Source organism: Bacillus sp. CCB-MMP212, assembly GCF_022748145.1.
Taxonomy (GTDB): Bacteria; Bacillota; Bacilli; order Bacillales; family Bacillaceae_G; genus Bacillus_A; species Bacillus_A cereus.
The window spans coordinates 346,030-403,458 of record NZ_JALDQE010000001.1 but is presented as its reverse complement, the minus strand read 5'-3'; the positions used below and the strand labels follow the sequence as shown (position 1 = coordinate 403,458).

The window sequence follows — 57,429 nt, the reverse complement described above, 5'->3', positions numbered from 1 at the left end:
TTTCCTCCTATTCATATTAAAGCGGTAAATAAGTTTATATGTATAATGGTACATACTTCTATCCTTTATTATTTCGCAAAACTAACGAATATACAATAGGATGTGTGTATGAATACGAATGTAGTCATTATAAATAAAGTACTACGTATAAGCAATTTTTTTAAACCTTTCAAAACTGTAAGGTTTTTGTCATTTGAATCGATGGAAGGTATTTCCGTACTTTACTAATATAAAAACATAGTTAGTAGAAAGAAGGGCGGAGAAGTAATATGAACATTAGAGAACTCGCATATCGGAATGTAACGCGAAATAGACGGACATACTCAGCCTATTTTTTGAGTAGTGCATTTGCTATTATGGCCTTTTTTGTGTATTCATTTTTTGCGTTTCATCCGGCATTAAGTGCAGGAGAATTGGGTCAGTACGTATTCGTAAGTATGTCTTTTGCACAGTCTATTATTTACTTATTTACATTCTTCTTTATTTTATATTCGATGGGAATGTTTTTAAAAACGAGAAAGCGTGAGCTAGGAATTTTAATGATGCTAGGTATGACGAAATATCAATTAAAGCGTCTTATCTTTTTTGAAAATATTATGATTGGAATAGGGGCAATTATTTTTGGTATTCTTTCAGGTATGTTATTTTCAGGGGTATTACTATTTGTCGCCCCGATGATATTAAAACTAGATATCTCCTTATCCTATTACATACCGATGAAAGCAATTGTTGTAACAAGTATTATGTTTTTCATATTATTTATGATCATATCATTGTTTAGTGCAGGAATGATTCGTAAAAATAAAATTATGAAGTTGTTTAGAGGGTCAGCAGAGGCAAAACCAGAACCGAAAGCATCAATCATTTCTTCAATATTAGCAGTAGTATTGCTTAGTGCTGGCTATATAGGAGCTCTTCTATCGCATGGTGCAATGGTATTTATTATGATGATTCCTGTTACAACGGTAGTTATTATTGGGACGTATTTGTTGTACAAGCAGCTGAGTGTCTTTATTATTCGATTATGTAAAAAAAGTAAACGTTTCTATTGGACACAGACTAATATTATTACGTTATCAGATTTAGCGTATCGCATGAGAGATAACGCAAGAATGTTCTTTATTGTAACCATTATTTCTACTGTAGCATTTTCCGCAATAGGGACATTAGTCGGCTTCGCATCCATGACGAAAGGGATAATGGAGAGACCAATTGCGTTTCATTACCATTCTAAGCAAGGGAATAGTAACGAATCACAACATATACAAATGATTGACAAAGGATTAAAGAAACATAATATAGCAGCTTCAAAAACTAATATTTCGACAAAGAAAACGGAGGAACAGTCGTTAAGAAGCGCCACTTTTATAAAAGAATCAGATTATAAGGAATATGCAAAGTTAACAGGAGAACCATTTAATATTGTAGCCAATAAAGAGATTGTATTTTTGTCAGCTGATATACCAGGGCCAGCGATGAAAGAAAGAAAAGAAATTACTTTACCCAATATGAATGAAAGTTTAAAGGTGAAAAAAGTTACTTCATCTTCATTGGGGAAAATATTAAGAGGAAATGTTTATGTAATCTCTAATAATCAATATGATTCATTACAAGATGGATTTATAGAGACAAAAGATTATATGTATAAAACTGAAAGAACGAAAGATGAGATTGAAATTGGTAAAGAGCTTACTCATCAAATTAAACCGTATCAAGAACAGTCAACGTTTAGTGCAGAAGAGTACGAACAAAACCAAAGTTTACAAATTGCAGGACCGATTTTATTTGTAGGTTTCTTTATTGGTATAGTATTTTTCGTTTGCGCAGGAAGTTTCCTTTACTTCCGTTTATTCTCCGATTTGGAGGATGATGTTCGCTTGTTCGAAATGATTCGAAAAGTTGGATTGACGAGTGGGGAATTATCGAAGGTAGTTACAATTCGATTGGCGCTTTTATTCTTCGTTCCAATTGGTGTTGCAACATTACATGGGGCAGTAGCCTTAACTGCGTTAGGGCAAATGTTTGAGTACTCATTGTTTAAAGAAAATACAGTTGTATTAAGTATTTTCATAGGTATTCAAATTGTATACTTCTTACTTATAAGATCCCGTTATGTAAAACAATTGAAAGAGAGATTACGTATGCATTAAATGTGTTTTTTTAACTCGAGTACAAAATTTTCTAAAAAGAGGCAAGTATTGCCAAAAAGTGATAAAATGGAAAAAGCGAGGTGAAAAAATTAATATAGAGTAAGGGGGGAGAAATATGAAAGCAACAGGAGTTATTCGAAAAGTAGACGAATTAGGACGAATTGTTATCCCTAAAGAATTACGCGATGTATTGGGAATACAAATCAAATCACCGCTTGAAATTTTTGTAGAAGCAGATAAAATCATTTTACAAAAATATCAACCTTACAATGCTTGCCAAATCACAGGTGATGTTTCAGAACAGAACATATCATTAGCAAATGGAAATATTACTGTTGGGATAGAGGGAGCGGAATATTTAGTAAAAGAAATAGAAAAGTTTTTAAACAAGAGTGAGGTTTAGTCTTAATTTATATTATTTTTCCAATTACATATCATTCTTTTAAAAGACTGTAAGAGGACCATTAATTGGTTCTCTTATTTTGGTTAGTAGTTGAACGACATGGGGGGTTACTTCCTACAAATCATAGGGAAAATAAAAAAGTAGTATAGAGTTAGTAAATGATGTTGAGAAATATTTGAAAAGAAGGAAAACAAAAAGAATAAAACGAATGTTACATTTACACGTATTCAAAAGTGGTCTGAAATGAAAATAATACATTTTCAGGAGGGATTACGATGAGTAGTACAGTGAATAAACAAAAAGGTATACAATTGATTCCGTTTACCGTAAATAAGGTGGTAGAACAAGTAAATGAAATTCCACCAGGTGTACAAATGATTCACGCTCCGCAAGTATGGGAAAAGAGTGTGAAGGGGCAAGATGTAGTCGTTGCCGTATTAGATACAGGGTGTGATACTAATCATATAGATTTAAAAGATCGTATTATCGACGGAAGAAATTTCACAAAAGATTATGAAGCTGATCCAAATGTGTATCTTGATAATAACGGACATGGTACTCATGTAGCGGGGACGATTGCCGCGACTGAAAATGGTGTCGGTGTATTAGGAGTTGCACCACTTGCTAAAATGTTAGTATTAAAAGTTTTAGCGGGAGATGGTTCTGGAAGTTATGAGCAAATTATTGAGGCAATTCATTATGCTGTAAATTGGAGAGGGCCGAATCAAGAGAAAGTGAGAATTATTTCAATGTCACTTGGTGGTCCGCAAGATGTTCCAGAATTACATGAAGCAATTCAAAATGCGGTAAAGCAGGATGTTCTCGTTGTATGTGCTGCTGGAAATAATGGAGATTGCGATGATGAAACAGAGGAATTAGATTTCCCAGGTGCTTACTCTGAGGTAATTGAAGTTGGTGCTGTTAATTTAGAGCGGAAGATTGCATGTTTTAGTAATTCAAATCAAGAAATTGATCTAGTAGCGCCAGGTGATGAAATATTATCTACGTATCCAGATGGGAAATATGCTGTGTTAAGTGGAACTTCCATGGCGACGCCGCATATTGCTGGGGCGCTCGCCTTGCTCATTAAACAGTGTGAGAAAGAATACGGTCGAAAGTTATCAGAGCCGGAAATATATGCGCAACTTATTAAAAGAACTGTACCTTTAGGGTACGAACGTACATCTGAAGGGAATGGATTAATAGATTTATTAAAAGAATAGCCATATTAAAAAACATCTCATATGAATATGAGATGTTTTTTAATATGGCTTTGTCGCATGTAATACAACTTGTAACAAACCTGGGAATCTAGCATTTAAATCTTCTTCACGAATTGAAATGAAACGTTGTGTTCCTTCAAGGCGCGTGTACATAACACCTGACTCACGTAAAACTTTGAAATGGTGAGATAAAGTTGATTTCGCAATAGGGATGTTTAAAGCACCACAAGATTGTTCACTTTTCTCTAGTAACATATTTACAATTTGTAAACGAATTTGATCGCTAAGTGCATATAAGACAGAAGAAAATTGAATTTCTTCTCGATTTGGATGATAGAGTGTACGCATATTTCACCTACTTGTATAAGTTAAGATATTTGCACTATAACATATAGAGTGGTATATTTCTATTATTCGAAAATATTCGAACAATAGAAATATAGGGGGAGAAAAAATGAAGTATACAAAATTGCAAAAGGCAGGATTAAATATTTCAAAGTTGGGTTTAGGTACAAATGCAGTAGGGGGACATAATTTATATGCTGATGTGAATGAAGAAGAAGGAAAGCGATTAGTAGAAGAAGCTATTCAGCAAAGGATTACATTTTTTGATACAGCAGATTCATATGGTTTCGGTAGATCAGAGGAATTAGTAGGAGAAGTATTAAAGGGAAAACGTCATGAGTTTATACTTGCTACAAAAGGTGGAATTCAACCGTTGTTAAATGGAGAAACTTATATTAACAATGAACCAAGTTATTTAAGAAATGCTGTGGAGAATAGCTTAAGAAGATTACAGACTGATTATATTGATTTATATTATTTACATTTTACAAATCCTGAAACAAGTTACATAGATTCAATCGGAGAGCTTACTCGTTTAAAAGAAGAAGGGAAAATTCGTTCAATTGGAATATCGAACGTAAACATAGAACAATTAAAAGAAGCGAACCAACATGGTCATATAGATGTTGTACAATCTCCGTACAATGTGTTAGAACGTACGGCTGAGGAAGAACTGTTGCCGTATTGTATAGAAGCGGGTATTTCATTTATTCCATATGGGCCTCTTGCTTTTGGAATATTAGGCGGAAAATATACAGAAGATTTTAAATTGAACGAAGTTGATTGGCGCCAAAATGTAAATCTATTTGAAGAAAATACATATAAGAGTAATTTTAAGAAAGTGGAAAAGTTAAAAGGGTTAGCGAAAGAAAATGATATTGAAGTGTCTCATTTAGCGTTAGTATGGTTATTAAATAAAGAAGGAATTGATACAGTTATACCTGGTGGAAAGCGGGCAGAGCAAATAAGAGAAAGTGTGAAAGCGGTAGACGTTTCATTGAATGAAAGAGTCATGAAAGAAATCCAATCTATTTTAGAAGATTAGTGAAACAGAGGGATAGTACCCTCTGTTTATATAAGGAGAAGGTCTAAATGAATAGAGTACTAGCTGTATTTTTCACGATAATGTTTATGATCGGTACAGACACTTTCTTAATTTCACCACTGTTGCCGACATTACAACAGGTGTATCATGTTTCAACCGAGTTGTCAGGATGGATGGTGAGTTCGTATGCTTTAGGGTATGCTGGATTTGCGCTTATTGCTGGTCCTATATCAGATGGATTAAACAGAAAAAAAGTGATGGTACTAGGTATGAGTTTTTTTGCAATAAGTACGTTTTTGTGTGGAATTGCACCGAGTTTTTTATGGATGCTAACATTTAGATTTTTAGCAGGTGTAAGTGCAGCTTTTGTATCTCCACAAGTGTGGGCATCCATTCCGCTCCTTATAGAGAAAAAGCAAATTGTGAAAGCAATTGGGGTTGCAACAGCAGGGTTATCAATCTCTCAAATTTTAGGGCTGCCACTGGGAGCTTATTTAGCAACGATACATTATACAATCCCATTCTATTTCATTGGTATATTATCAGCACTACTTGTTATTCTTATTTATGTTGTATTACCAGAAATACAGTCGGTTCATATAGGTGGAAATAAAAAAGTGATTTTACAGCGTTATAAACAATTACTTACAGATTCAAAGGTTTCACTTTCTTATTTTGCATACTTTGTTTTTCAAACCGGAAATTTTGCTGCATTTTCATTTTTGGGTGTATGGCTTTCCATTCAATTTGGCTTACAGGTTCATGAAGTAGGTACGGCTATGCTTGTACTAGGATTAGGAAATTTAGCTGGTAATATTTTTGGCCCTAGACTTGTAAATAAAATTGGATACAATCTTTCTTTCTATGGTGGAATTGTATTTACGGCAGTGTTATATGTAATACTTCCCTATTTAAAGAATCTTATTTTTGTTGAATTCTTTTTCTTTGTTTTATTTTTTGTGACAGGAATTTTGTTTGTATTAATGATGGGACATTTACAAAACATGTCTACTATAGCACGGGGAACAGGTGCTGCCCTTGCTAACGCCTCGATGTACATTGGCCAAATGATTGGTGCGGTAATAGCAGGAATGTTATTTGCAACATCTCACAATTTTATACTAGTAGGTAGCTTTACAGCGTTATTATATGTTGTAGCTTTATTTCTGTTTAGAAAAGGTGAAAACATTAGTAAAGATAATGAAAAAGGAATTGCATCATAAAGTTTTAGTAAATCAAAAAACAATTTTTTAGGATAAGTTAAAAAGGTGCTTTTTGATTGCATAGTTGCTGTATTTTTAATAATTCGTCGTTGAGCTGTATGATTGAAAAGGATTTGTAATAAAATTATGGGGAAATAAAAAACCCCTATATAGATAGAGGTTTATATATCGGCATATAGCTCCTTGGAAAAGGATATACCTAGTTTAACATATAGGAGTACTTATAATTGTGAAATAGATGTGAAAGTAATGTGAAAAATGTTGTAATAAAAAGCACTGTTTTAGCTAATGTAGCTAAAACAGTGCTTTTCTCTTTGATTGAACAGTTGCAGCATTTTCATCATGTATACCTGCATCTTTAATAATTCGTTGTTTTGCTTTATTTAATAGATGGTTTACTGCTTCACCAAAATAGTTAGCTTCGCTTTTTGTGCGGGCTTCTCGTAAACATTTATAGTTTTCTAGCAGTTCCTCTTTTTCGGAGTTTGTTAAGAAATCTTCTATTTTCTTTTTTGTCATACGAAACACCCTTTCTCCTGACAAACGACGCAATAGAAAATATTTATTTCTCATTATAACAATAATTTTAAAAGAAAGTATACACTAACGTCGCAATAATTTGTCAATTTCTTGAATCTTCTCATCAGCTTTCCCAATTTGCGTATTTTTAGCCTGTTCGCCACCAAGAGCTTGATGTAGTAAGAAAGTTTGACCGGAAATAGCAGTTACAATGGATACTTTTATAATTTCTTTTATTGCGGTGACATCGAATAAAACGAGTCCAAGAAGTGCAGCTAGGCTACCGGTAAAAACATCAGTTAAAAATCCAAAGTGAAAAAAAGTTTTCAAACGGCGTGGAAGCAATAACTTACCTTGGTTATTGATTAGATGGGAAACGAAGCCAGTAATGCCACCAACGAGAACAGCGGTTAGCCATTGATACATTTCCATCGAATCCACTCCTTTTAGTGAATAAGATTCGATTATTTTATATTGATTCCTTTTAATATTTCATATAAGCATATTGAGAAAGTTTGTTTGGGTATATTTTGTATTCAATTTAATTATAACAGAAAATTTCGATAGATTTCAGTCTATTATATGAATCATTTTTACAATAATATGAATGCAGAAAGGGGTGCGTCATATGAATATAGATTATCGAATAAGAAGTGTAGATGGTTATACAAAAAAAATAGGGGAATTAGTAAGCATGCTTGAGCATACGAGAGCTGTAACATTAGGCGAAGTAAAAAATTTATCAGTTGAGCAATTAGATTTAATTATGCAGAGCAGCGGAAATTCAATTGGCGCCTTATTAAAGCATATAGCAGCTATTGAAAAATTTCATCAGCTTATTTCATTTCAAGATCGTGAATTTACAAAAGAAGAATTAGAAATATGGGAAGATGCATTGTATTTAGGGGAAGCAGGTAGAGCGATCTGTGGTCATGAAATACAGTATTATGTACAACTTCTACAAAGTGTTCGAGAAGAATCTCTGAAGTATTTAAGTGAACAAGGTAATGAGTGGCTCATGTCAGAAAGAAAGTGGCCTAACGGTGTAGTATATAACCAGCACTATCTTTGGTTTCATGTGCTAGAAGATGAAATTAGTCACCGAGGACAAATTAGAATGCTCAAAAACGAGTTATTTGAAAATTACGTTAAATGATGTAGCTTTTTATAGGAGAATTCCATATAATGAGAGTAATTAAAATAAGAACGGGGTGATGTATTATGGCGAAAATAACTTATATGAATAATAAACCAAATACAAAGGTGGATGGAAAGGGCGAAACGATATAAGTGAGCGCACTATCCTTCCACTTAGCTTAAACTAGGGAGGATATCAATTTGAATCAAAATATTTTAGAATCGTATGGCTGGGATTCTTTTTTTGAGGAACAAGCTGTAGAGAACTTTGAAGTAGGGCGTATTTTACTTGAGCATAAGCATTTATATCGAATTATTTGTAATGATGGTGAATATATGGCAGAACTGTCTGGAAAGTTTCGGCATGAAGCAGTAACGAAGGGAGATTATCCAGCTGTTGGTGATTGGGTGTATATAAAGAAAATAGAGAATGAAAAGAAAGCTATCATTCATCGTATTTTTCCGAGAAGAAGCTCTTTTTCTAGGCAAGAAGCTGGTACTCGAACGGAAGAACAAGTAATAGCAGCAAATGTAGATTATTTATTTTTAGTGAATGCACTTAATCATGATTTTAATGTTAGAAGGATGGAACGTTATTTATTATTAGCGTATGAAAGTGGCGCTATGCCAGTTATTGTTTTAACAAAGAGTAGTATATGTAATGATGTAGAACAGAAAATTGTAGAAACGGAAGCTATAGCAATTGGTGTTCCTATTTTCGTTGTTGATAGTTTAGAGCATACAGGTATTGATTCGTTGAAACAATTCGTTTCTTCAGGGAAAACAATTGCTTTAGTTGGGTCATCAGGGGTAGGAAAGTCAACTTTGTTAAATGCGCTAATAGGAATTGAGGTAGCAAAAACGGGAGATATACGTGAAGAGGATAGTAGGGGGAGGCATACGACAACGCATCGAGAGTTATTTCAATTGCCAAGTGGCGCTCTCGTAATTGATACTCCCGGCATGAGAGAATTGCAACTTTGGGAAGGAAGCGAAGCGATTCAAACAACATTCTCTGATATTGAAAAACTTGCGACAACATGCCGTTTTCGTGATTGTAAGCATGAGGATGAACCAGGATGCGCGGTGCATAGTGCAATTGATAACGGACTTATTACGATAGATCGTTTGAAAAGCTATAAAAAATTACAAAGAGAACTGGCGTATTTTATGAGAAAACAAGATGTAATCCTTGCCAGAGCAGAGCGTGATAAGTGGAAAAAGCTTTCTAAACAACATAAAAAAATGTAAAAACCAAAGGGTGCCCCTTTGGTTTTTTCTATTTGTAAATTTTATAATAATATTATTCATATATATAGACAAAGGGAACTTAATTGTTTAAACTTTACAAAGTATTCATCATAATAGGTTATGAAAATAATAATTAGGGATTGGGAAATATTCATAATTAACTCAATTTAACTTTTAAATTTGAAAATTAGGAGGTTCATAATGGATAAACTATTAAATTTGTTTCGTGATATGAAAGTAGCAAAAAAGCTATTAATTTCATTCTTTGTAATTTTAATTGCGGCTGTGTCTATTATCGGAGGCATGTCTTATCAAACAGCCAAAAAGAATTTTGAATCGCAAATTAAGAGTAGTGCCAACGACAATATAAAAATACTGGATAATTTAATCAATCAAATGATTGATGCAAAATTTAATGATGTAAATAATTTTGCACGGGTGATTCAGGGGAATATGTATCAAGGAGATAATCAGGATGAATTAAGAAAAATGTTATCTCAATATATAAATTTAAATAAAGATGTTGAACAAGTATATGTTGCCGGAAATGATAAAAAATTTGTACAAGAACCAAATATACAAATGGCAGCAGACTATGATCCAACAGAGCGTTCTTGGTATAAAGATGCAGTTGCAAAACAAGGTGGTATTGTTGTTACTGAGCCATATAAGGCAAAAGGAAATGGACATATTGTTGTAACAATCGCAAAACAAACAGAAGATAAAAATGGGGTTGTTGCGCTAGATTTAAGTTTAGATAATTTATTAAAAACATCAAAGTTAATTAATATTGGTAAAAAAGGATATGCCTTCATTTTAGATGGAAAGCAAAAAATAATTGCTCATCCACAAGAAAAATCAGGGGAAAAAGCGGCTGATTCTTGGGCAAAGAAAATTTATGAAGATAATCACGGTGCTTTTTCATATTCTTATGGCGGTAGTGAAAAGAATATGGTATTTGCTACAAATGTAAAAACAGGTTGGAAAATTGGTGGGACTATGTACTCAAGTGAAGTAATTGAAGCTGCTCAACCTGTATTTTATAATATGTTAATTGTTATGCTTATCTCATTAGTAATAGGTGGAGCACTTATTTATTTTGTAACACTTTCAATTACGAAGCCTTTAAAGAGATTAGTTGTTACCTCTAAAGAAATAAGTGAAGGGGATTTAACGCAAACAATTGAAATTCATTCTAATGATGAAATCGGCCAACTTGCTAAAGGATTTAATGAGATGACGAATTCGTTACGGACGTTAATCGGAAGAATTAACGATTCAGCTGGGCATGTTGCAGCGGCATCAGAAGAGCTAACTGCAAGTGTAAGGCAAGCAAGTGAAGCGACTGAGCAAATCACAATCGCAATGGATGAAATATCAAGTGGGGCAACGACGCAAACAACAAGCGTAGAAAATGGCGCTATGTTACTGTTTGATGTAACGGAAGGAATTCAGCATGTAGCAAATAGTTCATCATCTATTAATACGGCTTCTGCACATACTCGTGAAAAAGCAGAAGATGGTGGGAAACTAGTAGGAAGAACAGTAAACCAGATGCAGTCTATTGCAGAATCTGTGTCACAATCAGATGCAGTTATACAATTACTAAATAATAAATCAAAACAAATTGGTGATATTTTAGAAGTAATTCAAAATATTGCAGATCAAACAAACCTTCTAGCTTTAAATGCGGCGATTGAAGCCGCAAGAGCCGGTGAGCATGGAAGAGGTTTCGCAATTGTTGCAGATGAAGTGCGTAAATTGGCAGAGCAGTCTAGCGTATCTTCTAGTGAAATTAGTAAATTAATATGTGAAATACAAGATGATATGGGTAAGACAGTCAAATCTATGAATCATGTAAATGAGGAAGTTCAATCTGGACTTGTTATCGCAAATGAAACGAAGCAAAACTTTGCTGAAATTTTACAATCTACAAATGAAATAGCTAATCAAATTAAGACGATGGTTGAAACGGCTAATGGAATGTCAAAAGGGGCAAATGAAGTATCTATTTCGGTAGGACAAATTGCAATGACAGCGCAAAATAATGCGACAAGCACACAAAACGTTGCGGCTTCAGCTGAAGAACAGCTAGCTTCGATGGAGGAAATTGGATCCGCAGCGGGCACGCTATCTCAAATGGCTGAAGAGTTACAAGGACTAATTGACAGATTTAAAGTTTAATAGAGAACAGACTATCCCCTAGTAGCATTATGCCACTAGAGGGTAGTCTGTTTTATTGTGTAAAATCAAATAGGGATGTAGACTTTCTTTATGACGTTTAAAATGGCATTTTACATAATGTTTGTCGAAAAATAGAGGTATTTGTTAGCTTTGTGTATAATTATTAACGTATAGAATACAAATAAAAGGAGAGTATTATGGGAGTGTATTGGGGGACAAAAAGACATTCTTGGCTTAGTTACGTCTCATTTTGGCTAAGTATTTCATTTTTTATTGTTTTTCTAATTGAAGTGTTTATATTAAAAACACTTTCGAATAGCTCGGTACAAATTGTTAAATATTTTTATTTTATACTTGTACCAGTAAATATTTTTCTTAGTTTAAAGTTACTATTTAAGAAGAATGAAAAGAAAGCGTTACCTATTTTTAGTTTCATTGTCTCATTATTATTTGCAATTTTAATAATCGTATTAGTTTTAGCAGCTATAGGGAAGTTCTTTTAAGGGGAGTGGTATAAGTCACTCTCCTTTTTTATTTGTGGTAGTCTTATTATATGTAAAAGTATGAATGCTGTGAGCTAATAAAAGCGGAGAGTAGACAATATTTGCATGGATTAAAGTCTGACGCTATTTAAACTTGTAAGAGTGTATGGAGTAATGAGGTAATATACATAATAATGGAGATAGAATTAGTTATTTTATAAGTATCTATGAAGCAAATGAATACGGTAAGAACGGTGATATATGGTACAATAGCTATGGATAGTGATAGAGATAAAGGGTATATAAAATACTCATCGTTTTTTAGTAAGAGAGGGGTTATCTTATGCTATACGAGGATTTGGAGACATTATTTCAAACAGCTCCGAAAGAAGATAGAGGCGGATGGAAATATATAATCCAAGAACAAAATGATACATATAAAATTGTTGATGAAATACTGAAAAATCAAATGAGTGTCGAATTGTATTTTAATGAATACGATGAGGTGAAAATCACTTTATATAAAGATGGAATTCCCATTACGACTATACAAAGAATTGTGATTTCAAAAGTTGAATTAGACGAAGATGAAGAGGGTATTCAATTTGTTTTAGAGCGCATGCCTAGTCGAATGATTCGGTTGCAATTAAAGCCATATTTAGCATTAGAAATGGGGCCGTACTGGGAAGTATGTGATGATTGTGAATGAACATAAAAAAGCATCCAATAACATGGATGCTTTTTTATGTTTTTTGAAGTTGTTTAAACGCAATGATTGGAAGTATAACAATACTTACCCATCCGATGATAGGATATAGAATGTGAAGTAAGTCACTGTAACCGATGTAACTAAAGCAATAACTAATTAGTAAAATGAAGAAAATAATATTGTTATTTTTCCACCCGGTAATAGATTGCATCTGTTTTGTCATCCCGAACACATTACCAACTAAAGTTGTGAAAACTTCACCGAAAATAATGAGAACGAAGAAGAAGTGAAAAGTTGCATTAAATCTTCTTATGACTTCAGCCATTGGGATGTTATATTGATAAAATTGATCGACTGATAAGATTGCTAAATGGCTGCATAATAAAATTAAAGAAAGTCCAGCACCACCTAAAATCCCACCCAAAAAAATGGCTTTTCGATCCTTTACTTCACTGGCTAATGGGACGAGAACACTTTGGGCAAGAGAAAGATTTAAGGCGACATATGTAATAGGGCTAGTAATCCATTTCATATTCCAACTCTCTGCAGGAATAGTGTTATTAATGGAAGGTGTACCGTGAAAAAAGGTTGTAATAGCAAGTCCGATAATAAAAATCATCATAATAGGTACGACAAGTGTATTTACTTCAAAAACACCTTGTAGTCCGCGGCTACTTATAATGAGACAAGCGATAACTGTAATGAGAATACCAAGTTGTCTTGGTAAGCGAAGTTGCTCTTCAAATACTGCACCAGCCCCTGATAACATAACGCTCGTTACGCCGAATAAAACGAGTAATAATAATGTGTTTACAACATTACCAAATACATCCCCAAATAAATATTTGTTAAATTCTTGCGCTGAAAATGCCCCGATTTGTGATGAAAGTAACATCATTTTTGTGCCGAGCCAAATAAAAAAAAATCCACTTACACATATGCCAATTGTCCCGTATAATCCATTCACTGTGAAAAATTCAACAATTTCTCGTCCAGTAGCAAATCCAGCTCCAACGACAGTTCCGATATAAGTAGCAGCTACTTTCTTTGCTACTTGCCATTGTTGATTGTCCATGTTATCCCTCTTTCTACTATGATGAGCTTGATGTACTATTATGCATATGTATGAGCTTGGACAATTAGACGTATGAAGTGTTTGAAAAAATACATGAATTAAATGATATTAGGGAAGTATTAAAGGTGTTAAAACTTTGTTACATATAAGCCGATTGTTCGAAAGGAAAGGGAATGTATGGTAAAATGTAATTAGGTTATTAAAAGATAAACATTACAAAATGATAAGAGGAGTGGATTGTATGAGTACGAAAACAAATGTTGTTGAAGTATTAAACAAGCAGGTAGCAAACTGGAATGTGTTATATGTGAAACTACATAATTATCATTGGTATGTGACAGGGCCACACTTCTTTACATTACATGAGAAATTTGAAGAGTTTTATAATGAAGCTGGAACGTATATTGATGAGTTAGCAGAACGTATTTTAGCTTTAGAAGGTAAACCATTAGCGACAATGAAAGAATATCTCGCAACATCTAGTGTCAGCGAAGGGACAAGCAAAGAATCTGCAGAAGAAATGGTGCAAACATTAGTGAATGATTATTCTGCACTTATTCAAGAATTAAAAGAAGGTATGGAAGTTGCGGGCGAAGCTGGCGATGAAACATCAGCTGACATGCTGTTAGCAATTCATACAACATTAGAACAACATGTATGGATGCTAAGTGCATTCTTAAAATAACGATAAAAAATATAAAGAAACCCATTGAAAAATTATTTCAATGGGTTTTTTTATGATTTTTCAGTTTTCTTTTATGCTATAATATAGTAAAAAGGAGGCGATGCGATGTTTCGCTTTTTCAGAACTGGAAAAGAAGAGCGGGAAATTACGAAAGATGAATTAGAACAAGCGATGGCTCAGTTTTTAGAAACGAATGCTAATATCGTTTATACAGTATTAGTAAATGAAGATTATACAGTAAATTATGATTTGTTAAAACCGTACTTACCTGCATTTCCAACAAATGATTTTCTCATAACGAAGGAAACGCTTGAGGTATTTGAACATACAGCAGAAAATTTAAACCTAGTGAAAGAAATTGATGTCGTACAAAAGGCAGTAGATCAATACGTAACAGAAAAAGAAATGTTCCCAATTGTTGAAGGTAGCGAAGATCGCCTCATATGCGGAATGAAACTAGGACCTTACTTAAATCGTAGCTTAAAAAGAGACTTATATATTTCAGAAAAACATTATTTAGTTTCAAGTAAACCAGATAGAAAAAAACAAAAGAGCGGGTAGACGTAATGAAAACAACAATACATATATTGTTGTCTTTTTTTGTTTGTTAAAATATTGACTTTTCAGTTTATTAATATTTATATTAAATGTATTGGATAGGGAAGGATAACTATTAAGTATCATTCGGAGAATAAGATATTGCTAGGGCGAGTTATATAAAATCTTCACAAAGTGGTATAAAGATTCGCAAAATAAATATTATAAAAAGTTTCGGGGGAATTGGTACATGAAAAATAGTATGACTTACATTCAATTATTAAATGAAACGTTACGTTGTTATGCAAATAAAGGAAGTTTTGAAGCGTACAATTATATAATGGAAAACGCTATAGGTGTAATAGGGAATGAGGCGCAAATATATAATTTTAAGTATGCGCTCGCAAGTGCATCAGGACTTGAAAAAGAAGCATTACATTTAATGAGGGAGGCCATTATAGAAAAGGGATTCTGGTATGGAAATGAATATTTAATTTCTGACGAAGATTTAAAATCACTACATAAATTTAAAGAATTTCATACAATGGTGCAATTATGTAAAGAAAGAGAAGAATTAGCACATAAAAAGGAAAGACCAGATGTGAAAAATATATATAGCAAGAAAGAGGGGAATCTACTACTTACATTACATGGTGATCAAGAAAATATTCAAATAGTAGAGCCATATTGGAAATCAGTTTTGACACAAGATTACACGTTAGCTTTACCACAGTCTTCACAAATTCAGTTTTCAGATGGATTTGTTTGGGATGATATAGAGAGAGGGAAAGAAGAATTAAAAGAGCATTACAATAAGTTTATAGAAAATCATACAGTAGAAAATGTGATAATTGGTGGTTTTTCTGCAGGGGCAAGAGTAGCTTTATATACGATTTTACAAAAAGATATAGATGTAGATGGTTTTATTTTTATGGCACCATGGCTTCCTGAGATTGAAGAATGGGATGAGTTGCTAAGAGTGCTGCAGGATAAACATATAAAAGGATATATAGTATGCGGGGATCAAGATGAAGATTGTTTCGAATCCACGCAGCAATTTGTACGATTATTAAGAGATAAGAATATAGAACATAAGTATAAAGTTGTGCCTAACTTAGATCATGATTATCCTATTAACTTTGATGAGCTATTAAAAGAAGCTATTGAATATATAGGAAATAAAAACAATAAGTAGTAAGAAAAAGAGATGCATCATATGTGATGCATCTCTTTTTAGAGTTATAAATTAAAAGCATTTGCTAGTAGGCGATAAGACTTTAATTTATGTTCAAATTGATGGGTAATCGTGACAATCATAAATTCGTCAGTATTGTATGCTTTGCTTAAATTTATTATTTTTTCTTTTACAGAAGACGGATCACCAACAATCATACGTTGACGATTTTCTTTTATACGGAATAAATCATAAGCACTGTATGAATAATTTTGAGCAGTTTCGATAGAAGGTGTACCAGTAGTTCGTTTTCCTTGCTCTAATAATAAGATTGATAAATCTAAACTAGAAGCAATTTTTTCCGCTTCTTCATTTGTTTCTCCGCATATAACAAAGATGGCAACGATTGAATTAGGCTTATCTCCTAAAAATGAAGGCTGATATTGTTCTTGGTAAGCCCTCATAACTTCAGGGCCTCCGAAGCCATTAATAAATTGTGCAAATGCGAAAGAAGCTCCGTTGTTTGCAGCAATTTTAGCGCTCTCTCCGCTAGAACCGAGCATCCACATTTCAGGAGATGTTGGGATAACTGGAGTAGCTTTTAAGTTTGCATAGTGATGGTTTTCTGGTATTTGATCATGTAAGTACATTGCAACGTCTGCAATTTGTTCTGGATATTGATCAAGTGAGACCATTTTCCCTTCTTGAAGTGCGCGAGTTGCTATTGGCATACCACCAGGAGCTCTACCAACACCGAGATCGATGCGGTTCGGATACAGTGCTTCTAGAACACGGAAATTCTCAGCAACTTTATATGGGCTATAATGTGGTAACATAACACCACCTGAACCGACTCTAATACGATCCGTTTTTGCGGCAATATGAGAAATAAGTATTTCTGGACTTGAACCAGCTAAGCTTACGGAATTATGATGTTCGGATACCCAAAAACGTGTGAATCCGAGTTTTTCAACTTCTTATGCAAGCGTAACTGTATGTGAAAAAGCTTGGGCTGCTGTGCTACCATCTGAAATAGGTGATTGGTCTAATACACTTAACTTGATCATAGAATATACCTCTCAATCTTAATGTACATCCTATTATATATTTACTTATGAAAAATGCGTAGTGAAATGCTCAAAATGAAAAGTGGATAATCCTATTTCCGCTTTTAATGAGAAAATCCGCGTTCATAATGATTCATTTCAACCAGATTTAAAATATATTCATAGTTGTCAATTTCACATTTTAGCTGTTCACGTTCTTTTTCAGATAGTGTCATATTGCTAAGTTTTTTACATAAGTTTTGTTTCTTTAATTCTAAATGCTTTTTTGTAGCGTGGTAATCATAAGTATGTTTCATTTTTTAGTCACTCCTTCGTTGCGGTTGCTATATTATACGAAGCATAAAGAAATATGAAATCTGTCTCTTATGTACTTTTAGTGAATATTCAAATTGCAATGGTGTTATGTTTATGGAGATTTATGAATAAAATGCACTAAACCACTAACGTCCATTTGATGAAGTAAGGGGTGGAATTGTGCAGAAAGATATAATGTATAACACTGAAATGGATGAAGCGTTAAAAGTTATAGATAAAGGATTGAAGAAGACGATAAATCCAAAACAAATTATTGTAGTGGGAGCTGGTATGGCTGGATTAGTTTCAGCATCTTTATTAAAGGCTGCAGGACATGATGTGAAAATTTTTGAAGCAAACAACCGGGTAGGTGGCCGTATAGAAACGGTTAGAATGGAAGATACCGGATTATATTTAGATGTTGGAGCAATGAGGATTCCATATTCGCATACATTAACGATGACATATATAAGAAAATTTGGGCTACAGGTGAGACCTTTTATTAATAGAAATGAGACGGATATTATATACGTAAATGGACGGAAAACGACGTTAAAACAATATGAAAAAGATCCAAGTATTCTAAGATATCCTGTGGAAATGAATGAAGTTGGAAAAACGTCAGAGGAATTATTATTGTTAGCGGTACAGCCCATTATAAATTTTATAAAAAAGAACCCAGAAAAAAATTGGGACGTTGTAGTAAAGGATTTTGGAAGATACTCTACTGGGCAATTTTTAAAGTATCATCCTTATCAGTATAATACTTACTTTTCGCCAGTAACAATTGAGATGATCGGTGTTCTATTAGATTTAGAAGGTTTTTTGGAACGATCGTTTGTAGAGACTTTACGCTTTCTATACATTATGCAAGAGGAGAGCGGATTTTGTGAAATTGTGGGCGGGAACGATAGATTGCCAAAGTCATTTTTACCGCAATTAGAAGAGAATATTATATATAATCAAAAATTAATGAAGCTACATCAACACGATAATGGTGTGACAGCTTTCTATCGGAACGAGGAAACTTTTGAATATAGTAGTATTACAGGAGATTTAGTTATTGTTACCATTCCGTTTTCGACAATGCGTTTTGTAGAAGTAGATCCGTTTGATTCTATATCTCATGAAAAATGGAAAGCAATTCGTGAATTACATTATATGCCTGCGACGAAAATAGGAATTCAATTTAAAAGCCGATTTTGGGAAGAACAAGGACAATTAGGCGGCAGAATTATAACAGATTTGCCAATTCGTTATGCCTATTATCCAAGCTATGGAATTGGGGAGAAAGGACCGGCTATGATGTTAGGTAGCTATACATGGTCTTATGACGCGTTGTTATGGGATGGTTTATCAAAAGGTGATCGTATTTATTACGCATTACACAACTTAGCAACAATATTAGGTGGTCAAGTGTATGATGAGTTCATATCTGGAATATCAAAAAGCTGGACATTAGATCCGTATGCGCTTGGAGGGTTTGCACTTTTTCAAGCAGGTCAAGAATCTGAGCTGCAACCAGCGATTGTCAAACCAGAGGGGAGAATATTCTTCGCTGGAGATCATACAACGCTATATCACGGATGGATTCAAGGTGCGATTGAATCTGGAATTCGTGTAGCGTTGGAAGTGAATGAGTAAAAGGTTTTCGATTCAGAAAATTCTTTACTATATAACTTGAGATGGATATTATTATATATAAAAGAATTATGGGGAGTGTTTACAGTGAATCCGTTATTATTCGATTTTCCTTCTGAATTTTATACTGACAGGCTTTTTATTCGAATGCCGAAACCAGGAGATGGTAAAGTTGTATATGATGCAATTCAGGCTTCAATAGAAGAACTAAAACCTTGGATGGTGTTTGCACAAAAAGAGCAAACAGAGCAAGAAATAGAAGAAAGTATTAGAAAATCACATATTCAATTTTTGCAACGTGAGGATTTAAGATTACTAGTGTTTTCGAAAGAAACAGGTGAATTTATTGCTTCAGCCGGATTACATCGTATTAATTGGGATATACCTCAATTTGAAATCGGATATTGGATTGATACAAGGTTTAGCGGAAAAGGCTATATGGTAGAGGCTGCGAAAGGTATAACGGATTACGCTTTTTCTGAATTGAAAGCAAACCGTGTAGAAATTCGTTGTGATTCTTTAAATAAAAAGAGTAGAGCGATACCTGAGAAATTAGGCTTTAAGTTAGAAGGTACGTTAGAAAGTGCGAGTGTTGCGGTAGATGGAAACGGATTAAGGGATATGTGTGTATTTGCCATGACTAGAAATACATATGAAAAAGAAGAGCTGTAAGAAAACAGCTCTTCTTTTTATGCATTATGGTACAGGATGTCCGTTAGAGCTTTCGAAAATTGTAAACCATTGTTGACGGTCTAAGTTAACTTTTGTAGCAAGAGCGGCAGTTTTTACGCGATCTAATTTACCAGAGCCAACGATTGGCATCATATTAGTTGGATGAGCAAGTAACCAAGCATACATAACCGTATCGATACTAGAAACACCTAGCTCAGTAGCAACTTTTTGCACAGTTTCGCGTACACGTACAGCACGTTCTGATTGACCAGTAAAGATCTCACCACCAGCAAGAGGTGACCAAATCATTGGATTGATTCGTTTTTCTTGGCATAAGTCAATTGTTCCTTTTTCAAAATGCTCAAGCTGCAATGCAGAAACTTCAATTTGGTTCGTAATAAGCGGGAAATCTAAGTACGAACTTAACATATTAAATTGTGAAGGTAAGAAGTTAGATACACCGAAGTGACGAACTTTTCCTTCTTGTTTTAATTGTGTAAATGCTTTTGCCACTTCATTTGGATCCATAAAAGGATCGGGACGATGAATAAGTAATACGTCAATATAATTTGTATGTAAATTTTTAAGTGATGCTTCTACACTTTGCATAATATGCTCTGCACTAGTATTGTAGTGAGCAACATATCGCTCTGGAAATTTCGGTGATGGGGGAGCGATTCCACATTTTGTAATAATTTGCATGTTTTCTCGTAAGGAAGGCTTTAATTGTAAAGCTTCGCCAAATAACCCTTCACACGTATATCCGCCGTAAATATCAGCGTGATCAAAAGTAGTAATTCCCATATCCATACAATCTTCAATGAAAGAAAGTAATTCTTGTTTTGTCATATTCCATTCTGCTAAACGCCAAAATCCTTGAATAATACGAGAAAATTCTAGCGTTTCAGCCATTTGAACTCGCTCCATTATAAGTACCCCCTTGATGAATAATAATGTTTTGAAAAGGCTTTCTTACTACATATTATTATATAGTTAATTAGGTGTACAAACAATAAATATGTTTTGCTATAAAAACGATTTTTTCTATCATGCCTTTCGAGAGGACTCCCACCTCTAAACGTAAATGAAGGTGGTGAGGTGAATCGAAAGAAATATTTTATTTTCAAGCAAAAAACAGAAACGTATGTTCCGTTTTTGTTATAATATCCTTAACAGGAGGTGAATAAAATGACAAAGGAAAATCCATCAAACTATAAAACTCTTCAAATCTGGATTAAAAAAGGGCATCGTATGTATTCTTATTTTCAAGAATGTTGTCATAACGCTAAGAACATGTACAACACCACAAACTTTTATATACGCCAGGTGTACACTGGATTAACGCAAGAAAAAGAGTTGCAGCCTTTGCAAAAAGAAGTTCTGGAGCATATTCATAAAAATATTGGTAAGATGAATGACACACAACGTCTTGCCTATCAGAAGAAATTGGAAAAAGAGAAAGTAAAGCCTAAAGAAGAACAGAAAGAGATTACATGTAATTTGTTTTCAGAACCTAATTTTGAAAAACCTTATGTAGATTACAACTTTCTAGATGCACTATTTAAGGCTATGATTCAAAATGATTATCGAGCTTTGCCTACGCAATGTAGCCAGTCAATCATGAAAGGTTTGTTCCAAAATTGGAAATCTTTTTTTGCTAGTTTAAAAGACTATAAAAAGAATCCAAACAAATATGCTGGACCGCCTAGAATTCCAAAGTATATTCGTTCTTCTGAAAAAGAGATTCTGTATACAAACCAAGATTGCATCATTAAAAACGATAGATTTTTAAAGTTTCCAAAGACGAAATTGCAATTAAATATTGGGAAACTAGGTTTCACTGAGGGTAAACTGAAACAAGTTCGTGTGATTCCAAAATACAATGAATATGTAGTGGAATTGGTAATTGATGTTCCTTCTGAACAACAAATGATTGAAGAGAATGCTCGTTATATGAGTATTGATTTAGGGATTGATAACCTTGCAACCATCGTAACAAACACAGGTATGAAACCTGTCCTTGTTAAGGGCAAACATGTCAAAAGCATAAATCAATATTACAACAAAATGAAGAGTCATTTTACAAGCGTTCTTAGAAATGGAAAACAAACGAATGAAGGGCCTTTTACTTCTAAAAGGATAGAAAAACTTCATCAAAAACGTTACTTGAAAATAAAAGACGTTTTCCATAAAGTTAGTCACCATATCGTAAAACTAGCTCAAGAAGAAGTTTGTAAAATTGTTATTGGTCAAAACAAAAGTTGGAAACAAGAAACGAATATGGGAAAAAGAAATAACCAAACGTTTTGTCATATCCCACATAGTTTATTGATTCAAATGATTACATACAAAGCAAATGCTGTAGGCATTCAAGTTGTTGTAACTGAAGAATCATATACATCGAAAGCAAGTTTTCTGGATAACGACTTCATTCCAACGTATGGAGAAAATGACCAAAATACAACTTTTTCAGGAAAACGAATAGAGCGCGGCATATATCGTTCAGCAAATAAAACTTTAATTCATGCAGATGTAAATGCTGCGGCTAACATTTTACGAAAGGTAATCCCAAATGCATGGACAAATGGGATAGAGGGGTTAGGCGTGAAACAGCTCGCTAATGTGTTAACTCCCCTGACGTTAATCGTCCGTTAGGTCGAAACGTTAGAAACCCCCACTTCAAGATTTGCTAAGTGGGGGAGTGTTCATATGCTATAATGTAGAAACATATAGCTAGAAGGAGATGTACGAAATGATTCCAGTAACAATATTAACTGGTTTTCTTGGATCTGGGAAAACGACATTATTAAATCGTATTTTATCAGAAAATCACGGTAAGAAATTAGCGGTGATTGTAAATGAAATAGGGCAAATTGGCATTGATAATCAGTTGATTATGAATGTGGAAGAAGAAATTATGGAAATGACAAATGGCTGTTTATGCTGTACTGTACGTGAAGATTTACTCGTTGCTTTAAAACAGTTACTGGACGTAAAAGCGGAAGGGAAAATGGATTTTGATGGTTTAGTAATTGAAACGACTGGCCTTGCAAATCCAGGGCCGATTATTCAAACATTCTTTTTAGATCCAGTCATTCAATCTGCATACCAAATTAATGGTGTTGTAACGGTGGTAGATAGTTATCATATACATAAACATTTTGAAAAAGGATTAGAAGCAAAAGAGCAAATTGCGTTTGCTGATGTCGTTTTAGTAAATAAATTAGACTTAATTGAAGAGAGTGAGAAAGAAAATCTTTTGCATGAACTTCAAGGAATTAACCCGACTGCAAAGTTAATCGAGGCGACTAACTGTGAGGTAGATATACCATCTTTATTACAAATTCAAACGTTTAAAACGAAAGATACGTTGCAAATTTACCCTCATAAAGAACATAACCACTTAGAAGGTGTGAAATCATTTGTATTACGTGAAGAACGTCCGCTGGATTTACAAAAGCTTAATGAGTGGATGTCAGCTGTCGTTCAAGAGCTAGGGGAATATTTATATCGTTACAAAGGAATTTTATCGATAGACGGAGTAGATAAACGTATCGTTTTCCAAGGTGTACATACGTTATTTGCCGCTTCGTACGATAGAGAGTGGCAAGAGGGTGAAGAGCGAGTAAGTGAAGTAGTTTTTATCGGAAGAGATATTAATAAAGAGTGGTTCCAAGAACATTTCGAGGAGTGTGTGAAATAAGTCTGCGTAAATTGCAGGCTTATTTTTTATGAGCATTCTATTAGATTACAAAACAGAATTAAATAAGGGAAAGAAACTAAAAATTGATACATGTATAATAAAAAGCCTGTTTTCACAGGCTTGTATTTTCGTCTATTAGTAACTCCATTACAACACCCACAACTGGACCTTCATCATCAATATCACCATTTAAGCGGAAACCAAAGGATTCATACAGTCCCATTGCAAGTTTGTTGGCTGGATGTAAACTTAAGTAAATTATTTTGCATTCAAATTTTTCTTGTAAGAATTGAATGAGTAAGCGAAGGAAACGTTTTGCGTATCCTTTTCCTTGATATTGTTGGTCAATCATAAAGCGATCGAGCCATACACTTTTATGTTTTACTGAATACCATCCATACATTGCATAACCTACAAGTGTTTCTCCATCATATAAACCTACTGACGTTCCGTTTCCTTCATATAATGATTCTGCTAAAGAAAACGCGTTACTTTCAATAAATTGTTGCTGATCTTTTGCGACGTCTAAAGCAACTACTGAACGCCAATTTTTTGCTGTTACTTCACAAATGTGAAGATTCATAATTCCAACTCACCTTCTAAATTAATATAGCTTTAAAGCTAATATGGATAATTTTACTTGTTATTTTGGTCAAGTCAAGGATAAATACATAAAAAGGCAGCTGAATACTAGATTCAGCTGCCTAGAAAATATAATGTATTAGTTTGTTGCTTCTTTCAATGTGTTTACGTTTTCTTCCATTAAAGTGAAGTAATCTTTATTATTTTTTGCATCATCTTCAGAAACAGTAGCTAAGTGATTTAAGCGTAAAACTTTTGTACCAGTTTCTTTTTGAATAACAGATGCTACTTTTGGAGTAGAGAAAGTTTCGAATAAAATATATTTTAGATTATGTTCTTTTACTGTTTTTGTAATGTCAGCAAGCTGTTTTTGAGATGGCTCATCAGAAGCTGAAATTCCAGCGATAGGAATTTGTTTTAGGCCGTATCGTTGTTCCCAGTAACCATAGGCAGCATGAGAAACTAAAATTTCTTTCGTTTTTGCGTTCGCTACAGCTGCCTTAAATTGATCGTCTAAATCAGTAAATTTAGTTTGAAGTGCTGCAAAGTTTTTTTCGAATTCTTTTTTATGTTCAGGTTGTAATTCTACAAGTGCATTTTTAATTTTTTCTGCCTGTTTCATTGCTAGAGTAGGATCTAACCAAACATGTGGATCTTTATCGTGATGATGTTCATCTTCTTTATGGTCATCTCCATGATCATGATGCTCTTCTTCAGTAGAAGCACGAAGCTCAATACCTTTAGATGCATTTACAATTTTAACATTTTCTTTTTGTAATGTTTTTTCCATTTTTTCAGCAAATGGTTCTAATTCAGCGCCGTTATAAACGAATAAATTGGCTTTTGCAACTTGTACTGTTTGTTTTTGACTTGGTTCAAATGTATGTGAATCTGCACCAGGTGGGTAAATTGCTTCAACATTTACATAGTCGCCACCGATTTTCTTTGCGAAATCAGCAAGTGGGAAAATCGTTGTATAAACTGTTAGCTTTCCATCTTTCTTGGCATTACTTTCTTTTTTATTTGAGCAGCCAGCGAAAATTAAGGTAAAAATAAGTAAGAATGAAAATATAGTCAATCTTTTAGGCATGAAGTTCTCCTCTTTTCTTTTTTACGGATATATTTTCCCCAATTATAGAAGAAAAATATCATTTTAATACAAAACGGAATAATTACGTTTTAGTTTGCGAACTTAGTATAATACATCTTTAATAAAGTTGCAATAAATAATAATCATTCCGATTTGTTTTTGTTATAAAGTTGTCAAATATAGGTGTATTATTTTTGCAAATGCATGCATATGTGACAACGCTGTTTTCATATATTGAAAAGGAGGTAAAGAGGGGGATGAGCGCTTGGGTTACTTAATGGAAGCTATTTTATTAATATTAGCGGTAGTATTGCCATTATCTTTCGTATTAATTTTTTTAAGAAGATTAATAAGTAATTTAGGGGACGCTACAACAATAACGAAATTACAAGAGAGAGATGAGAAAAAAGAGTGAGTAAAGCACTATGCGTACGCATAGTGTTTTACTTGTGGTAAAATAAGAGCAGGAAACTCCTAAAGGTTGTATTTTACTGAAGGAGAGAAAAGTAAAATAAGAGGTATATGCATATATGAATAAGCGAACAGCGTTAATACTTGGTGCAAGTGGTTTAGTTGGACAAGAGATAACGCGTCTATTACTTGAATCAGATTACTACGATTCGGTTACTATTTTTGTAAGAGAGCCAATGCAATTGCAACATGAGAAGTTACAGCAGAAACAAGTTGATTTTTCGGTATTAGAGGAATATAAAGAGTTCTTTGCTGTGGATGATGTTTTTAGTTGCTTAGGAACAACAATAAAAAAAGCAAAAACAAAAGCAAATTTTAAAAAAGTAGATTATGAATATACGTTACGAGCTGCTTGTTTAGCTGAAAAACAAGGGGTGCAAAATTTCCTTGTTGTGTCTTCTATGGGAGCGAATCCTAAATCATTTTTCTTTTATTCACAAGTGAAAGGAAAAATGGAAGAAGAATTGCAAAAGTTAGTGATCGGTGGTATTCACATTTTTAGACCATCATTATTAGTAGGAAACCGACAAGAATTTCGTTTCGGCGAACGAATGGCTGAAAAGTTATCTCGTATTATTCCTTTTATTTTTAAAGGGGCTTTCAAAAAGTATAAACCAATTTCAGCTAAAGATGTGGCGAAAGGTATGTATATAACCGCGCTGCGAGAAGAATCGGGTATCCATACTTATAATTCAAATGAAATTACAACGATAGAATAAATAAAACCGAGAAGAATGACTTCTCGGTTTTATTTATTCGTATGAATTTTTCCTGGTGCTCGCTTATATTGGTGAGGTTCTTGCAATTCAAAGCCAAGTTCATTGGCCGCTATTCTTGGGAAGTACGGATTGCGAAGTAATTCACGTCCGATGAAAATTAAATCTGCTTCGTTCTTATTTAAAATTTGTTCTGCTTGTGACCCAGTCGTAATCAATCCAACTGCACCAGTTGCAATCTTAGTATGCTCTTTAATATGTTTGGCGTATTGTACTTGGTAACCAGGATACACATCAATATGTGCTGGTACAACTGCACCAGAACTACAATCGATTAAATCTATTCCCTGTTCTTTCATCCACTTTGTATACTGAACATAATCTTGAACTGTTAGCCCGTCAGGATGATAATCATTTGCTGAAATACGAACGAATATTGGTCCGTCCCAAACTTCATTTACAGAGTCGATAATTTCGCGTAAGAAACGATAGCGGTTTTCAGGTGAGCCGCCGTATTCATCCGTTCGTTTATTAGTAAGTGGTGATAGGAATTCATTGATAAGGTAACCGTGAGCGCCATGTAATTCGATAACATCAAATCCGGCTTGTTTTGAACGTAACGCGGCCCTCTGAAAAGCTAATATAGTCTCTTTGATTTGCTGTATATTCATTTCTACTGGTATTTTCATCTTATCATTAAAAGGAATTGCAGAAGGAGCGAAAGCATTCGTATCTAATTCAGCTTTTCTTCCGGCGTGAGCGAGTTGAATGGCAGCTTTTGCGCCGTTATCATGTATAAAAGTAGTCGTTTTATGTAAGCCTTCAGTTAGGTTGTCATCCCAAATGCCCAAGTCTTTGTTAGAAATTCGACCTTCAGGTAACACGGCTGTTGCTTCAATCATAACTAAACCAACTTGACCGGCAGCTCTTGTTCCATAATGAATGAGATGGAAATTTGTTACTTGGCCATCCTCGTTTTCCGACGAATACATACACATAGGCGACATAACGATACGATTTTTTAGTGTAACGTTCTTAATTGTATAAGGTGAAAAAAGCTTGGAATTCATCAAATAGCCTCCTTGATTGAATTTTCTTATATTTTACCATTCTCTTTTTTGTTTCTCTAATAAAACGCTTATACGAAAAATTTTGTATATTCGTGTTACAATGACTAATATGAACTGAATTGGAGGATGGCATATGTACCAGGCTTATTATGAAAGCGAAGTAGGTTTGCTTGAAATTAAAGCGAATCAAGAAGGAATTACGTCTGTTATATTTGTTGATGAACGACAAGAAGAAAATAAAAATGAAATGATAGAACAATGTATAAATGAGTTAGATGAATATTTTAAAGGGAAAAGAAAAGAGTTTACGGTCCCGCTGTCTGCAGAGGGAACAGCATTTCAAAAAAATGTATGGGATGCACTTTATACTATTCCATACGGCGTAAGTGCTTCATATTTAGATATTGCAGAGAAAGTTGGAAATATAAAAGCTGTACGGGCAATAGGAGGGGCGAATAGTCGGAATCCAATTTCAATAATTGTTCCATGTCACCGTGTAATAGGAAAGAGTGGAAAGCTTGTTGGATATGCTGGTGGTTTATGGAGGAAAGAGTGGTTATTAAAACACGAAGGTATTTTGAAATGACGTATGGATGGGAAGAGGGATTGTTTTGAAATGTATAAATTGTGGGCAACCTTGCGAGGAGGAACAGTTAAATTGTGCAAGTTGTCAGCGAAACTTGGATAATGAACAAGATGAAGGTAGCTCGTTAATAGATAAAGAACTGGAAGTATATGTAGGGAGACAATATCCGTATTATCAAAGGAAATGGGAGCTTGAGAATAAGCGGATTGCTAGGTGGAGCTGGAATGGTTGGGCTGCTATTTTCAATATAGGCTGGCTAGGATATCGTAAATATTATATACCAGCTGCTTTATTTATGCTGTTATTAGTAGCTTGTGATGCATTTTCGTACTATATGGGATTTAATGTAGCGTTGCCAATCATTAATATGGTGCCTCTGACGTTTTTATTACTCATTTTTATTCTGTTTGGAATGGGGATTTTTGCAAATGGATTATACTATCAATTTGCGGAAAGACGTATATACCGAATAAAAGCAAGAGAAATAAAAGATAAATCAGTTGAAAACTATCTAATCAATGATAGTGGCGGAACGAGCAAAATGGGAGCGACAATTGTTACTATTTTAGCAGTTGCTAGCATATTTTTTAGTCATTTCTTTTTTCCGACTGATCGAGACGTTATTCAAAAGGTTCGTACCAGCTCGCTTTATGAATATCCTTTCTTTTCAATAGGTGAATCTTTCGAAAATTATTTTCAAAATTCAGGTTGGATATATTATCGTGGAACGGAAGGGTTAGAATTAGTAGAATTCCAAGGATATAACACCGGAACGCCAAGACAAAAGGTGAAGATTCAATTTGTTGTCGATTATAAATTAGGTGAAGTGGAACCATACTCACTTATGGTTAATGGTGAATCTAAAACTGAAGAAGAGTTTTTGAAGCTGATGGAAGAAATATTTAAAGTTCAAAATCCATTTGATATAGAGGATGGATTACAAGTAAATGCTATTTAAAAAATCGGTTGGAAAGAAATTTCTAACCGCTTTTTTCTATGTTTGTAAAAATAAATATTTAAAATAATCAGAATCTTTTGTATAATAAAATATATTAAATAGGATTTAACTTATACATATAGATTGGGGGAAGGAAGAATGAAGAGAAAGACAACAACAATTGCTGCACTTGCATTAACGACGAGTGTATTGGTTGCGGGATGTGGGAATGGTGAGAAGGCTTCGACAACGAAGAAAGAATCGAATAAGGGAATGGCAGATAAACAAGTTTTAAATTTACTAGAAACAGCTGAAATTCCTTCAATGGATACATCTAAATCAACGGATTCTGTATCTTTCCGTGTATTTGTAAATGCAATGGAAGGTTTATATCGTCTAGATAAAGATAATAAACCAACACCAGGTATGGCAAAAGATGTGAAGATTAGTGAAGATAAAAAGACATATACATTTGAATTACGTGATGCGAAATGGTCAAATGGTGATCCAGTTCGAGCACAAGATTTTGTATATGCATGGCAACGTACATTAGATAAAGCATTAGCGGCAGAATATGCATTCATTTTATTTGATGTGAAAAATGCACAGAAAGTAAATAAAGGTGAATTACCAGCAGATCAATTGGGTGTTAAAGCGAAGGATGATAAAACGTTGGTAGTAGAATTAGAGCAACCAGCACCTTATTTTCTTGAGCTTACGTCGTTCCCTACATTTTTCCCATTAAATGAAAAATATGTGAAAGAGCAAGGAGATAAATACGGATTAGAAGCAGATAAATTATTATATAATGGACCATTTACAATGAGTCAATGGAAACATGAACAAAATTATCAGTTGAAGAAAAATCCTAATTATTGGGATAAAGATACTGTAAAATTAGACGAAATTAATGTAAGTATTGTGAAGGAAACAAGCACAGGAGTAAATTTATATGATAGTGATCAAGCAGATCGAGTTATTTTAACTTCTGAATTTGTTGATAAATATAAAAAGAATAAGCCAGATGAATTTAAAACGAAGTTAGATCCACGCATATATTTCTTGCGTTTTAACCAAAAAAATGCAACATTTAAAAACCAAAAAGTACGTGAAGCGATTGATTTAGCATACGATAAAAAAGGAATTGCTGATGTCATTTTAAATGACGGTTCATTGCCAGCATATTTCTTAGTACCTGAAAAATTTACGACAGGTCCGGATGGAAAAGATTTCCGCTCTGTAAATAAAAACTTCCGTGATAGTAAAGATAATGCAGAGAAAGCAAAAAAATTATGGGAAGAAGCGAAGAAAGAGCTTGGTCAAGATACAATTACGGTTGAATTACTAAACGATGATAACGGTAGCCGTAAAAAAGTGGGCGACTTTATTAAGGAAGAACTAGAGAAAAACTTGCCTGGTATTAAAGTGAATTTGAAACAGCAACCATACAAGCAGAAGCTAGATTTAGAAAAGAAATTCCAATATGAATTCTCATTATCTGCATGGAGCCCTGATTATCCGGATCCAATGACTTATATTGATATGTTTGTTACTGGAAGCTCATTTAATGAAATGGATTATTCTAATCCGAAGTATGATGATTTAGTAGCGAAATCAAAAGGAGAGCTATTAAAAGATGATAAAGCACGCTGGAATGCACTTGCGGAAGCTGAAAAAATCTTAATTGGTCAAGACGCAGCAATTTCTCCTACGTACCAACAAAGTACAGCTTATTTAGAGAAGCCATTTGTAAAAGGTATTGCTAATCATACGTTTGGTGGGGACTTCAGTTATAAATGGGCATATATTACAAAAAAATAGTATAATAAAAGATGAGTGAATTTTCGCTCATCTTTTGTTTGTATAAGGAGGAATTATAGTTGTTAAGGGGAATCAATCATATTTGTTTTTCGGTATCTAATTTAGAAAACTCTATTATGTTTTATGAAAAAGTATTAGAAGGAGAATTATTAGTTAAAGGAAGAAAATTGGCTTATTTTAATATATGTGGAGTATGGATAGCGCTTAATGAAGAGACGCATATTCCGAGAAATGAGATTCATCAATCCTATACGCACATTGCATTTTCTGTTGAACGAGAAGACTTTAAATGTTTAATACAGCGATTAGAAGAAAATGATGTTCATATTTTACAAGGAAGAGAACGTGATATCAGAGATTGTGAATCTATATACTTTGTTGATCCTGACGGTCATAAATTTGAGTTTCACTCAGGGACACTGCAAGACCGTTTAAATTATTATAGGGATGAGAAACCTCATATGACATTTTATTAGGGAGGGATAGCATTTGCATGCACTTGTAATTGGTGGAACAGGAATGCTAAAGAAAGTTTCTATGTGGCTTTGTGAGAAAGGATTTTATGTTTCTATTATCGGGCGAGATGAAGTGAATTTAGAAAATGTTAAGCGAATGAGTTCTGCACCAGAAAATATTACATGCCTTTCGTTAGATTATCATAATGATGCAGATGTAAAGCTAGCTATTAAAAGTACAATTAAGAAAAATGGCCCGATTACATTAGTTGTTGCATGGGTACACACAAGTGCAAAGCATGCACTATCAAATATTTGTAAAGAACTAGATTTGTCGTCTAAAACATATAGTTTATTTCATATTTTAGGTAGTAAAGCATCACGTATGCCTGCACAAAAAATAGGAAGTACGCGATGTATTTATTATAGAATTATTTTAGGTTTTATTTTAGAAGATACATATGGGAGATGGCTTACGCATGAAGAGATAGCTGATGGAGTTATAAAAGGGATTGAAAGTAAACGAGCGGAGTGGATTGTAGGGAGAGTTGAACCGTGGGAATTACAACCAACATGGTGAGGGGGAGTAAGAAATGAAAACAACTATATATGTAACAAGGCATGGTGAAACAGAGTGGAATGTAGCGAAGCGAATGCAGGGACGGAAAAATTCTGCTTTAACTGAAAATGGTATAGTTCAGGCGAAACAATTAGGGAATCGAATGAAAGATTTACCAATCCATGCGATCTATAGTAGTCCGAGCGAAAGAACACTTCATACGGCAGAGTTAATAAAAGGGGAACGTGATATACCCATTATAGCGGATGAGCATTTCTATGAAATCAACATGGGTATATGGGAAGGACAAACAATCGCGGATATAGAAAAGCAATTTCCAGAAGAAGTACATCTATTTTGGAATGAGCCACATCTTTTTCAGTCAACATCAGGCGAAAATTTCGAGGCCGTTTATGAAAGAGTAATTGAAGGGATGCAGCTTCTTTTAGAGAGGCATAAAGGACAAAACATATTGATTGTTTCTCATGCGGCAGCAGCAAAATTACTTGTAGGGCATTTCGCGGGAATTGAAATAGAAAATGTGTGGGATGATCCATTTATGCATAGTGCCAGTTTGAGCATAATAGAATTTGAAGAGGGTATTGGTAAAGTGAAACAATTTGCAGATATAAGTCACTTTCAATAAATGAAAAAAGGCCGCAAAGCGGCCCTTTTTGGTGGTATAAAACCTAGCAGTTACGTTTTTTATACCAGAAGTGATCGAATTTCTTATTTTTGCAAGATGGGAATTTATGTCCGCCTTTGCAATCATTCCATTTGTGTCCGCTATCGTGACAGTCTTTACCATGATCACATGAATCATCGCAAGAGTGACCGTGTCTGTTAGGGAAGAATTCGCATTTTTTACAGAAACTTCGTTTTGTCCAGAAAAATTTCTTTTCAAAGCGTATGCATTTTGTAATGAATGTACAATGTTTTCTGCGAGTACGTTTTGTAACTAATACGCATTCTTTTCTACGCGTGACTTTCGTAACGAACGTCCATTTTTGAACACGTACACGTGTACATTTCGTAACAAATGTCCATTTTTTTACATGCGTACATTTTGTAACGAACGTACAATGTTTCACGCGAGTACATCTTGTTCTTGGACATTTACCCCCAGTTGTACATTTACATCCAGTTGTACAATGATGATGAGTGAATTTATCATCATCGCATTCAAAAGTACTTGGATCTTGGTGTAAGAAATCCTCCATCCCAGCACTTTTGATTTCTTCGACAGCTTTTCTAATATCACGTTTCATAGAAATCCTCCTTATCATGTATTAAAGTGAAAAGGTATTCTTTTTCCTTAACATGATATGTATGTAGGCATCTTTCTGAACAGGACAAGAGTGTAATTTTATATAAATAGATGATTGCGGATGTATGGACAAGACAAGGCGCATACATTGAATGAAGAGAACTGAGAAGGGATGAGAAAACATGCTGCCTTCATATGATTTTTTTGTTCATCCAATGTACTTAGTGGAATTGAAAAAGGACATTTGGTCAGATAGTCCAGTGCCAGCAAAATTAACTTATGGAAAAAAGAAGTATGACATTGATATCGTATACCGTGGGGCTCATATTCGCGAATTTGAGAAAAAGTCTTATCATGTTATGTTTTATAAGCCTAAAAAATTTCAAGGTGCGAAAGAGTTTCATTTGAATTCGGAGTTTATGGATCCGTCTCTCATACGAAATAAATTATCTTTAGATTTTTTTCATGATATTGGTGTACTTTCGCCAAAATCACAACATGTATTTATAAAAATTAATGGTCAAATTCAAGGTGTGTATTTACAGTTAGAATCGGTTGATGAAAATTTTTTGAAAAATAGAGGATTACCGAGTGGTTCTATTTATTATGCGATAGATGATGATGCGAATTTTTCATTAATGAGTGAACGAGATAAAGATGTTAAGACAGAGCTCTTTGCGGGTTATGAATTTAAATATTCGAATAAAAATAGTGAAGAACAACTGAGTGAATTTGTATTTCAAGCGAATACTTTGACGAGGGAAGCCTATGAAAAAGAGATTGGGAAGTTTCTACATGTCGATAAATATTTAAGATGGTTAGCAGGAGTTATTTTTACACAAAACTTTGATGGTTTCGTTCATAACTACGCACTATATCATAACGATGAAACAAATTTATTTGAAGTTATACCGTGGGATTATGATGCGACTTGGGGGCGAGATGTACAAGGAAGACCACTTAATCATGAATATATTCGCATTCAAGGGTATAATACGTTAAGTGCAAGATTGCTAGACATACCTGTATTTAGAAAGCAGTATCGAAGTATTTTAGAAGAAATATTAGAAGATCAATTTACAGTTTCGTTTATGAGGCCGAAAGTAGAAGGGTTGTGTGAATTGATTCGTCCATATTTACTACAAGATCCATACATGAAAGAAAAATTAGAAACATTTGATCAAGAGGCTGATATGATTTATGAATATATAAATAAGAGAAGAAAGTATATACAAGACCACTTACATGAATTGGATTAATTTTGAAAGAGATTGAAACGTTATCAATCTCTTTTTTTTGTATAATAAAGATGTATCAATAAAAATGAAGTAATATATTTGATAGAGAATGGGGATGCGGATATATGACGATTAAATGGATTGATTGGGTAAAACAAATACAATCTATAGCTCAAGCGGGTTTAACGTATTCTAAGGATGTGTATGATATTGAGCGTTTCCAGCAATTACGAGATATTTCTATTTCAATGATGTCACATTACACGAAAACAGATTGGGAAGTCGTAGAGAAATTATTTGCAAGTGAGACAGGCTATCAAACACCTAAAGTTGATATAAGAGCGGTTGTTTTTCAAAATGAAAAGTTATTATTTGTGAAAGAAAAAAGCGATGGGAAATGGGCATTGCCAGGTGGATGGGCTGATGTCGGTTATACGCCAACCGAAGTTGCAGCAAAAGAAGTTTTCGAAGAGACTGGTTATGAGGTAGATCATTTTAAGTTACTAGCTATATTTGATAAAGAAAAACATCAACCATCTCCATCGGCGACGCATGTATATAAGATTTTCATTGGATGCGAGATTATTGGTGGAGAAAAGAAAACTAGCATTGAAACAGAAGAGGTGGAGTTTTTTGGTGAAAATGAATTGCCTAATTTATCAATTGCTAGAAATACAGAAGACCAAATTAAAGAGATGTTTGCCTACATGAAAGACCCACAGAAAGAGAAATTAATAGATTAATCCTGCTTGAATTGTACATATTGTTAAAATGAAGATATTGGCAGATTGCAGCCTTTATGTAATAATGGGATGGTATGTGAAGAAAAAAGGAGATAAAAAAGAACATGTTAGCAAACATAATAGATCAGTTATTGCAATTTTTTGCAAGCTTAGGTTACTTTGGAGTAGCTCTTGCTTTAATGATTGAAGTAATCCCAAGTGAAATTGTACTTTCGTATGCTGGCTTTTTAGTAGCGAATGGTAAAATTAGTTTTGTTGGTGCAGTTATCGCCGGAACGATTGGTGGTACTTTAGCACAAATCTTTTTATACTGGCTTGGATACTACGGAGGGCGTCCGGTTGTAGAGAAATACGGGAAATATCTACTTATTAATAAACATCATTTAGACATAGCAGAAGGTTGGTTTAAACGTTATGGAGCAGGCGTAATATTTTCTGCGCGCTTTATACCAGTAGTACGTCATGCGATCTCTATTCCAGCAGGACTAGCTAAGATGCCATTAAAACTATTTACACTTTATACGGTTGTAGCGATCATTCCGTGGTCAATTCTATTTATATACTTAGGTGAAAAACTTGGTGGGAATTGGCGACAAATTAAAGAGTATGCATCTGATTACACACATTACATAATTATAGGAGCTGTTCTTTTTATTGCTCTATACTTTGGTTTAAAGTATTTCAAAAAGAAAAAAGCTGCGCGTTAAAGTCAATGATTTTTCATTGGCTTTTTTATTTGTTTCCGGTTCTAAAAAAAAGGAGTTGTCCATAATGTGTAATAATAAAGCGTAGCGGAGGAATGTGATGAAAGGGTCACCGTTTATACGTGGAACGATATTTTTAACGATGGCAACGATGATATCAAAAATGTTAGGATTTATATATGTTATACCATTTACAGCAATGGTCGGTACGAGTGGGTATGTTTTATACACGTATGCATATCGTCCCTATACCATTATGCTCAGCATTGCGACAATGGGATTACCACTTGCAGTTTCAAAAATGGTATCAAAATATGATCAACTGAATGATTATCATACGGTTAAGAGAGTGTTGAAAAGTGGAATCGTGTTTATGTTTATAATGGGAGTCATTTCGTGTTTTACGTTATATATGCTAGCTCCGCATTTAGCTAAGCTTGTCATCGATGGGAATGATCAAACGGGGAATAGTGTAGGAGCGGTTACTACTAATATTCGAATTGTAAGTTTTGCGTTAATACTTGTGCCAGTAATGAGTTTATTAAGGGGCTTCTTTCAAGGATTCCAATCGATGGGGCCTTCTGCATTAAGTGTCGTTGTAGAGCAATTTTTTCGGGTTTTAACCATTTTAATAGGAAGCTTTGTCGTTTTATATATTTTAAAAGCATCTGTCTCGCTAGCAGTTGGTATTTCAACATTTGGTGCCTTTATGGGAGCGGTAGGTGGATTAACTGTTTTAAGTGCGTATTATATGAGAAGGAGAAGGCACTTAAAGAAAAAAGAAATGGCAAGTATACCACAAACAACGAAATCTTTTTTCTCGCTTTATAAGGAGCTCTTTACATATTCTATTCCTTTTGTTGTGGTGGGCTTAGCAATTCCGTTGTATCAGACGATTGATACATTTACAATTAATAAACTACTTATACAAATAGGGTATATGCAAGGAGAAGCGGAAAAAATTAATGCGATAATTGGTCTTGTTCAAATGGTTGTGCTCATCCCGGTATCCGTTGCGACAGCTTTTAGTATGTCTCTCGTACCAGAGATGACGAAAGCTTACACAGCAGGAAATACGAAGCTATTGTACAAACATTTTACGAGAACAAATGTATTAGTAGTAGCGATTACGGTACCGGCGGCAATTGGAATGATGGTGTTAGCCAAGCCTGTATATACTCTTTTATTCGGTGCTGGAAATGATCCAGAGATGGGGAGAATCATTTTACAGTATTATGCTCCTGCTTGCATATTATTTTCTCTTTTTACAGTAACGGCTGCTATGCTACAAGGAATCAATCAACAGCAGAAGACGGTGCTAGGACTAGTGATTGGAATTATTGTGAAGATAGTTTTAAATATTGTATTGCTTCCGTATTTCGATTATGTAAGTTTTATCATTTCAACATACGCTGGCTATACGATTTCAGTCGGGTTTAACTTGTGGATGCTTTCTAAATATGTTATAAAGGCAACATAAGCTTTTAAGGCAGAGAGCACTCTGTCTTTTTCTATGTTTATCCCGCTTTAACGGGCAGTGAGACCCTCACCTCAAAATTCAGTGAAAGAAAAGAAGTTTGGTTGGGGGCGGGTAGCCCGTAAAAGCCCGATTTGTGAGGGCTAATAATCAGTGGGGGATGAAGCCACCCACTGATTAAAGTTTCACTTTATAATATTTTTCCTATAAAAACGTTTTCAAAATAATTTTTCTATTGAAATTTAAACGTATGTTTCATATGCTGAGAATGGCGGTTTAAAAACTGTGATTTAAGAGAGGTAGATTCCTACATGTAAAAAGAATCGGGGTGATAGTATGTTAAATATATATTTAACAGACCGAAACGGAAAACTACAAGAGATTGAGGAAATGCAAAAGGGGTGCTGGATTAATGTACTTCATCCAACAGAAGAAGAAATTCAATATCTAGTACAAACTTTAAATGTAGACTTAGATTTCATTAAAGACCCTTTGGATGATGAAGAACGCTCTCGTATTGAAAAGGAAGACAATAATACTTTAATTATCGTGGATATTCCGACAGTTAGACATGACGAAGAAGGAAATTCGATTTATGACACGATTCCAATAGGTATGATTGTGATGCCGGATTGTTTTGTTACAATCTGCTTAGAAGAGAATCCAATTTTTGAACGTTTTATTAATCAACGTATTAAAGAATTTTATACGTTTAAAAAGACGCGCTTTGCACTTCAGCTCTTATATACGATTTCTACTTATTATTTAAGATACTTAAAGCAAATAAATCGAAAAACAATTGATTTAGAGCATCAATTAAATCAGTCAATGAAAAATAAAGAGATCTTCACATTATTAGGCCTTGAGAAAAGTTTAGTATACTTTACAACGTCATTAAAGGCTAATAAAATTGTAATTCAAAAGTTAATGCGTAATAGTACATTTTTAAAAATGTATGAAGACGATCAAGATTTATTAGAAGATGTATTAATTGAAAATAAGCAGGCTATTGAAATGGCGGAAATATATAGTCACATTTTAAGTGGAATGATGAATACTTTTAGCTCCGTTATATCAAATAATTTAAATAGTGTTATGAAACTGTTAACGTCAATTACAATCATTTTATCTTTACCGACGATGGTTTCTAGTTTCTTTGGAATGAACGTAAAGGTTCCGTTTGAAGGGGAAGCCCACGGTTTTGTAATTGTACTCATCATATGTGTAACACTATCTTTCACGTTAGCTTTTGTTTTTTGGAAGAAACGTTACTTTTAACGATAAAAAAGCTGCTCTAGCATAGTTATATAACTACGCTAGAGCAGCTTTTTTGCTATGAAATCTCAAATTTTGAATAGAATATAACTTGTACAATGTAATGTATATAAAGGGTATGTATGCCATATAAACCTTGTCCAATTAATGAAATGGGGTTAAAATTACATATTGTTAATGAAAAGTTGGAGGAAATACATCATGGAATTGTTTCAATTACCGAAAGCATTCCTGCAAATGAATACAATTTTTATCTCCATATTGATCGAAGCACTTCCGTTTGTGCTAATTGGTGTATTTATTTCAGGATTCATTCAAATGTTCGTGACAGAAGATATGGTGGCTAAATGGATGCCGAAGAACCGATTTCTGTCTGTTTTATTAGCTACTTTTTTAGGCATGTTGTTTCCAGGTTGTGAATGTGGAATTGTTCCGATTGTAAGACGATTAATCGGAAAAGGCGTTCCACCATACGCAGGGATTGCATTTATGTTAACTGGTCCAATTATTAATCCAGTTGTTTTATTTGCAACATACGTTGCCTTTGGGAGTAGTATGCACATGGTATGGTATCGTTCTATTGTAGCGATTATCGTAGCCATTATCGTTGGAATTATATTATCCTTTATGTTTAAAGAACATCAATTAAGAGATGATCACTTCCCAGAAGTGAATAATAAGCGTCCACTGCGTAAAAAAATGTGGGATGTATGTACACACGCTGTTGAGGAATTCTTCTCAATGGGAAAATATTTAGTACTAGGTGCGTTAATTGCAGCAGCGGTACAAACGTTTGTACAAACTTCAACACTTCTTGCTATTGGACAAGGTCCGTTTTCTTCATCAGCTGTTATGATGGGACTTGCTTATATATTATCACTTTGTTCAGAGGCAGATGCATTTATCGCTTCTTCGTTCCAAAGTACGTTTTCAACAGCTTCACTTGTCGCGTTCCTCGTTTACGGACCGATGGTGGATATTAAAAATATGTTTATGATGCTTGCGACATTTAAAACTAAATTTGTAATTGTTGTTATAGTTACAGTTACTCTTGTTGTTTATGCAAGCTCACTACTCATTTATGCGATGGGGTGGTAGGTTATGTTTCGAGCATATATATTATTAGGTTTTACAATATTAATTGCGCAGCTTCATATTTCCGGTAACATTACGAAGTATATCAATATGAAGTATGCCTATTTATCAACAACAGCAGCAATTATTTTAGGTTTCTTAACGATTGTACAAATTATCGTCGTTTTCCAAAAAGAGCACCAAAAGGAAAAAGAGAAAAATGATTGCAGTTGTGACCATAGCCATTGCGGACATGATCATTCAAAAGATGAGAATACATGGTGGAAAAAAGCATTTTCGTACTCCTTGTTTTGTTTTCCAATTATCTCAGGCTTATTTTTCCCGATTGCAACGTTAGATTCAGATATTGTTAAGGCGAAAGGATTTCATTTTCCTGTTGCACAAGCAGAAAGTAAGGATCCATTTATGACAAGACAATTTCTAAGACCTGATACGAGCATTTATTACGGGAAAGAAGGATACCGCGGTGTAATGGAAAAAGGGAAGAAAGAGTTTGTTACGAAAGACAATATTAATTTGAAAGATGAAGACTTCCTAAAGGGTATGGAAACAATTTATAATTATCCTGGCGAGTTTACTGGGAAAAAATTATCTTTTAAAGGGTTTGTTTTTAGAGATGATTCTTCTAAAAAAGAACAATATTTCTTATTCCGTTTCGGTATTATACACTGTGTAGCGGATTCTGGTGTATATGGTATGTTAGTGAAAAAACCAGAAGGCGTAGAGTGGAATAATGATGACTGGATTCAAGTAGAAGGAGAGATAACTACTGAGTTTTATCAGCCGTTTCATGCGAATATTCCTGTATTAGAAGTAACAAAATGGAATAAAGTTGAACAGCCGAAAGAACAATATGTATTTAGAGGAGCCGATTGATAAAATCGGTTCTTTTTTGTGGACTAAAAGTTCTGAATGTTGCTAATATTAAATGTGTAGTTCATTTGGTATAGGGATTATTGAAATATTAGGGATAGATCATTAAAGGGGTGATAACAATGACAGAAGTAAAGGGGAAAACAGCCAATGAGTCAAGGGTGTTCAAAACGAGCCGGGTATTCCCAACAGATTTAAATGATCATAACACGCTATTTGGTGGGAAGATATTAGCGGAGATGGATATGGTTGCTTCTATTTCAGCATCCAGACATTCGAGAAAGGAATGTGTCACAGCATCTATGGACTGGGTTGATTTCTTACATCCTGTTCGTTCTTCAGATTGTGTTAGTTATGAATCTTTCGTAATTTGGACGGGAAGAACTTCGATGGAAGTGTTTGTGAAGGTAGTGGCTGAAGATTTAATTTCAGGTGAGAAGCGTATAGCGGCAACGTCATTCGTTACTTTTGTTGCACTTAGTAAGGGAAATAATCCAGTTCCAGTACCGCGTGTTATCCCTGAAACAGAAGAAGAGAAAGAATTACATCGTATTGCAGTGTTACGTGCAGAGCAGCGTCATATACGTAAGGCAGAGAGTAAGAAAGTAGCTACATTGTTAACCTTTTGAGATAAATGTTTAGCCATTTAAGTTACAATAGCAGGCGGAAATGGTTTTAAAATGAAAAGCGGACACCTAAAAATAGGTGTCCGCTTTTATAGTTTTTTCATCCACATATCATATGACAGTAGCTACTTAGCAGAAGCAAGCAGCACCGACGATGATTAAGAGGATAAATAATACGACTAATAGCGCAAATCCATTACCATGTGCGAAGCCCATTGTTATTTCCTCCTTTTATTTTAAGATACAACATACAATATGCAAATGAGCTATTGTTTGATATGGACATATATCATGCAATGACATATTTTCTTGAATGATAATGTAATAAAAAAGGGAAGATATAGAAATAACAGTAAGTGGAGAAAGGAATTTATCCATGAAGCACTTTTTCGCTATAATCCTTTGTTTAATAGGTGTATTCATTTGGATGAACATCGATGTGGAAATGGGGAAGGAAATGGCTAGTGAATATGAATTAGGACAAGTTCGATTAGGTGAATTTCAACTATATACGAACGGTGAAGAGTTATATAGAAAATTATTTGAGGATATAAACGAAGCAGAAAAGTATATATATATCCATTTTTATATTGTAGGAAAAGATGAAATAAGCGAAGAGTTTTTACAGTTATTAGAGAAAAAAGCATCTAGTGGAGTAGAAGTGAAATTGTCAGTCGATCGGATAGGTGGATATAAGCTCAAGAAAAAGGTAATTAGCCGATTAAAGGAAAACGGTGTGAAGTTTACATTTAGTAAAAAACCGAAACTGAAAAATGTTTTCTATTCTTTGCATCAACGGAATCATAGACGTATTGTTACGATAGATGGAAAGGTATCATACGTCGGTGGTTTTAATATCGGAAAGGAGTACCTTGGACAAAATCCAAAGTTTGGGCCATGGCGTGATTATCACGTGCGCATCCATGGTGAGGGTGCAGCGGATATGGAAAGAAAGTTCGCCGAAGATTGGAAAGAAGATACAGGAGAAAAAATGCCTATACATGAAAGGATACCTACATTAGGGAATGTGAAATATCAATATTTATTTTCAAATGGAAAAGGCTTATGGGAAAAGTATGGGGCACTTTTAAAAAAGGCTAAAAAGTCTTTAATTATCGCTACACCATATTTTGTACCAAGTAAAGAAATGGTGAAAGAGTTAAAAGCTGCATTAAATCGTGGTGTTAATGTGAAAATTCTCGTGCCATTTAAAAGTGATGCCATATTGTTAAAACAAGCTGCCTATCCATATTTGAAAGATATGTTACATGCTGGAGCGGAGATTTATCAATATCGAAATGGATTTTTTCATGGGAAAGTAACAATTATTGATGGAGAAATTGTTGATATTGGGACAGCGAATTTTGATAATAGAAGTTTTTATTTAAATTGTGAGTCTAACTGTATCATATATGATAAAACAGTTGTTGATGAAGTATGGAGTCGATTACAGGTAGACTTTCATAAATCAAAACGATTTTCTGAAGAAGATTTTGAGAAAATTAGTAGATGGGATTGGTTTTTAGCGAGAATAGCGAATGTTTTAGCATCATATTTATAGTATATGGACAAAAGAGAAGGGAGGCGCTTTAATGGACTGTATGAAAGAATTAATGAAATATAGTTATATGCTAATATATAAGGTTGGAGAGTATGCTGGAAAGGTCAGAGACGAAGAATTAAAAAATCTATTACAGCACCATTTACCATATATGTTACAAGCATATAATGAACAAGTAAATTTTCAAGAAGGAGAGAATGTGCAGCATATAACCTGTGAAACAATGGAGTTTGATTTGCATGAAATGGGAAAGGAAACAGTTAGTAAATATACAGGGGATATTCATATTGCAACCAGTTATATTGCGCATTTGAAACGATTAGCTTTAAAGTTTGCTCAAGTTGCAGTGGAAGTTGCTAACCCAGAGTTTCGCTCATTTTTGGAAAATTGTTTCCTGAAAATGAACCGTTACGCTTATAGTGTGTGGCAATATGTTATGAAGAAGGAATATAAGATTACACATCTATATGAAAATGAAAAGTTTGCATGAGAAACTAAGGCGAAATGGTATGCGCCTTAGTTTTTTTACGTCCATTGAGAGAAAAAACTAGTTTTATTGTGTATCGATTGGAAATGAAATATATAAATTAAAATTAGGTTTTGTTATCGGAAAATTTACAAAAATTTACCGTATATTTACTGTTTTTCAATCTCTCCTTTAAAAATAGAGAGTAATATGAGGTTGTACATATTCTATCACAAGGAGGAAACGCAAATGAACAAATGGGTTAAATCATTAACTGCTATGGCACTTGCAAGTTCTTTATTAATGGTAGGTTGTAGTAAAGGTGAGGACAAGAAGAAAGAAGACGACACAACAACACAACAAGAGGACAAAAAGGATAAAGAAACAAGCGGAACCGAGAAGTCTACTGATTCTAAAGAAAAGAAATAAAGTAATAATAAAGCTTCCTCTTATATATGAGGAAGTTTTTTTGTTGTAAATTGACTGAGATTATTGAAAAATAGAAAGAGAATGAAAGAGGGGGAAAACAAATGAAAGTATGTATATTGGGAGCAACAGGACGAGTAGGTTCAAACATAATTAATTTAGCATTAAAGGATTCAGCTGAAGTGACTGCATTAGCGCGTGATTTAAATAGAATAGAGATACAACATGAAAGGTTAAGAGTGATAGAAGGGAATGTATTGAACGAAAATGATATAAAGAAAGCGATAGAAGGAAGTGATATAGTAATTAGTGCACTTGGAACGGATCAAAATGGAACATTAGCGAAGAGTATGCCACAAATTATAAAGAAAATGGAAGAAGATGGGATTCGTAGGATCATAACAATAGGAACAGCTGGTATTTTACAAGCAAGAACAGATCTAAATTTATATCGTTTTCAATCAACGGAATCAAAAAGGAAAACGACAACGGCAGCGGAAGATCATTTGGCTGCATATAAGGTACTAAGTAATAGTAATAATTTATGTTGGACAGTTGTTTGTCCGACACATTTAATAGATGGTGAGGCGACAGAGGTATATCGAACTGAAAAAGATATATTGCCAGAGGGTGGATCAAAAATTACAGTGGGTGATACAGCACACTTTGCATGGGATCTATGTAAGAAAAATATATATGAAAATAGTCGAGTAGGTATTGCATATTAAAAAACCATCCCGAAGTCGGGATGGTTAAAAGATGATATAACACAAGAAGATGATAATCATAATGATTTGGAGAATTGCTTTCGCTACTGTACTGCTTAAAAAACCAACTACAGTAGCGACTCCAACTAGAAAAGCATCTTTTGGCGATTTTTTATGTACTAGTTCTGTTATAAATACTGATAAGAACGGTATGATAATAAGTCCGAATGGTGGGAAGAAGAACGAGCCGACAATGATAGAAATCATTCCGACACGTTCACCCCATTTAGAACTACCGTATTTTTTTAAGAAATATCCATTTGCAATAAAATCAGCAACGAAAATGAAAAGAGTGAAAATGACTTGAATAATCCAAAAAGAAGTTGTTAATTCGCCTCCATTTATACCGAAATGGTAAATCAAATATCCAGCCCAGACAGCTAGTATGCCAGGGATAATTGGATAAATAAAGGCGAGAAATGAAACAACGAAACAGGCAATGATACAAATTGTTAATAAAACAGTCACTTTATAGCTCCTTTTTAATATCTAGTTTATGTACAGCAACTTTTTTGACTTGATGTCCATCAAGTTCTAATACTTTAAATTGAAAACCAGCATATTCAATGGAATAGCCAGCTTCAATATTTAAGTCAACTGCTTGAGAGAGAAGCCATCCTCCGATTGTATCTAAATCACTATCATCAATATGTAGGCCAAACATATCATTTACTTCAGAAATAAGCACCTTTCCATCTAAAACAGTAAGCTTAGGTGTACGCTTTTCAATCATAGGTGATTCATCAGCATCGAATTCGTCTTGAATTTCTCCAATGATTTCTTCAAGAATATCTTCCATCGTTAAAAGTCCGGCAGTACCACCATATTCATCCATAACGATTGCCATCTGAACGCGATTTTTTTGAAGGTGGACTAACGTTTTACGAATTGGAACTGTTTCAAATACAGTTAGAACAGGATGTATATAAGATTCAAGTGGTTTATAAATACCTTTCGTTTGATCATGGAATACTTCTTTCGTATTGATCATCCCAATGATATCATCTTTATCTTTTTCAATGATTGGATAGCGTGTATATTTTTCAGTAGCGACGATATCCATATTTTCTTCTAACGTATTTTCAGTAGACAAGCAAATCATTTCGGTACGAGGAACCATAATTTCTTTCGCAACTCGATCATCAAATTCAAAAATGTTATTTACATATTTATATTCGGTTTGGTTTATTTCACCGCTTTTAAAACTTTCACCTAAAATGAGTCGCAATTCCTCTTCAGAATGAGCAAGTTCACTTTCCTTCGCAGGTTCTAATCCGAGTAGTTTTGTGAAAAATATAGCTGTACTATTGAGTAGCCAAATGAATGGATACATAATTTTATCAAATAAAATAAGCGGTCTTGCAAATTTGAGTGTGATTGCTTCTGCTTTTTGAATTGCGAAAGACTTTGGAACTAATTCACCTAATACAACGTGGAAAAATGTAATAACACTAAAAGCAATAACAAAAGATAAAGTGTTAGCCATTGTTCCAGTAATATTAATTTTTTCAAAGAGCGGTCGTAGTATATGTTCCACAGTCGGTTCACCAAGCCAACCAAGCCCTAAAGAAGTGATTGTAATTCCGAGCTGACAAGCTGATAAATAAACATCTAAATTAGATAGGACGCTTCTTGCAGCTAAAGCTTGTTTATTACCTTCATTTGCAAGTTGGTCAATTCGACTTTTTCGTACTTTTACAACAGCGAATTCTGATGCAACGAAAAAGCCAGAAATAAGAATAAGTACAAAGATGAGAAAAATATTTAATATGTCCAAGCGTGTTCTCCATTCCAAGGTTTGGAATAAAGATGTCACCTCCTGCAATTATGTTATACTTTTATAATAAATCCAAATGAAAAGAATAGTCAAAGGAAAAGGGTAAATATTGGTATGTTTCTGTAATAGTTTTTGAATTTGCTGTTATTTTGTCCGCTATACAAAAGGAATAACCCCCTACTTTTAGATTATAGAGGGTTATTTCAATTAAGGTTTTGGAACACTTCTCGTTAAAGTGTATGACTGTTGCTTGGAGTAGTTTGTGGTCCATAGTGTTTGAAGGAAAGAAAGTATGCTATATGGGATATAGAGTAGTAATAAGCCAATTGTAACAATTATGGGTGAATTCCCGCCAAATTGAACGATAAATTGTAACAGTCCACTTGCATGAAAAACGCATTCCATAAAAACGAATGAAAGAATAATGGAACCTAAAATTGATTTATGATTCGAAGTAAGCGCCAAAAACAATGTATCTACAAGAAAAGAATCATGTTTTATTTCATATTCATTTGTGTTTTTCAAGAAAGGAATCCATTTTTTTACTGCTTGCATAACGATAATCATGGAAGTACTACATACGATGATAAAAGATGAGTAGTAAGGAAGGTTTATAAATTGTGCGACGTATAGAAGTAGTAATAAGACTGAACATTGTAATACTACAGTGCAAAAAGAGTAAGGTATCCAATTCAATACAGTAGTAAACTTTTTAAACGAGTTAGGTACTTTGAAAAATAAATGGCCGATACCCAAACTTATGAAAAATCCGATCGCAAGGGTAAAAGTAAAACGAACAATTGATATAAAATATATTTCCCATATGTAAGGGAATAATGGTGTTGAATGATTAGAAGTATGTATCATTTGATTTGCTGAGAAAAAGATAGATTCATGCATCCAATCAACCTTTGGAATTGATATAGAAGAAAGCTGTGCGAAGTTTTGAAAAATGCTAATAAATCCATTTTGATAAGAGTAATTGTGTGTAATAAAAAGAGCTGGAATAGGACTTATGGCAAAAATAACAATAACACCAATTATAAATTTACATATATGTGAGCGTAATAAGGACATATAAACCACCTACTCTTGGAATATTCAGAAAATTCTTATTCTTATTTTAGCCGTTTTTGGAGCAAGTTACAATATATTTTTCTTCATGTATTGGCATATGGATAATTTAAAATTGTATTTAGAAATCTATTTTATGTGTGGAATATAAAGCAGAAACTGGTATGTAACAGTACAAATACAAAAAGCGTGAACAGTTTTGCATTTTCACGCTTTTTGTGTGGAATGAAGAGAATGTAGGGAAATGTCGAAAGTATTAAATAGATTTTTAAAATTGGAAAGTGATACCATAAAATTAAACGATGTTTAAATCGTTGTTTAACTGATACATTCTAGAGGGGGAGATAAATTGGGAGGGAATGAAAACGTATCAACGAAAAAAAAGATTTTAAATACAACATTGGAATTAATTAAAAAAGAAGGTTTTGAAAAGGTAACGATAAGAAAAATTGCAGCATTTTCAGATATAAATATAGCGCTAGTAAATTACCATTTTGGTTCAAAAGAAAAGTTAATTAGTGAGACGATTAGAGTTTTATTAATTAGCTTTCAAGGCACTTTTTCTATTTTAGATAATATTACAGTGCCAGCAAAAGAAAGATTAAAAATATTTTTATTGGATTATGTACTAGTAATTCGGCAATATCCGGAGTTAGTTAGGAAGATTATTGCAATGGGCACTACGGTATTTACATCTCAATACGAATATGGGGATTTTTTGAAGAGGCTAGGTTTCAGTAAAGTGAAGAATATTTTGAGCGAGATAACAAATGAAACGGATCGGGAAATTTTAATGATGATGACGGTGCAAATATTTGGATCCATTTTTCTTCCCACATTAATGATGCCAATTCTCGAATCAGGGGCAGATATAAAAGTACCATCTGTAGAAAAACAGATTGATTTCCTATTTGAACGTTATTTTTATAAAAATTGAGATAGTGGGTGATAGAGGTGGCTAGTTTCTTTAGAAAGCATTGGTGTGATATAGGGTTAGTTGTCGCTATTGTTGTCGTTGTTTCTTTAGTCGCGAATTTGGGAGAAATGAGTGAAATAAAAGTACTGTTAGGGTTAAGTTTTGTGGCCATTTTAGTGCATCAATTTGAAGAGTATCGTTGGCCAGGTTATTTTGCTGGTCTGTTTAATGTAGTTATATTTAAAAGTGATATACCAGACCGCTATCCATTAAATACGCAATCTGCTATGGTAATAAATATTTTGATTGCGTATGTTTTTTATTTACTCCCGGTTTTTTTTCAAAATATAATATGGCTTGGGTTGGCACCTATTTTAATGGGATTTTTTCAATTCATATGGCATGGTATTTTTGCGAATATAAAAGCTAAAACAATATATAATCCGGGATTAGGTGCGGTTGTATTACTACATGTTCCAATTGGTTATGTATATATGAGGTATATTCTTTTACACAATCTGGCTACAAATTTGGATTGGTTATTTGGGGTGATCTACTTTCTAATAGCTACCTATTTTTTAATTATAAAAGGAAATATGTTAATGAAAAGTAAGGAGACAAATTATTACTTTTCTAAAAAACAATTAGGTCCGTACAATGATACATTGAAGTGATTCAGAATTCAGAGGGAGGGTTTTAGATGCGGAAGAAAGTGCAAGTGAAGGATTCATGAATAAATTATGACAAGAAAATGAATAATTTTCAGAAAAATAAAATAAATTATTTATTTTTTTCTGAAAATATAATATAGTTATGGCACAGAAAGTATTTTAACATAAGGAGGCTTTTTATGAGGATTAAAGGGAATTACGTGCCAAAAAGGGAAGTTTTACTGTGCTCAAGTTCGATTACGATAGGGGAAGCGTTAGAGCATTTAAATAAAACGGGGTATCGTTGTGTACCAGTTTTAGATGAAAAAAAAGAGAAATTTTTAGGGAATATATATAAAGTAGATATTTTAGAATATAAAGGATCACTTGACGAGAGTGTAATGCAATTATTAAACGATAAAGAGGGATTTGTGAGAGAAGATTCTTCTTTCTTTAAAGTATTTTTTACAATAAAAAAATTGCCTTATTTATCAGTAGTTGACGAAAAAGGGGTTTTCCTTGGAATTTTAACGCATAAAAAAGTTTTTGAGTTATTAGAGGATGCATGGGGCGTTCACTCTAGTAAATACTCTGTCATGATTGGAACGCAAGACTATAATGGAGCAATCCAAAAGTTATCGACAGTTTTAAAGAAATACACTGGTATTCAAAGTTTGATGACTTTTGATAATGATGCCTTATTAGTTCGTAGAATTATGTTTACATTAGGAGAAGAGTTTAACGACGGTGAATTAGAGACATTATTGAAAGATTTAGAAGATCACGGATTTAGAGTTGTATATGTGGAAGAGATGAAAAATCCACGTGAAGTTGAAACGATAGAGTAACATACAAAAGCCATCTAATTATCTTGGATGGCTTTTGTTATGTTACGTGTGTAAAGTTATTTTAAAATAACGACAAGATAATAGTTGAGATTATAACAATATTTGTGTAAGAGAATAAAAAATGTAGATAATTTCGATTTTCAAAAAAATCAATTTGAAAATATGTTTTTATTTTGCAACTAAATATGTTACTATATGTGTGATAAAAACAAAGAGGTCTGACAACTATACTCCACGTAATAACACTCTAATGATTTGAAAATTCAAAAAACTCAAAATTCAAAAATAACAATTGTATTAATGATTAGAGTAAAAATAAGGGGAATGGAGAAATTATGGAGAAAGACACTGCTTTGTAAGGGGCATATTTTATCATCTTGAGCAGAGAGGAGGATGCATAGCATATTGTAAAATATAGAGATAAACAATGAAAAAGTGCTATGCAAATGAAGAGCATGAAGGGACGTTTAAGGCCAGGTGATACGGTAGCAATTGGTTTGATGCTATTTGCATTATTTTTAGGAGCAGGAAATTTAATTTTCCCGCCAGTTTTAGGTCAACAAGCAGGAGAGAATGTTTGGATTGCTACAATAGGATTCCTGGTAACGGGAGTCGGATTACCCCTACTAGCTGTAACAGCTGTCGCGTTTGTAGAGGGGGACTTGAAAGCGCTATCTTCTAGAGTCCACCCTATATTTGCGTTTATTTTCCCATTGATTAGTTATTTAGCAATTGGACCATTTTTCGCGATTCCTCGTACTGGAGCTGTTTCGTTTGAAATGGGTATGAAGCCATTTTTATCAGAGGCAATGGTTTCAGAGTGGTACATGCTATTTCTTTTCACGATAGTTTTCTTCGGAATAACGTGGTATTTATCATTAAATCCATCTAAATTAGTGGATTGGTTTGGAAAGTTTCTTACACCATTATTAGTATTAATTGTCGCTGTTATTGTCGGAAAGGCAATTATTGATCCAATTGGAGAGCCGGCTGCGCCGTTAGCTGCTTACAAAGAAAATGCTTTCTTTGGTGGATTTATTCAAGGGTATTTAACGATGGATGCAATTAGTGCTCTCGTATTTGGAATTGTCGTTGTACAAGTTATTCGCTCTAAAGGGATAAAAGAGAGTAGCCAAATTGCAAAAATAACAGTCGTATCAGGTATTATTGCTGTACTTGGTTTAACGTTAATTTATTTATCACTTGCTTATCTTGGTTCAACAAGTACATCACTTGGTGTCTCAGAAAACGGTGGTCTTATTTTAACGAATGTTGTAAATGAGCTATATGGGACGAGTGGTAAAGTTTTATTAGGACTTGTTATTATACTCGCTTGTTTAACAACTTCTGTTGGGTTAACATCGGCGTGTGCGGGTTTCTTTACAAACTTATTCCCAAAACTTTCGCATAAAACGATTGTAACAATGGTATGTGTATTTAGTTTAATTGTATCTAACCTAGGTTTAACACAATTAATCGCAGTAACATTACCTGTGTTAATGATCATTTATCCAGTTGCAATCGTATTGATTGTACTTTCGTATTTCCATAAGTGGATTGGGAAGCGTAATACAATTTATATTGGAGCTATTTTAGGTGCATTGTTAATTAGTTTCTTTAACGGTTTAGAAAGTGCGAAAATTAAAATTGACGTGATTTCTAATGTACTACAAATGTTACCGTTATATAACGAAGGAATTGGATGGTTAATTCCATCATGTATTGGCGGGATTCTCGGTTTCTTCTTCTATAAATCAAATGAATCAAGTGAATTACAAAAGAAAGGTGCTTAGGCACCTTTCTTTTTTTGAAGGGGATTTTTGTATTTTGTCTAAGTAATAATTGGGAGGAATGATAAATGGCTAATTTTGAAGACTTTTTAAATTTGGATTTGAGAATTGGAACTGTAATACATGCAGAGGAATTTAAAGAAGCGAGAGTACCAGCGATTAAACTAGCAATAGATTTTGGAGAAATCGGGATAAAGCAGTCAAGTGCCCAAATTACGAAAAGGTACAGTCCAGAAGATTTAGTCGGTCAACAAATCGTTGCGGTTGTAAACTTTCCACCGAAGCGTGTAGCTGGATTCAAATCAGAAGTGCTTGTGCTTGGCGGCGTTCCTGAAGCTGATGATGTTGTGTTGCTTCAGCCTAATATGGAATTGCCAAATGGAACGAAAATTAGCTAGGGTGAAGGTAGGGGCTAATATGGATATCGGACGAGAATATTTACAATGTGCGATTTCGAACTTTAAAGCAACAAAGAAGCAAGGGGAACGGGCACTTTCTCAATTATCATATGAACAAATACAATGGTATTCTCATGAAGAAACAAATAGTATAGCGATTATTATAAAGCATCTGCACGGTAATATGCGTTCTAGATGGACGGATTTTTTAACGTCTGATGGTGAAAAAACCGATCGTAATCGAGATGGTGAATTTGAGGGATGCTATCATTCAAAAGAAGAAGCCCTTATAGCTTGGCAAGAAGGATGGAAATATGTTTTTAATACGATGAATACTTTAGCGTCGGAGCACTTATTGAAGACGGTATACATTCGCGGTGAAGCACATACTGTCATGCAAGCAATTGAAAGGCAAATTTCTCATTATGCATTGCATATTGGTCAGATTATTTACATTGGGAAGATGTTAAAAGAAAATGAGTGGGAATGTTTAAGTATTCCGAGAGGTCAGTCTGCACGTTATGTAGAGAAAAAACGTTCAATATAATAATAAGAAAGAAACCGATAAAAAATGGGAAATAAGAAAATCAGCCAAATAATAGATGGTTCTGTAATCATAAGAATGCTGCCAAAAATAAGTCCATACATAATAAGAAAGAAATTGAAAAGTGTATTTACTGGGATAAATCGTGAGAGGAACACTTGCTGTCGTTTAAAACAATCACTGTGAAATAAATAAAAGCGGAAGTACCATGTGGCGGTAATAAGATCTTTCTTTCTCACAATTCTTTTTTTGCATGTATGACAGATAAATGTTGGTTGCATTTCATTACGCTCCATTTTTTATTTTTATAATAATGTGAGACATAAGTAGGTACAACGTGTATGTTCCTATATACGCTCCTGCAATAAGGAAAAATGGATTCAGTAAAATCCCATGAATGCTCGTCATGAAAACTAAATCTTGTATTAAAACATCGTATATATTAATGGAAATAATTGTACCGAGTACATACAGTGCCAAGTACGCAGAAATATGTAGTACAATAGAGACTTTTGGATGCTTAGCGGACAAATAAAAAATGAATGATAGAGCGATTGGTAATATTCCTATTAATAGCTTCAATTCATTTCACCTCATTAACAATATAGCCGAAATTTTAACGGTCTATTCTCTAGGGCTTGTACATAACTTGAAATAGAGAGGTGATAGTATGAATCGGGGCTTTTTTTTTATGAAGTTTACAAGTATGCGTAAGTTAGTTTTATTTGTTATTACTACAGTGCTAGCGACTTTTTTTCTTATTAGTATGATGGTAACCTCTATGAAAGAGACGAAGTCAACGTATTTATATAATTGGTTAAATGAGTTATCGATGAATGGTTACATGTATGTACTTGGAAAAGAGAATCATTATTTTACACAGGAGTATCGAAAGTTGAATCAAGATTTTTCAATTTCTTCTTTTCTCTTTTCTATGGCTACAAATATTCGCTTTAATGATGTACGCAGTTTTGTCGGGAAAGAGCTACCCGGGTTTGGTAAGTACGATACAGAAATTGTTATTGCGGGTGAGGGCACAAACTATTCTAACTTACCGATAGAGTCGAGTGTACCTCTTGAAGAAGTAGTGAAAGAACGGACTAGTGGAACTGGACAAGCACCTAAACAAGATACGAATAAAGAGAAAAAACAGCCGTCCCAAACGACCGGGAAAAGACAAGTTGCGTTTATTTATCATACACATAGCTGGGAATCTTATTTACCTTTACTTAACTTAACGAATGACCCGAATCCGAATAAAGCAACGAGTTCTGTATCGAATATTTCTATATTAGGAGATCGTTTCCGTGAACAACTAGAAGGTGAAGGGATTGGAGCTACTAACGATAAGAGTGATGTTGGTCAAAAGTTAATAAGTAAGGGTTTAAACAGTAATAGTTCGTATAAAATGTCACGAGAAATTGTGCAGCAAGCTATGGCTGGAAATAAAGATCTTCAATACTTTTTTGATTTGCATCGTGATAGTGCTCGAAAGAATGTAACGACAAAAACAATTGGAGATAAATCATATGCGAAGCTTGCATTTGTAGTAGGGAAAGGAAATAAAAATTATGAAAAAAACTTACAATTAGCGACAGCTTTACATGAGGCGATTAATAAGAAATATCCAGGAGTGAGTCGTGGGGTCATTCAAAAAGGTTTTCAAACAGGAAATGGAATCTATAATCAAGATTTATCAGGACAAGCGATATTAATAGAAGTTGGCGGTGTAGATAATACGGAGGAAGAATTGAATCGATCAATTGATGCACTTGCTAAAGCATTTGGTGAATATTTTTGGCAGGCAGAAAAAGTGAATGGATAAAGTGAAACTTGAATTAGCCAGGGTATCTATCGATAATTATTAGCTCACTTCAATCTTGGAAAAGCGTAAGTGTAATGCTTACGTTTTTTGTGTTGGTTTGAAATGTGGATAGCAAGATGTCACAAAATGGACATGATTAATAATTATTATAGCGATATCGAAATTTGTCTAATTATAATAGGAGAATTAGAAAGGGATTTTTGAAATGGCAGAGAAAATCTTTTTACAAGGAAAATTTTTATATTATGAAATTGATAGGGTGATTTAGGTGATTAGGGAGATCAAAGTAGAAGATGCAGCATCATTTTTGCAATTAAGTAAGCAATTAGATGAAGAAACGAAGTTTATGCTATATGAACCAGGAGAAAGGAAAACTACAGCTGAGCAACAAGAAAAAATGATCCATCGATTTATGGAAAATGAATATGCAACAATATTTGTAGCAGTTGAAGATGAGAGAATAATAGGTTTTTTATTAGTGAATGGAAATAACATTCAAAGAAAGAGGCATGTGGCAAGCATTGTAATTGGTATTTTGCAAGAGTATAACGGGCGAGGTATTGGGACGAGATTGTTTAAAGAGGTTGAGAAGTGGGCAAAATTACATGATGTATGGCGTTTAGAATTAACAGTAATGGCCCACAATACAAGAGCTCAGGCACTATATAAAAAAGCTGGATTTGAGAAAGAAGGTGTCAAAAAAGCTGCTCTTATTATCGATGGAAAGGACATCGATGAGTATGAAATGGCCAAATTATTAAAATAAGAGGTCGTTATATGAAAAAAAGATGGGCACTACTCGGTATCGTAGCTGCAATAATTATTGTTGGAGTAGCAGGAATCAATTATAAAATGTATAAGGATAAGCAGGCGCGGGAAGTAAGTGTAAATAGTATATTTCCAAAAGCGAAAGAAACGATTGCTAATATGGATGGGGATATTGCGGTAATTAATAATCCGAATTCAATGCTTGTACTTGTGAATAAAAGTAGGCGTTTACCAGATGGTTATAGACCGCCAGATTTAGTTATTCCGAAAGTGCGCTACTCTAGTGAAGGTGATCAAGAAAAGAAAAAGATGAGAAAAGAGGCAGCGAGGGCGCTTGAGGAAATGTTCCAGCAAGCTAACAACGAGCGTATTTTCCTTTTTGCAGTTTCTGGATTTAGATCCTTTGATCGACAAAAAGCATTAAATACGATGTATAAAAAACAAGATGGGGAAGCAAAAACAGCAATGTCTAGCGCGGTTCCTGGCACAAGTGAGCATCAAACTGGATTAGCTATGGATATTACGTCTCAATCTGCTAAATTTCAGTTAGAGACGGTTTTTGGGGAAACGAAAGAAGGTCAGTGGCTTTCTGAAAATGCCCATAAATTTGGTTTTGTGATTCGATACACAAAAGCGAAAGAAACGATTACGGGCTATCGGTATGAACCATGGCACGTAAGGTATGTGGGAAATCCACAAGCTACATATTTGTATGATAATCAACTGACGCTTGAAGAAGTAACAGAGTAAATGATTGAGGGGAGAGACGTATAATGACGATGTTATATAAGAAAAAAGTACATGCATATATTACAAGAGAAAAAGAGGGGGTTATGCAATTACTGGTTTTTAAACATCGTGATATACATGAAGCTGGTATTCAAGTGCCAGGGGGAACGGTTGATGAAGGTGAAACGTTAGAAGCGGCTATATTGCGTGAAGTACAGGAAGAATCCGGATTACGTCATTTATGTATAGAGCGTTTTTTAGCAGATTACATTATACATGTGAAGGAAAAACAGGAATATGAAAAACGTCACTTTTTTCATGTAACTTTACTAACTGATGTAAAAGATACATGGGAACATATAGTAAGTGCTGGTGAGAAAGATCAAGGTTTAGCGTTTAGCTACGAATGGGTTAATATTGCAAAATGCCCTGAATTAGCAGGGAAACAAGGAGAGTTTTTACACTTATTGGATGAGATATATGTAAAGTAATAAAAGAGTCTGAAGCGAAAGTTCATTCGTTTCAGACTCTTTTTATTTTTCGGGAAATTAAAGGCTTTTTGAATAGATAAATTGAATTTCTTTAAAGGAATATTAGTTTGGAATAGTTGGGGTGAAAAGATGAAAAAGTAAGAGTTATACGCAAAAAAGTTGCTATAAGGGAGAATATAAATGGAGATTCAGTTTAATCCAGTATTAAAAAAAGAATTAACAATTCATGATATACAAACCGAAATGGAATCTGGGCAGTTAACTTCAAAGGAATTAGTGATGTATTATCTTCATAGAATCGCAAAGTATGACCAAGACGGACCGGAAATTAATTCTATTTTAGAAATCAATCCAGATGCTATTTTTATTGCAGAAGCGTTAGATTATGAAAGAAAGACAAAAGGTATAAGGGGTCCATTACATGGTATACCTGTTTTGCTTAAAGACAATATTGAAACGAATGACTCCATGCATACAAGTGCAGGTACGATTGCTCTAGAACAAAATATAAGCAGTGAAGATGCATTTCTCGTTACAAAATTACGAGAAGCCGGAGCAGTAATAATAGGAAAAACAAATATGACAGAATTAGCAAATGCAATGTCTTTTGAAATGTGGGCTGGATATAGTGCAAGAGGTGGTCAAACAATCAATCCATACGGAACGGGAAAGGACCATATGTTTGTTGGCGGATCTAGTACAGGATCTGCGATAGCAGTTGCCGCTAACTTTACAGTAGTATCTATTGGGACAGAAACCGATGCTTCTATTTTGAGCCCCGCTGTTCAAAATTCTGTAGTAGGTATTAAACCGACTGTCGGTTTAATTAGTCGTAGAGGAATTATTCCATTTACTTATTCGCAAGATACAGCTGGACCATTTGCTAGAACGGTAACAGATGCTGCTATTTTGCTAGGGAGTTTAATTGGAGTAGATGAGAAAGATGTTGCTACTCATAGAAGTGAAGGTAGGGCAGAGCAGGATTATACAAAATATCTTAATGTTAATGGCTTAAATGGAGCGAAGATTGGTGTGTTTAACGATGCACCAAAAGATTATTATGAAAATGGTGAGTATGATGAAATCTTGTTTAAGGAAACGATCCAAGTATTACGTAATGAAGGAGCGACAGTAGTAGAAAATATTAATATTCCTTCTTTTCATAGAGAATGGAGTTGGGGAGTGCCGCTTTATGAACTGAAGCATAGTTTAGATAACTATCTTTCTAAATTACCTTCTACTATTCCGGTACATTCTATTTCGGAGTTAATGGAGTTTAATAAAAACATAGCAGA

Annotated in this window: 64 protein-coding genes and 1 pseudogene (1 of these 65 only partly in view); 48 read left to right on the top strand and 17 right to left on the bottom strand. The window is 34.0% G+C overall.

All coding sequences use genetic code 11. The features are described 5' to 3' along the window. Positions 1 to 269 precede the first annotated feature (269 nt). The 3 genes from MRP26_RS02080 to MRP26_RS02070 all read left to right on the top strand — a co-directional run bounded on the left by MRP26_RS02080 (position 270) and on the right by MRP26_RS02070 (position 3,776). Positions 270 to 2,150: an FtsX-like permease family protein gene (locus tag MRP26_RS02080; RefSeq protein ID WP_242805936.1), complete on the top strand. Its 1,881-nt coding sequence runs from the start codon at positions 270 to 272 to the stop codon at positions 2,148 to 2,150. Positions 2,151 to 2,265: 115 nt separating this feature from the next. After that, on the top strand, positions 2,266 to 2,553 hold the full coding sequence (locus MRP26_RS02075; protein ID WP_000648324.1) for an AbrB/MazE/SpoVT family DNA-binding domain-containing protein: 288 nt from the start codon (positions 2,266 to 2,268) through the stop codon (positions 2,551 to 2,553). 275 nt (positions 2,554 to 2,828) lie between these two features. Next, positions 2,829 to 3,776: a serine protease gene (locus MRP26_RS02070; protein WP_053564709.1), complete on the top strand. Its 948-nt coding sequence runs from the start codon at positions 2,829 to 2,831 to the stop codon at positions 3,774 to 3,776. Between the two features lie 39 nt (positions 3,777 to 3,815). Here MRP26_RS02070 and MRP26_RS02065 read toward each other — a convergent pair whose 3' ends face one another. Further along, positions 3,816 to 4,124, bottom strand: coding sequence for an ArsR/SmtB family transcription factor (locus MRP26_RS02065; protein WP_053564708.1), 309 nt, complete (start codon positions 4,122 to 4,124; stop codon positions 3,816 to 3,818). A 106-nt stretch (positions 4,125 to 4,230) separates the two neighbouring features. Here MRP26_RS02065 and MRP26_RS02060 point away from each other — a divergent pair, with 106 nt between their 5' ends. Beyond that, positions 4,231 to 5,166 (top strand): aldo/keto reductase, encoded by a 936-nt coding sequence (locus MRP26_RS02060; protein ID WP_197241788.1) that lies wholly within the window; start codon positions 4,231 to 4,233, stop codon positions 5,164 to 5,166. Between the two features lie 47 nt (positions 5,167 to 5,213). Beyond that, a complete protein-coding gene (locus MRP26_RS02055) occupies positions 5,214 to 6,389 on the top strand; it encodes an MFS transporter (RefSeq protein WP_088025272.1) in 1,176 nt (391 codons plus the stop codon). A gap of 294 nt (positions 6,390 to 6,683) precedes the next feature. Here the strand turns inward: MRP26_RS02055 and MRP26_RS02050 are convergent, their stop codons facing one another. Both MRP26_RS02050 and MRP26_RS02045 read right to left on the bottom strand, forming a co-directional pair. Then, on the bottom strand, positions 6,684 to 6,908 hold the full coding sequence (locus MRP26_RS02050) for a hypothetical protein (protein WP_000162602.1): 225 nt from the start codon (positions 6,906 to 6,908) through the stop codon (positions 6,684 to 6,686). Positions 6,909 to 6,992: 84 nt separating this feature from the next. After that, entirely contained in the window at positions 6,993 to 7,340 is a 348-nt protein-coding gene (locus tag MRP26_RS02045; RefSeq protein WP_000426321.1) for a DUF4257 domain-containing protein, read from the bottom strand. A gap of 196 nt (positions 7,341 to 7,536) precedes the next feature. Here MRP26_RS02045 and MRP26_RS02040 point away from each other — a divergent pair, with 196 nt between their 5' ends. The 5 genes from MRP26_RS02040 (at position 7,537) to MRP26_RS02020 (ending at position 12,671) form a co-directional block, all read left to right on the top strand. Then, on the top strand, positions 7,537 to 8,064 hold the full coding sequence (locus MRP26_RS02040; protein ID WP_197241785.1) for a DinB family protein: 528 nt from the start codon (positions 7,537 to 7,539) through the stop codon (positions 8,062 to 8,064). Between the two features lie 182 nt (positions 8,065 to 8,246). After that, positions 8,247 to 9,296 (top strand): ribosome small subunit-dependent GTPase A, encoded by a 1,050-nt coding sequence (gene rsgA, locus MRP26_RS02035; RefSeq protein WP_242805934.1) that lies wholly within the window; start codon positions 8,247 to 8,249, stop codon positions 9,294 to 9,296. 201 nt (positions 9,297 to 9,497) lie between these two features. Further along, a complete protein-coding gene (locus MRP26_RS02030) occupies positions 9,498 to 11,480 on the top strand; it encodes a HAMP domain-containing methyl-accepting chemotaxis protein (protein ID WP_023521739.1) in 1,983 nt (660 codons plus the stop codon). Between the two features lie 197 nt (positions 11,481 to 11,677). Continuing rightward, complete coding sequence (locus tag MRP26_RS02025; protein ID WP_000539571.1) at positions 11,678 to 11,983, top strand: hypothetical protein; 306 nt, start codon at positions 11,678 to 11,680, stop codon at positions 11,981 to 11,983. A gap of 322 nt (positions 11,984 to 12,305) precedes the next feature. Beyond that, the gene (locus tag MRP26_RS02020; RefSeq protein WP_000965063.1) at positions 12,306 to 12,671 is read left to right on the top strand and encodes a DUF3979 family protein; all 366 of its coding nucleotides are present in this window, start codon (positions 12,306 to 12,308) and stop codon (positions 12,669 to 12,671) included. 34 nt (positions 12,672 to 12,705) lie between these two features. On the opposite strand, the gene MRP26_RS02015 is transcribed toward MRP26_RS02020, so the two are convergent. Then, a complete protein-coding gene (locus tag MRP26_RS02015) occupies positions 12,706 to 13,746 on the bottom strand; it encodes a YkvI family membrane protein (RefSeq protein ID WP_053564703.1) in 1,041 nt (346 codons plus the stop codon). A gap of 241 nt (positions 13,747 to 13,987) precedes the next feature. Here MRP26_RS02015 and MRP26_RS02010 point away from each other — a divergent pair, with 241 nt between their 5' ends. From MRP26_RS02010 to MRP26_RS02000, 3 genes are all read left to right on the top strand, one after another. After that, complete coding sequence (locus MRP26_RS02010) at positions 13,988 to 14,431, top strand: Dps family protein (RefSeq protein WP_000105199.1); 444 nt, start codon at positions 13,988 to 13,990, stop codon at positions 14,429 to 14,431. Positions 14,432 to 14,536: 105 nt separating this feature from the next. Further along, complete coding sequence (locus MRP26_RS02005; protein WP_000488209.1) at positions 14,537 to 14,992, top strand: DUF3939 domain-containing protein; 456 nt, start codon at positions 14,537 to 14,539, stop codon at positions 14,990 to 14,992. Between the two features lie 226 nt (positions 14,993 to 15,218). Next, positions 15,219 to 16,163: an alpha/beta hydrolase gene (locus MRP26_RS02000; RefSeq protein WP_197241784.1), complete on the top strand. Its 945-nt coding sequence runs from the start codon at positions 15,219 to 15,221 to the stop codon at positions 16,161 to 16,163. A gap of 44 nt (positions 16,164 to 16,207) precedes the next feature. Here MRP26_RS02000 and MRP26_RS01995 read toward each other — a convergent pair. Both MRP26_RS01995 and MRP26_RS01990 read right to left on the bottom strand, forming a co-directional pair. After that, positions 16,208 to 17,209, bottom strand: a pseudogene (locus MRP26_RS01995) (LLM class flavin-dependent oxidoreductase). A gap of 104 nt (positions 17,210 to 17,313) precedes the next feature. Next, the gene (locus tag MRP26_RS01990; RefSeq protein ID WP_000683364.1) at positions 17,314 to 17,505 is read right to left on the bottom strand and encodes a DUF3896 family protein; all 192 of its coding nucleotides are present in this window, start codon (positions 17,503 to 17,505) and stop codon (positions 17,314 to 17,316) included. A 178-nt stretch (positions 17,506 to 17,683) separates the two neighbouring features. Here MRP26_RS01990 and MRP26_RS01985 point away from each other — a divergent pair, with 178 nt between their 5' ends. Then, a complete protein-coding gene (locus MRP26_RS01985) occupies positions 17,684 to 19,147 on the top strand; it encodes a flavin monoamine oxidase family protein (protein ID WP_140155563.1) in 1,464 nt (487 codons plus the stop codon). Positions 19,148 to 19,231: 84 nt separating this feature from the next. Beyond that, the gene (locus MRP26_RS01980; RefSeq protein WP_088025267.1) at positions 19,232 to 19,816 is read left to right on the top strand and encodes a GNAT family N-acetyltransferase; all 585 of its coding nucleotides are present in this window, start codon (positions 19,232 to 19,234) and stop codon (positions 19,814 to 19,816) included. 24 nt (positions 19,817 to 19,840) lie between these two features. Here the strand turns inward: MRP26_RS01980 and MRP26_RS01975 are convergent, their stop codons facing one another. Further along, the gene (locus tag MRP26_RS01975; protein ID WP_069355452.1) at positions 19,841 to 20,743 is read right to left on the bottom strand and encodes an aldo/keto reductase; all 903 of its coding nucleotides are present in this window, start codon (positions 20,741 to 20,743) and stop codon (positions 19,841 to 19,843) included. Positions 20,744 to 21,004: 261 nt separating this feature from the next. On the opposite strand from MRP26_RS01975, the gene MRP26_RS01970 reads away from it, so the two are divergent. Both MRP26_RS01970 and MRP26_RS01965 read left to right on the top strand, forming a co-directional pair. Further along, positions 21,005 to 22,471 (top strand): RNA-guided endonuclease InsQ/TnpB family protein, encoded by a 1,467-nt coding sequence (locus MRP26_RS01970; protein ID WP_197241782.1) that lies wholly within the window; start codon positions 21,005 to 21,007, stop codon positions 22,469 to 22,471. 97 nt (positions 22,472 to 22,568) lie between these two features. Then, complete coding sequence (locus MRP26_RS01965) at positions 22,569 to 23,519, top strand: CobW family GTP-binding protein (protein WP_053564697.1); 951 nt, start codon at positions 22,569 to 22,571, stop codon at positions 23,517 to 23,519. Between the two features lie 112 nt (positions 23,520 to 23,631). Here MRP26_RS01965 and MRP26_RS01960 read toward each other — a convergent pair whose 3' ends face one another. Both MRP26_RS01960 and MRP26_RS01955 read right to left on the bottom strand, forming a co-directional pair. Continuing rightward, complete coding sequence (locus MRP26_RS01960) at positions 23,632 to 24,102, bottom strand: GNAT family N-acetyltransferase (protein ID WP_050843336.1); 471 nt, start codon at positions 24,100 to 24,102, stop codon at positions 23,632 to 23,634. A gap of 138 nt (positions 24,103 to 24,240) precedes the next feature. Then, positions 24,241 to 25,191, bottom strand: coding sequence for a metal ABC transporter substrate-binding protein (locus MRP26_RS01955; protein ID WP_242805932.1), 951 nt, complete (start codon positions 25,189 to 25,191; stop codon positions 24,241 to 24,243). A gap of 265 nt (positions 25,192 to 25,456) precedes the next feature. Here MRP26_RS01955 and MRP26_RS01950 point away from each other — a divergent pair, with 265 nt between their 5' ends. Next, entirely contained in the window at positions 25,457 to 25,606 is a 150-nt protein-coding gene (locus MRP26_RS01950; protein WP_000540932.1) for a hypothetical protein, read from the top strand. Between the two features lie 115 nt (positions 25,607 to 25,721). After that, positions 25,722 to 26,381, top strand: a complete 660-nt coding sequence (locus MRP26_RS01945; protein WP_001042736.1) for an oxidoreductase — start codon at positions 25,722 to 25,724, stop codon at positions 26,379 to 26,381. A 29-nt stretch (positions 26,382 to 26,410) separates the two neighbouring features. Here MRP26_RS01945 and namA read toward each other — a convergent pair whose 3' ends face one another. Continuing rightward, complete coding sequence (gene namA / locus MRP26_RS01940) at positions 26,411 to 27,448, bottom strand: NADPH dehydrogenase NamA (RefSeq protein WP_088025240.1); 1,038 nt, start codon at positions 27,446 to 27,448, stop codon at positions 26,411 to 26,413. Positions 27,449 to 27,581: 133 nt separating this feature from the next. Here namA and MRP26_RS01935 point away from each other — a divergent pair, with 133 nt between their 5' ends. From MRP26_RS01935 to MRP26_RS01910, 6 genes are all read left to right on the top strand, one after another. After that, positions 27,582 to 28,034, top strand: coding sequence for a methylated-DNA--[protein]-cysteine S-methyltransferase (locus MRP26_RS01935; RefSeq protein ID WP_069355456.1), 453 nt, complete (start codon positions 27,582 to 27,584; stop codon positions 28,032 to 28,034). Positions 28,035 to 28,041: 7 nt separating this feature from the next. Further along, on the top strand, positions 28,042 to 28,992 hold the full coding sequence (locus MRP26_RS01930) for a DUF2628 domain-containing protein (protein WP_075720181.1): 951 nt from the start codon (positions 28,042 to 28,044) through the stop codon (positions 28,990 to 28,992). A 138-nt stretch (positions 28,993 to 29,130) separates the two neighbouring features. Further along, entirely contained in the window at positions 29,131 to 30,792 is a 1,662-nt protein-coding gene (locus MRP26_RS01925; RefSeq protein WP_000824276.1) for a peptide ABC transporter substrate-binding protein, read from the top strand. 59 nt (positions 30,793 to 30,851) lie between these two features. Next, entirely contained in the window at positions 30,852 to 31,268 is a 417-nt protein-coding gene (fosB, locus tag MRP26_RS01920; protein ID WP_053564692.1) for a FosBx1 family fosfomycin resistance bacillithiol transferase, read from the top strand. A 13-nt stretch (positions 31,269 to 31,281) separates the two neighbouring features. Beyond that, positions 31,282 to 31,827, top strand: coding sequence for a short-chain dehydrogenase (locus MRP26_RS01915; RefSeq protein ID WP_071730022.1), 546 nt, complete (start codon positions 31,282 to 31,284; stop codon positions 31,825 to 31,827). 13 nt (positions 31,828 to 31,840) lie between these two features. Continuing rightward, positions 31,841 to 32,452 (top strand): phosphoserine phosphatase 1, encoded by a 612-nt coding sequence (locus MRP26_RS01910; protein WP_053564690.1) that lies wholly within the window; start codon positions 31,841 to 31,843, stop codon positions 32,450 to 32,452. Positions 32,453 to 32,495: 43 nt separating this feature from the next. Here the strand turns inward: MRP26_RS01910 and exsB are convergent, their stop codons facing one another. Then, positions 32,496 to 33,074 (bottom strand): exosporium protein ExsB, encoded by a 579-nt coding sequence (exsB, locus tag MRP26_RS01905; RefSeq protein WP_000817498.1) that lies wholly within the window; start codon positions 33,072 to 33,074, stop codon positions 32,496 to 32,498. A gap of 181 nt (positions 33,075 to 33,255) precedes the next feature. Between exsB and cotH the strand changes: the two genes are divergently transcribed. From cotH to MRP26_RS01865, 8 genes are all read left to right on the top strand, one after another. Continuing rightward, positions 33,256 to 34,332: a spore coat protein CotH gene (gene cotH, locus MRP26_RS01900; protein WP_000937999.1), complete on the top strand. Its 1,077-nt coding sequence runs from the start codon at positions 33,256 to 33,258 to the stop codon at positions 34,330 to 34,332. Between the two features lie 104 nt (positions 34,333 to 34,436). Then, a complete protein-coding gene (locus tag MRP26_RS01895; protein ID WP_000153584.1) occupies positions 34,437 to 35,054 on the top strand; it encodes an NUDIX hydrolase N-terminal domain-containing protein in 618 nt (205 codons plus the stop codon). A 104-nt stretch (positions 35,055 to 35,158) separates the two neighbouring features. Further along, positions 35,159 to 35,761, top strand: coding sequence for an undecaprenyl phosphate transporter UptA (gene uptA, locus MRP26_RS01890; protein WP_000880691.1), 603 nt, complete (start codon positions 35,159 to 35,161; stop codon positions 35,759 to 35,761). A 97-nt stretch (positions 35,762 to 35,858) separates the two neighbouring features. Further along, on the top strand, positions 35,859 to 37,238 hold the full coding sequence (locus tag MRP26_RS01885; RefSeq protein ID WP_000678842.1) for a putative polysaccharide biosynthesis protein: 1,380 nt from the start codon (positions 35,859 to 35,861) through the stop codon (positions 37,236 to 37,238). Between the two features lie 333 nt (positions 37,239 to 37,571). Beyond that, positions 37,572 to 38,513, top strand: coding sequence for a magnesium transporter CorA family protein (locus MRP26_RS01880; protein WP_000932389.1), 942 nt, complete (start codon positions 37,572 to 37,574; stop codon positions 38,511 to 38,513). A gap of 198 nt (positions 38,514 to 38,711) precedes the next feature. Further along, on the top strand, positions 38,712 to 39,608 hold the full coding sequence (locus tag MRP26_RS01875; RefSeq protein WP_000418716.1) for a permease: 897 nt from the start codon (positions 38,712 to 38,714) through the stop codon (positions 39,606 to 39,608). Positions 39,609 to 39,611: 3 nt separating this feature from the next. Continuing rightward, positions 39,612 to 40,481, top strand: a complete 870-nt coding sequence (locus tag MRP26_RS01870; protein WP_000488059.1) for a TIGR03943 family putative permease subunit — start codon at positions 39,612 to 39,614, stop codon at positions 40,479 to 40,481. Positions 40,482 to 40,600: 119 nt separating this feature from the next. Next, positions 40,601 to 41,107: an acyl-CoA thioesterase gene (locus MRP26_RS01865; RefSeq protein WP_053564687.1), complete on the top strand. Its 507-nt coding sequence runs from the start codon at positions 40,601 to 40,603 to the stop codon at positions 41,105 to 41,107. A 126-nt stretch (positions 41,108 to 41,233) separates the two neighbouring features. Here the strand turns inward: MRP26_RS01865 and MRP26_RS01860 are convergent, their stop codons facing one another. Further along, entirely contained in the window at positions 41,234 to 41,320 is an 87-nt protein-coding gene (locus MRP26_RS01860; protein ID WP_000505094.1) for a YjcZ family sporulation protein, read from the bottom strand. Between the two features lie 160 nt (positions 41,321 to 41,480). Between MRP26_RS01860 and cls the strand changes: the two genes are divergently transcribed. From cls to MRP26_RS01840, 4 genes are all read left to right on the top strand, one after another. After that, positions 41,481 to 42,665, top strand: coding sequence for a cardiolipin synthase (cls, locus tag MRP26_RS01855; protein WP_242805930.1), 1,185 nt, complete (start codon positions 41,481 to 41,483; stop codon positions 42,663 to 42,665). A 31-nt stretch (positions 42,666 to 42,696) separates the two neighbouring features. Further along, complete coding sequence (locus MRP26_RS01850) at positions 42,697 to 43,155, top strand: spore coat protein (protein WP_000340527.1); 459 nt, start codon at positions 42,697 to 42,699, stop codon at positions 43,153 to 43,155. Between the two features lie 225 nt (positions 43,156 to 43,380). Beyond that, on the top strand, positions 43,381 to 43,560 hold the full coding sequence (locus MRP26_RS01845; RefSeq protein ID WP_001045960.1) for a hypothetical protein: 180 nt from the start codon (positions 43,381 to 43,383) through the stop codon (positions 43,558 to 43,560). Positions 43,561 to 43,661: 101 nt separating this feature from the next. Continuing rightward, complete coding sequence (locus tag MRP26_RS01840; RefSeq protein ID WP_000861644.1) at positions 43,662 to 44,285, top strand: NAD(P)-dependent oxidoreductase; 624 nt, start codon at positions 43,662 to 43,664, stop codon at positions 44,283 to 44,285. A 24-nt stretch (positions 44,286 to 44,309) separates the two neighbouring features. Here the strand turns inward: MRP26_RS01840 and MRP26_RS01835 are convergent, their stop codons facing one another. From MRP26_RS01835 to MRP26_RS01825, 3 genes are all read right to left on the bottom strand, one after another. Then, positions 44,310 to 44,792 (bottom strand): DUF456 domain-containing protein, encoded by a 483-nt coding sequence (locus MRP26_RS01835; protein WP_000217339.1) that lies wholly within the window; start codon positions 44,790 to 44,792, stop codon positions 44,310 to 44,312. Between the two features lies 1 nt (position 44,793). After that, a complete protein-coding gene (locus MRP26_RS01830; RefSeq protein ID WP_000353738.1) occupies positions 44,794 to 46,101 on the bottom strand; it encodes a hemolysin family protein in 1,308 nt (435 codons plus the stop codon). A gap of 207 nt (positions 46,102 to 46,308) precedes the next feature. Next, entirely contained in the window at positions 46,309 to 47,178 is an 870-nt protein-coding gene (locus MRP26_RS01825; protein WP_000055272.1) for a hypothetical protein, read from the bottom strand. Between the two features lie 346 nt (positions 47,179 to 47,524). On the opposite strand from MRP26_RS01825, the gene MRP26_RS01820 reads away from it, so the two are divergent. From MRP26_RS01820 to MRP26_RS01795, 6 genes are all read left to right on the top strand, one after another. Then, positions 47,525 to 48,112 (top strand): TetR/AcrR family transcriptional regulator, encoded by a 588-nt coding sequence (locus tag MRP26_RS01820; RefSeq protein WP_242805928.1) that lies wholly within the window; start codon positions 47,525 to 47,527, stop codon positions 48,110 to 48,112. An 8-nt stretch (positions 48,113 to 48,120) separates the two neighbouring features. Beyond that, positions 48,121 to 48,765: an HXXEE domain-containing protein gene (locus MRP26_RS01815; protein ID WP_002153048.1), complete on the top strand. Its 645-nt coding sequence runs from the start codon at positions 48,121 to 48,123 to the stop codon at positions 48,763 to 48,765. Between the two features lie 176 nt (positions 48,766 to 48,941). Further along, entirely contained in the window at positions 48,942 to 49,589 is a 648-nt protein-coding gene (cbpA, locus tag MRP26_RS01810) for a cyclic di-AMP binding protein CbpA (RefSeq protein WP_001220528.1), read from the top strand. A gap of 455 nt (positions 49,590 to 50,044) precedes the next feature. Beyond that, the gene (gene brnQ4 / locus MRP26_RS01805) at positions 50,045 to 51,382 is read left to right on the top strand and encodes a branched-chain amino acid transport system II carrier protein BrnQ4 (protein ID WP_422851053.1); all 1,338 of its coding nucleotides are present in this window, start codon (positions 50,045 to 50,047) and stop codon (positions 51,380 to 51,382) included. Positions 51,383 to 51,447: 65 nt separating this feature from the next. Next, positions 51,448 to 51,777: a chaperone CsaA gene (csaA, locus tag MRP26_RS01800; protein WP_001263018.1), complete on the top strand. Its 330-nt coding sequence runs from the start codon at positions 51,448 to 51,450 to the stop codon at positions 51,775 to 51,777. Continuing rightward, a complete protein-coding gene (locus MRP26_RS01795; protein WP_197241110.1) occupies positions 51,758 to 52,324 on the top strand; it encodes a DUF1572 domain-containing protein in 567 nt (188 codons plus the stop codon). Before csaA ends, MRP26_RS01795 begins: the two co-directional genes overlap by 20 nt. On the opposite strand, the gene MRP26_RS01790 is transcribed toward MRP26_RS01795, so the two are convergent. Further along, positions 52,297 to 52,602 (bottom strand): permease, encoded by a 306-nt coding sequence (locus tag MRP26_RS01790; protein ID WP_071714392.1) that lies wholly within the window; start codon positions 52,600 to 52,602, stop codon positions 52,297 to 52,299. The two genes, MRP26_RS01795 and MRP26_RS01790, sit on opposite strands and share 28 nt — an antisense overlap. A 4-nt stretch (positions 52,603 to 52,606) precedes the next feature. Then, positions 52,607 to 52,903: a hypothetical protein gene (locus MRP26_RS01785; RefSeq protein WP_000770732.1), complete on the bottom strand. Its 297-nt coding sequence runs from the start codon at positions 52,901 to 52,903 to the stop codon at positions 52,607 to 52,609. An 88-nt stretch (positions 52,904 to 52,991) separates the two neighbouring features. Here MRP26_RS01785 and spoIIP point away from each other — a divergent pair, with 88 nt between their 5' ends. The 5 genes from spoIIP to MRP26_RS01760 form a co-directional block, all read left to right on the top strand. Beyond that, the gene (gene spoIIP / locus MRP26_RS01780) at positions 52,992 to 54,146 is read left to right on the top strand and encodes a stage II sporulation protein P (protein WP_001079282.1); all 1,155 of its coding nucleotides are present in this window, start codon (positions 52,992 to 52,994) and stop codon (positions 54,144 to 54,146) included. Positions 54,147 to 54,414: 268 nt separating this feature from the next. Beyond that, entirely contained in the window at positions 54,415 to 54,912 is a 498-nt protein-coding gene (locus MRP26_RS01775) for a GNAT family N-acetyltransferase (RefSeq protein WP_197241109.1), read from the top strand. Between the two features lie 11 nt (positions 54,913 to 54,923). Continuing rightward, positions 54,924 to 55,664, top strand: a complete 741-nt coding sequence (locus MRP26_RS01770; RefSeq protein WP_000747650.1) for a M15 family metallopeptidase — start codon at positions 54,924 to 54,926, stop codon at positions 55,662 to 55,664. A 23-nt stretch (positions 55,665 to 55,687) separates the two neighbouring features. After that, on the top strand, positions 55,688 to 56,134 hold the full coding sequence (locus MRP26_RS01765; RefSeq protein WP_016512975.1) for an NUDIX hydrolase: 447 nt from the start codon (positions 55,688 to 55,690) through the stop codon (positions 56,132 to 56,134). Between the two features lie 180 nt (positions 56,135 to 56,314). Further along, positions 56,315 to 57,429 carry the 5' portion of an amidase family protein gene (locus MRP26_RS01760; RefSeq protein ID WP_088023984.1) on the top strand. It continues 361 nt past the right edge of the window, so the window shows 1,115 of its 1,476 coding nt (coding positions 1-1,115); it begins with the start codon at positions 56,315 to 56,317; its stop codon lies beyond the right edge, outside the window.

What these genes read in the sequence shown, in the direction of transcription:
- MRP26_RS01845 (WP_001045960.1), top strand. Translation starts at nt 43,381, where the DNA reads ATGAACAAATGGGTTAAATCATTAACTGCTATGGCACTTGCAAGTTCT.
- MRP26_RS01885 (WP_000678842.1), top strand. Translation starts at nt 35,859, where the DNA reads ATGAAAGGGTCACCGTTTATACGTGGAACGATATTTTTAACGATGGCA.
- MRP26_RS01870 (WP_000488059.1), top strand. Translation starts at nt 39,612, where the DNA reads ATGTTTCGAGCATATATATTATTAGGTTTTACAATATTAATTGCGCAG.
- MRP26_RS02010 (WP_000105199.1), top strand. Translation starts at nt 13,988, where the DNA reads ATGAGTACGAAAACAAATGTTGTTGAAGTATTAAACAAGCAGGTAGCA.
- MRP26_RS02040 (WP_197241785.1), top strand. Translation starts at nt 7,537, where the DNA reads ATGAATATAGATTATCGAATAAGAAGTGTAGATGGTTATACAAAAAAA.
- MRP26_RS01960 (WP_050843336.1), bottom strand. Translation starts at nt 24,102, where the DNA reads ATGAATCTTCACATTTGTGAAGTAACAGCAAAAAATTGGCGTTCAGTA.
- csaA (WP_001263018.1), top strand. Translation starts at nt 51,448, where the DNA reads ATGGCTAATTTTGAAGACTTTTTAAATTTGGATTTGAGAATTGGAACT.
- MRP26_RS02000 (WP_197241784.1), top strand. Translation starts at nt 15,219, where the DNA reads ATGAAAAATAGTATGACTTACATTCAATTATTAAATGAAACGTTACGT.
- MRP26_RS01795 (WP_197241110.1), top strand. Translation starts at nt 51,758, where the DNA reads ATGGAACGAAAATTAGCTAGGGTGAAGGTAGGGGCTAATATGGATATC.
- MRP26_RS02080 (WP_242805936.1), top strand. Translation starts at nt 270, where the DNA reads ATGAACATTAGAGAACTCGCATATCGGAATGTAACGCGAAATAGACGG.
- MRP26_RS01825 (WP_000055272.1), bottom strand. Translation starts at nt 47,178, where the DNA reads ATGTCCTTATTACGCTCACATATATGTAAATTTATAATTGGTGTTATT.
- cotH (WP_000937999.1), top strand. Translation starts at nt 33,256, where the DNA reads ATGCTGCCTTCATATGATTTTTTTGTTCATCCAATGTACTTAGTGGAA.
- MRP26_RS01935 (WP_069355456.1), top strand. Translation starts at nt 27,582, where the DNA reads ATGTACCAGGCTTATTATGAAAGCGAAGTAGGTTTGCTTGAAATTAAA.
- MRP26_RS02030 (WP_023521739.1), top strand. Translation starts at nt 9,498, where the DNA reads ATGGATAAACTATTAAATTTGTTTCGTGATATGAAAGTAGCAAAAAAG.
- MRP26_RS01970 (WP_197241782.1), top strand. Translation starts at nt 21,005, where the DNA reads ATGACAAAGGAAAATCCATCAAACTATAAAACTCTTCAAATCTGGATT.
- MRP26_RS02005 (WP_000488209.1), top strand. Translation starts at nt 14,537, where the DNA reads ATGTTTCGCTTTTTCAGAACTGGAAAAGAAGAGCGGGAAATTACGAAA.
- spoIIP (WP_001079282.1), top strand. Translation starts at nt 52,992, where the DNA reads ATGAATCGGGGCTTTTTTTTTATGAAGTTTACAAGTATGCGTAAGTTA.
- MRP26_RS01875 (WP_000418716.1), top strand. Translation starts at nt 38,712, where the DNA reads ATGGAATTGTTTCAATTACCGAAAGCATTCCTGCAAATGAATACAATT.
- MRP26_RS01910 (WP_053564690.1), top strand. Translation starts at nt 31,841, where the DNA reads ATGAAAACAACTATATATGTAACAAGGCATGGTGAAACAGAGTGGAAT.
- MRP26_RS01975 (WP_069355452.1), bottom strand. Translation starts at nt 20,743, where the DNA reads ATGGAGCGAGTTCAAATGGCTGAAACGCTAGAATTTTCTCGTATTATT.
- MRP26_RS01990 (WP_000683364.1), bottom strand. Translation starts at nt 17,505, where the DNA reads ATGAAACATACTTATGATTACCACGCTACAAAAAAGCATTTAGAATTA.
- exsB (WP_000817498.1), bottom strand. Translation starts at nt 33,074, where the DNA reads ATGAAACGTGATATTAGAAAAGCTGTCGAAGAAATCAAAAGTGCTGGG.
- MRP26_RS01945 (WP_001042736.1), top strand. Translation starts at nt 25,722, where the DNA reads ATGAATAAGCGAACAGCGTTAATACTTGGTGCAAGTGGTTTAGTTGGA.
- MRP26_RS01930 (WP_075720181.1), top strand. Translation starts at nt 28,042, where the DNA reads ATGGGAAGAGGGATTGTTTTGAAATGTATAAATTGTGGGCAACCTTGC.
- MRP26_RS01840 (WP_000861644.1), top strand. Translation starts at nt 43,662, where the DNA reads ATGAAAGTATGTATATTGGGAGCAACAGGACGAGTAGGTTCAAACATA.
- MRP26_RS02015 (WP_053564703.1), bottom strand. Translation starts at nt 13,746, where the DNA reads ATGGACAATCAACAATGGCAAGTAGCAAAGAAAGTAGCTGCTACTTAT.
- MRP26_RS02055 (WP_088025272.1), top strand. Translation starts at nt 5,214, where the DNA reads ATGAATAGAGTACTAGCTGTATTTTTCACGATAATGTTTATGATCGGT.
- MRP26_RS01955 (WP_242805932.1), bottom strand. Translation starts at nt 25,191, where the DNA reads ATGCCTAAAAGATTGACTATATTTTCATTCTTACTTATTTTTACCTTA.
- MRP26_RS01860 (WP_000505094.1), bottom strand. Translation starts at nt 41,320, where the DNA reads ATGGGCTTCGCACATGGTAATGGATTTGCGCTATTAGTCGTATTATTT.
- brnQ4 (WP_422851053.1), top strand. Translation starts at nt 50,045, where the DNA reads ATGAAGGGACGTTTAAGGCCAGGTGATACGGTAGCAATTGGTTTGATG.
- namA (WP_088025240.1), bottom strand. Translation starts at nt 27,448, where the DNA reads ATGAATTCCAAGCTTTTTTCACCTTATACAATTAAGAACGTTACACTA.
- MRP26_RS02075 (WP_000648324.1), top strand. Translation starts at nt 2,266, where the DNA reads ATGAAAGCAACAGGAGTTATTCGAAAAGTAGACGAATTAGGACGAATT.
- MRP26_RS01790 (WP_071714392.1), bottom strand. Translation starts at nt 52,602, where the DNA reads ATGCAACCAACATTTATCTGTCATACATGCAAAAAAAGAATTGTGAGA.
- cbpA (WP_001220528.1), top strand. Translation starts at nt 48,942, where the DNA reads ATGAGGATTAAAGGGAATTACGTGCCAAAAAGGGAAGTTTTACTGTGC.
- MRP26_RS01895 (WP_000153584.1), top strand. Translation starts at nt 34,437, where the DNA reads ATGACGATTAAATGGATTGATTGGGTAAAACAAATACAATCTATAGCT.
- MRP26_RS01880 (WP_000932389.1), top strand. Translation starts at nt 37,572, where the DNA reads ATGTTAAATATATATTTAACAGACCGAAACGGAAAACTACAAGAGATT.
- MRP26_RS02060 (WP_197241788.1), top strand. Translation starts at nt 4,231, where the DNA reads ATGAAGTATACAAAATTGCAAAAGGCAGGATTAAATATTTCAAAGTTG.
- MRP26_RS01965 (WP_053564697.1), top strand. Translation starts at nt 22,569, where the DNA reads ATGATTCCAGTAACAATATTAACTGGTTTTCTTGGATCTGGGAAAACG.
- MRP26_RS02020 (WP_000965063.1), top strand. Translation starts at nt 12,306, where the DNA reads ATGCTATACGAGGATTTGGAGACATTATTTCAAACAGCTCCGAAAGAA.
- MRP26_RS02070 (WP_053564709.1), top strand. Translation starts at nt 2,829, where the DNA reads ATGAGTAGTACAGTGAATAAACAAAAAGGTATACAATTGATTCCGTTT.
- MRP26_RS01865 (WP_053564687.1), top strand. Translation starts at nt 40,601, where the DNA reads ATGACAGAAGTAAAGGGGAAAACAGCCAATGAGTCAAGGGTGTTCAAA.
- MRP26_RS02025 (WP_000539571.1), top strand. Translation starts at nt 11,678, where the DNA reads ATGGGAGTGTATTGGGGGACAAAAAGACATTCTTGGCTTAGTTACGTC.
- MRP26_RS02050 (WP_000162602.1), bottom strand. Translation starts at nt 6,908, where the DNA reads ATGACAAAAAAGAAAATAGAAGATTTCTTAACAAACTCCGAAAAAGAG.
- MRP26_RS01925 (WP_000824276.1), top strand. Translation starts at nt 29,131, where the DNA reads ATGAAGAGAAAGACAACAACAATTGCTGCACTTGCATTAACGACGAGT.
- uptA (WP_000880691.1), top strand. Translation starts at nt 35,159, where the DNA reads ATGTTAGCAAACATAATAGATCAGTTATTGCAATTTTTTGCAAGCTTA.
- MRP26_RS02065 (WP_053564708.1), bottom strand. Translation starts at nt 4,124, where the DNA reads ATGCGTACACTCTATCATCCAAATCGAGAAGAAATTCAATTTTCTTCT.
- MRP26_RS01850 (WP_000340527.1), top strand. Translation starts at nt 42,697, where the DNA reads ATGGACTGTATGAAAGAATTAATGAAATATAGTTATATGCTAATATAT.
- MRP26_RS02045 (WP_000426321.1), bottom strand. Translation starts at nt 7,340, where the DNA reads ATGGAAATGTATCAATGGCTAACCGCTGTTCTCGTTGGTGGCATTACT.
- MRP26_RS01770 (WP_000747650.1), top strand. Translation starts at nt 54,924, where the DNA reads ATGAAAAAAAGATGGGCACTACTCGGTATCGTAGCTGCAATAATTATT.
- MRP26_RS01765 (WP_016512975.1), top strand. Translation starts at nt 55,688, where the DNA reads ATGACGATGTTATATAAGAAAAAAGTACATGCATATATTACAAGAGAA.
- cls (WP_242805930.1), top strand. Translation starts at nt 41,481, where the DNA reads ATGAAGCACTTTTTCGCTATAATCCTTTGTTTAATAGGTGTATTCATT.